Source organism: Achromobacter colocynthidis, assembly GCF_057334535.1.
In genome coordinates this window covers 87,350-144,318 of record NZ_JBHFIZ010000022.1, presented here as the reverse complement: position 1 = coordinate 144,318, position 56,969 = coordinate 87,350, and the positions used below count along the sequence as shown (strand labels likewise).

Genomic DNA, 56,969 nt, shown 5'->3' with positions numbered 1-56,969 from the left:
AAGCTGGTCCGCACGGTGTTCCGCAACGACCAGCACGACCAGCAGCGCGACATCGAAGAACTGGCGACGATGGCGCAACTGTGGATGAACACCGACGTCCACAAGGTCGAACAAGAACTCAAGAAGGTGTCGAACCCGTTCCTGCGCACCGGCGTGCAGTTGATCATCGACAACACCCCCGAAGACCAGATCATTGAAGTGCTGCAATGGCGCGTGGCTCGGCTGCGCGCGCGTGAACAGGCCGAAGCGCAGATGTTCCGCGTGATGGCTACGTTCGCGCCCGCCTTCGGCATGCTGGGCACGCTGATCGCCTTGATCAACATGATGGCGGTGCTGGGCGACGGCAGCATGACGACGATCGGCCAACACCTGGCAGTGGGCCTGATGACGACCTTCTACGGCATTCTGCTGGCCAACCTGATCTGCAAGCCGATCGCGCTGAAGCTGGAACGCCGCACCGCGCGCCGCGTGGAATCCATGAACATGGTGCTGCAAGGCATCTCCATGATGTGCGAAAAGCGCGGCCCGGCCGTGGTGCGTGAAACGCTGAACTCCTTCGTGCTGCACGTCGAAGACGAAATCTACGACGGCGGCGTGGCGGCCGCGCCGGCGTCCAAGCCCAAGGCGGCAACGCCGGCCAAGGGGGCCACCACCGGCGCCACCAAGGGCGCCGCCCCCCCCCCCCACCCCCCCCTGTCCATCACCCGCCCAGCCGCCGCGCGTCAATGAGCCTGATTTCCCCTTCCCTGGCGCAGCGGATCGAACTGGCCCGCCAGGCCCAATTGCGCGCCCAGAAAGCCGCGGACACGCACGCCTGGCGGCCCAGCAAAAGCGACCGCAAGGATCGCTACGCCCGCTGGCACGTCGAGGAACAGGTCGAGCAGGACGCCGAGAACTGGCTGCTGAGTTACCTGGACCTGATCACCCTGCTGCTGGCGATGCTGGTCGTGATGCTGGCGGTGTCGCGCCTGCACGGCCTGGGCACTGAAGCCTCTGGCAAGCCCATCGAACTGGTCGGCACGCTGGCAACCGCCGGCTTGCCCGTGTACGACGGTGAATACTCGGAATTCGACGCCGTCGCCATTCCCGCCAGTTGGGCCGAACCGCCCGCACCGCCCGCCGCCGCCGTCCAGACGGCCGAAACGGCGCCGGTCGAAGACGGCGTGAAGGTGGCCGACGCCGCCCCGCCGCTGATCGCCCCGTCCAAGGAATCCCTGGGACTGGACGACCTGGGCAAGTCGGTGGACGTGATCATCAACGAGCAGTCGGTGAGCTTTCGGATCAGCAACGAATTGCTGTTTCCGTCGGGCCAGGCCACGCTCAGCCCCGCCGGGCTGGACGTGATCAAGCGTCTGGCGGTCATCCTGAACAAGAACCCGCACCCGGTGTCCGTGGAAGGCCACAGCGACCCCGTGCCGATCCAGACGCGCCAGTTCGCGTCCAACTGGGAACTGTCCACCAGCCGCGCCACCAGCGTGCTGCGCGAACTGGTGCGCGACGGCGTGTCCGCCGATCGACTGCGCGCGGTGGGCTACGCGGAAACGCGCCCGATCGAATCCAACGACACCCCGGCTGGCCGCGCCGCCAACCGCCGCGTCGAGCTGATCATGGACATCGCGCCGAAACAGGCGTCCACGAAGAACGCCCAAGCCCCCGCCAAGCCGTCGGCGTCACAGGCAGACGCGGCACCCGCGCGATCCTGATCACACGGCCCCACAACACGCCCAGCACGGGCGGCATCACAACAATCAGCACGTGGTTTGTGCCGCTCCAGGGCGGACAAAAGCCTCACGGTCAGGGTGGCGGGGCACTGGGCAAGGGCGGTAAGCTTCGCCCAATCGCCCCAGTGCCCGAACCAGGAAACGCCATGTCCTATATGTTGCTGATCGTTGAACCGGTAGGCCAGCGCGCACAGCGCACGCCCGACGAAGGCCGCGAGGCCTATGCGCAGATGGTGCGCTACGCCGAAGGCCTGAAAAGCCGCGGCCTGCTCGTCAGCGCTGAATCATTGAAATCCGAATCCGAAAGCGTGCGCCTGCAAATCCGCGACGGCGAACGGTCGCTGATGGACGGGCCGTACGCCGAAGCCAAGGAAATGATCGGCGGTTTCTTCCTGTTGACCTGCGACACCCGCGAAGAGGCGCTGGCCCTGGCCGCTGAATGCCCGGCTGCGCAATGGGCAACGGTCGAAGTCCGTGAACTTGGGCCCTGCTTTATGTAGGGCCGAGGCTTGCTCCTGGTTGGCCACGGCAACTTAAGTTGCACACGTGACTGCATATTCCTAGAATGCATGCATTGACTGCACCAGGAGCGATCGCATCATGCCCATGTTGACCGTTAGAAATATCTCTGAAGAAGTGCACCGCGCGCTGCGCGTGCGCGCCGCCCAGCATGGCCGAAGCACCGAAGCTGAAGTCCGCGCCATTCTTGAAGACGCCGTCAAGCCTGAAGGGCGCGTCAAGCTGGGTTCGTTGCTTGCGCAGATCGGCCGCCAGGCCAAGCTCACCGACGAGGAAGCCGCCTTGTTCGACCAACGCGACAAGGCGCCCGCCGCCCCACCGAGGTTTGAATGATTCTGCTGCACACTAATGTCATCTCGGAGCCGCTACGCCAAGCGCCCGCCGACGCCGTCATCGAATGGATAGACCGGCAGCCCCTGGAAACCCTGTTCCTTTCCGCCGTTACCGTCGCTGAATTGCGGTTTGGCGTGGCCTGCATGCCGGTGGGCAAACGGCGCGACGCCTTGCATGGCGACCTGGAACAGCGCGTCCTGGCCTTGTTTGCCGGGCGCATCTTGGCTTTCGATACCGCCGCCAGCCTGGAATACGCCGCGCTGATGGCGCGTGCGCGGGCCTCGGGCCAGTCCATCGGCGGGCCAGACGGCTACATCGCCGCCACCGCCGCCGCGCACGGCATGAGCGTCGCGACCCGGGACGTGGCGCCCTTTGAAGCCGCCGGGGTTTCCGTCATCAACCCTTGGGGCGCCTCGCACCCGTCGCCCTAGTACTTACCCTAGCTTCGCGACATTCCTGTCGATCTGACCGCCTTCCATTCGTCGTCCCCCTACAAGCCCCCGAAGATCCACCCCGGATCGGGCGGCGAAGTCCCACTCCAAGGAGAGACTCGGATGCGTTTCATGATGATTGTGCGGGCCACGTCCGATAGCGAAGCCGGCCTGATGCCGGACGACAGCCTGCTTGCCGCGATGGCGACCTACCACGAGGCGCTGATGAAGGCCGGCGTGCTGCTGGACGCCAATGGCTTGAAGCCCACGTCCCAAGGCTGGCGCGTGCAATACGCGGACGGCCAACGCCAGGTGGTGGACGGCCCTTTCGCGGAAACCAAGGAACTGATCGCGGGCTACACCCTGATTCAGGTGCGCTCGCGCGAAGAAGCCATGCAATGGGCGATGCGCTTTCCGCAACCCTTCCCCGGCCAGAACTGCGCGATCGAAGTGCGCCAGTTGTACGAACTGGAAGACTTCGAACCCAGCCAGCAAGTCGAACGCTTTCGCGACATTCCCGGCGTCAGCCATTGATACTCAGGAGACAAAGCCATGCACAAGCAGATATTCGTCAACATCGCCATCGGCGACATGCAGAAATCGCAGGACTTCTTCAAGAAGCTGGGCTTCACCTTCAACCCGGATTTCACCAACGAGCAAGGCGCCTGCATGGTCATCAGCGATGACATCTACGCCATGCTCCTGACGCGCGATTTCTTCCAGGGCTTTACCGGCAAACCGCTGGTGAACGCCAAAGAGGCAACCGAAGTCCTGATCTGCCTGTCTTGCGAAAGCCGCGCCGAAGTCGACGACCTGGTCGCCCGCGCGCGGGCCGCCGGCGGCACCGTGCCGCGCGAGCCGCAAGACCACGGCTTCATGTACGCGCATGGCTTCGAAGACCTGGACGGCCACATCTGGGAACTGGTCCACATGGCGCCCGGCGAGGTTCCCGCGGCATGACGCAGGCGGCCACGCATCGTGCCATCGAGGCGGTCTGGCGGATCGAGGCCGCCAGCGTCATCGCCGGCGTCGCGCGCCTGGTGCGCGACGTCGGGCTGGCCGAAGAACTGGCGCAGGACGCGCTGGTGACCGCCCTGGAACGCTGGCCGCAGACCGGCGTGCCGGACAACCCGGGAGCCTGGCTGATGACCACCGCAAAGAACCGTGCCCGCGACCGCTTGCGCCTGGATGCGCTGCACACCCGCAAGCACGAGCAGATCGGCCACGAACTTGAAGCCTTGCACGCGGACGTAGAGCCCGACTTTGTCGACGCTCTCGACGCCGCCCGCCAGGACGACATCGGCGACGACCTGCTGCGCCTGGTGTTCACCGCCTGCCATCCGGTGCTGTCCACCGATGCCAGGGTGGCATTGACGCTGCGCCTGCTGGGCGGGCTGTCCACCGCCGAGATCGCCCGCGCGTTTCTGGCATCCGAATCCACCATTGCCCAGCGCATCGTGCGCGCCAAGCGCAGCTTGACCGCCGCGAATGTGCCGTTTGAAGTACCCGATGCCAAGGACCGCGCCGCGCGCCTGGCGTCGGTGCTGGAAGTCATCTACCTGATCTTCAATGAAGGCTATTCGGCGACCTCGGGCGACGACTGGATGCGCCCGGCGCTGTGCGACGAAGCCCTGCGGCTGGGCCGCATCCTGGCCGAACTCACGCCTGACGATGCGGAAGTGCACGGCCTGGTGGCGCTGATGGAACTGCAAGCCTCGCGCCTGCATGCGCGCACGGACGCCGACGGCAAGCCGGTGCTGCTGATGGACCAGGACCGCAGCCGCTGGGACCCCTTGCTGATACGGCGCGGCTTGGCCGCATTGACCCGTGCCGCCGCGCTGGGCGGGCCACCCGGCCCCTATGCCTTGCAAGCTGAACTGGCCGCCTGCCACGCGCGCGCGGCCACGCCTCCTGACACCGACTGGCCACGCATCGTGGCGCTTTACGACGCGCTGGTGCAACTGACGCCCTCGCCCGTGGTTGCGCTGAACCGCGCGGTGGCCGTGGGCATGGCGTTCGGGCCGCAGGCGGGGCTGGACCTGGTCGACACGCTGGCCAGCGAGCCCGCCTTGGCCAACTACCACTGGCTGCCCAGCGTGCGCGGCGACCTGCTGGCCAAGCTGGGGCGCAACGCCGAGGCACGCACAGAATTCGAGCGCGCGGCCGGCATGACCCGCAACGCCCGCGAACGCGAACTGCTGTTGGCGCGCGCCCAAGCGATGCAGGCGTAGGTAATTCCTGGCTAGCCGATGCACGCCCACGCGATGCGCGCCTTGCCGACAGGCCGACAACCCTGCGCCGTGCTTAAATTCCAAGCATGGGTTCCCTGCCTGCCGCCCCGTCCGATGCCGGCGCTTCCGTCTTGACGGGCGTGCCGGCGGCGTTCGACCATCCCAACGACCGCGCCGAATTTCGCCGCGCGGCGCATCAACCCGGTGTGGAGCTGTACCGCGCCCACATCATCCGCCACGCCTTCGAACCGCACACGCACGAAGCCTATGGCCTGGGCGCCATCGAATCCGGCGTCGAACGGTTTCGCTATCGAGGCGCCGATCACCTGGCGCCGTCCGGCTCTGTCGTGCTGATGAACCCCGACGAACTGCACACCGGCCGCGCTGAAACGGAAGGCGGCTGGCGCTACCGCATGGTGTACATCGACCCCGATGTGGTGGCCCGCGTGTCGGGCGAGGCCGGGTGGTGGTTCAACACGGCAGTCGGCCATGACGCCGCCAGCGCACAGCGCGTCACCGCCCTGCTCGACTCCTTGTGGCAGGCGCACGAACCGCTGGCTTTCGACAGCGCACTCTACACGCTGCTCAGTGAATTCCGCCGCCACGCCCAGGTGCCGCGCGATGCGCCGTCCGAGGGCGCGCCGCGTTTTGCCCCCGTCGTCGACTACCTGCGCGCGAACCTGTCGCGCCGCCTCACGCTGGATGAGCTGGCAGCGGTGGCCGGACTAAGCCCCTTTCATTTCCTGCGGCGCTTTCAGTCGCTCTACCACGCCACGCCCCAGAAAATGCTGATGGCCTTGCGCCTGTTTGAAGCCAAGCGGCTGTTGGCTGCGGGCATTGCCCCGGCACAGGCGGCCTTGGCGGCCGGCCTGACCGACCAGGCGCACCTGACGCGGGCGTTTTCGCGCCGCTACGGCGTCACGCCCGCCCGCTATCAGAAGCAGGTGCGCGGGTAGGCCCGACCACACCGCAAACCAGAAGCAGGATCGGACGTAAGCTCGCCACACCGCAATCTGGTACAAGATTCGCCCCGCTCGCGCCGCTAGACTGCCCGCATCGATACGCAGGAGCATGGCATGTGGGCAGGAACCCTATACGCGCTGGCCGCCGGCCTGATGTGGGGGCTGGTATTCGTGGGGCCGTTGTTGCTGCCGGAATACCCGGCCGCGCTGCAATCGGTGGCGCGCTACCTGGCGTTTGGCCTGATCGCGCTGCCGCTGGCGTGGCTGGACCGCAATCGGTTGCGGCAGTTGCGCCGCGCCGACTGGATCGAGGCGCTGAAACTGGCCGCCATCGGCAACCTGCTCTACTACCTGTGCCTGGCCAGCGCCATCCAGCGCGCGGGTGGCCCCGTGCCCACGATGATCATCGGCACGCTGCCTGTCGTGATTGCCGTCTGCGCCAACCTGCGCAATGCGCGCCGCGACGGCAAGCTGCCATGGAAACGGCTGGCGCCATCGCTGGCTCTGATTGCACTGGGCATTGGCTGCGTCAACCAGGTAGAGCTGCAAGCGCTGCGCCAGGACGCCGATGCCGACTTGTCGCGCTACGCCGTGGGCGCTTTGCTGGCACTGGCCGCCGTCGCCTGCTGGACCTGGTATCCCCTGCGAAACGCCGACTGGTTGCGGGCGCATCCCGACCGCAGCCCCAGCACCTGGGCCACCGCGCAGGGCGTGGCCACCCTGCCGCTGGCGCTGGCGGGCTACGCGGTGGTATGGGGTGGCATGGCCGCTACCGGCAGCCCGTTCGACATGCCGCTGGGACCGCGCCCCGACGTATTCCTGGGCCTGATGATCGCCATCGGCCTGTTCGCGTCCTGGCTGGGCACGCTGTGCTGGAACGAAGCCAGCCAGCGCCTGCCCACCGCCCTGGCCGGCCAGCTTATCGTTTTCGAAACGCTGGCCGCGCTGGCCTACGCCTTCATCCTGCGCGGCGCCATGCCCCAACCGCTGACCTTGGTCGGCATCGCCTGCCTGGTGGTGGGCGTCCTGCGCGCGGTGCGCGTCAAGCCGGTGCCGGTGCCTGCGCCCCTACAAGCGGGCCGCCCGAACTCGCCGTAGACCGGCCGCAATCACCAAGCCCCCCACCGCCGCCGCCAGCACCACATATGACGCCGCCCCCCAACCAAAACGGTCTATCACCCCGCCCACGGTGACCGGTCCGATCACCTGCCCCAGGTTGCTGCCCTGCATCACCAGCCCGACCGAGGCCGCCGTCAACGCGGGGCGCGGCGCGACCAGTGGCGCGGTGCCGAGCAAGGTGGCGGGAATCAGGCCGCCCACCGCCGAGAACAGCACGCACAGCAGGAAGGTCGGCATCGCGGGCAGCACGGATTGGAAGATCAGCAGTGCCACCACGCCCATCGTGGCGCTGGCGCAGGCAATCAGGGTGGATCGTCGCCAGCCGCGCGCCAGCAGCACGCCCGCACCCAGGTTGCCGATGATGTTGGCGGCGCTGGCGATGGCGCTGTACAGGCCGGCTTGCGCCAAGGTCAGGCCCAGTTGCTCCATCAGCAGCACCGGCAGGAAGGTGAACAGCGCGAAGAACATCAGGCTGTAAAGCGTGAACGACAAGGCCAGCAATACCGGCCCGGCCGCGCCCAGCGTATCGACAGTGTCCTGCCGCATGCCGCGCCAAGACAGCGATGCCGAGGTTGTGGATTCCCCCACGGGCACCAACGCCGCCACGCTTGCCAGCGCCACGGCCACCGCCGCACCCGCGCACCACCAATAGGCCTGCCAGTGGTCAAACGCTTGCGAGGCCAACATCGCGACGGCCATGCCGGTCGGCATGTAGCAGCTCCAGAGCGCAAAGGCGAAATCCCGGCCGGACGCCGACACCATGCGCTGCAAGGCGGCGGGGCCTGCCACGGTAATCATCAGGAAACCCAAGCCCTCGACCACGCGGGATGCCAGCAGCAAGCCGTAGCTGGGCGCCATCGCGCCCAGGGTCGTGCCCAGCGCCGTGGCCAGCAAGCCTAGCAGCAGCATGCGCCGCGCACCGAAACGCGCGATCACGCCGCCAGCGGCAATACCACCCACTACACCCAAAAGGTAAAACACCGCCGTCAGCGTGCCGATCGACGCCAGGTCCAGGCCCATGTCCTGGCGCAACAAGGGCGCGGCGATGATCACCTTGCCCACCTGCAACGACGCCACCACGCCCGCGCCCACAATAGCCAGCACCCCGGCCCAATGGGTTTCACCCTGATTCATTGCTGCCTCGATACCCATGCGATGGTCGCCAGCATGCCCGCTGGAAGCGATCTTGAGAAGTGATAATTTTTCGATGAAAATGATCGACGGAATAGATCATTGAATTGACCAGCCCGCCCGATGATAGACGCCCTGACCCTGGACCAATTGCGCGTGTTTGCCGCCGTGGCGGACGCCGGCAGCTTCCGCGCCGCCGCCCGCCGCCTGTCGCGCGTGCAGTCGGCGGTCAGCCACGCCATCGCCAATATGGAACTGCAATTGGGCGTGACGCTGTTCGACCGCGCCGGCCATCGCCCCGTGATGACGCCGCAAGGCCAGGCGCTGCTGGCCAATGCCCGAGACATTCTGCTGCGCGTGGACGCCATGCGCGCGCGGGCGCAAGGCATGGGCACGGGCGTCGAACTAGAGCTTTCGCTGGTGGTGGATACCCTGTTTCCCATCGCCACGGTGGGCGCGGCGCTAAAGACCATGCGCGCCACCTATCCGATGGTGGCGACGCGCGTGGCCGTGCTGCCCTTGGGCGGGCCGATTGATGCCTTGCTGTCGGGCAGCCACACGCTGGGCATCATTGCGGGCGAACATTTTCGCCACCCGCGTATCGCCGTGCAGGCCTTGTCGTCGGTGCAGATGGTGGCCGTCGTGGGCGCCGACCATCCGCTGGCGCGGCACGCAGCCGACAACGCCGCGCTGGGCGCACCGGAATTGGCCGATCACTTGCAGATCGTGCAGTCCGATCCGTCCAGCTTGAGCGAGGGTCGCGACTTTGCGGTGCTGTCGCCGCAAACCTGCCGCGTCAGCGGCCAGGACACCAAGCACGCGTTGATTGTGGCGGGCCTGGGTTGGGGCCGCCTGCCGCTATGGCAGGTGGAGCGCGACCTGGCCGAAGGCCGGCTGGTACGCCTGCCCACGCACAGCCTGGGACGCGGCAGCCAGGTGGCGACCGAGACCTATCTGGCACACCGCATCGACGTGCCTTTGGGCCCCGCCGCCCGTGCGTTTGCGGATGCGTTGCAAGCCATCGCCTAAGCGCCCCGCCGCCCCCTACCTCTTGCGATCCCCCCGTGCGGGCGCTTGCGCGTAGCTCACCCCCATACCCGCGCGCACATCGTTCTGTATGCCGTAAGGCGCAATCGGATAGCGCAAGCCGTTGGCGGCCAAGGCCTTCATGCCCTCGATGGCAATCGGCAGATAGCGCGGCGGCAACGCCATCAGCATTTCTTCATCGGGCACACCGCCGTAGCGGCGTTCGGCGAAACAGGGTAACGACAAGCTCGGTTCGCCCGTGGCAAGCGCCCGGCCCCAGGAATCCGCACAGGCGGTTTCGCCCACCACGCTGAAGTCAAAGCGCCGATAGTTCTTCCACTGCAAGCCATTGATAAGAATGATCATCTGCCCCGGCGTGGCATACACCAGGCAGATGTCGGGCGGGTCCAGCCGGCCCGAGGCCAGCGGCGACACCACCATGCCGCGGTACTTGCCCGCGGGCACACAGGACAGCGCTTCCTGGCGCGCACGCGCGTCGGCTTCGGTGGCATGCCACACGCCCACGTACTCCTTGCCGCTTTTCCAGGCTTCGTCCTGCGGGCCAAGACCTATCACCGCACGGCATTGCGACCCGACAAGATCATCGCCCGTGATGCCCACCGTCCAGCCCAGCCGCGCCGCCATGCCGACGATCTGGTCGGTGGTGTGCGTGGCTTGCGGTCGGCGCAAGCCCTTCACGCCGGCCATGTCCGCTTCGTTCTCGAACAGCTTCATGCCGATGACCGTGGTCTTCAAGCGCAGCAGCTTGTTCAGGTCGTCCACCAACTGCGGCCAGTTCAAGGCCGCGTCTTGCGTTGTCTCTTCCATACCCGTCCTTTGGACTGTTGTGCGCGGCGTCTGCCGCGATGGGAATTCGTATCTGCGAGTTGGGCGCGGCTTGATCGCCTGCTGCCCAATCGCTGATCAGCCGTAAGCATGCACCAATCCGCCCATGCATGAAACACACAGACCCACGGTCAGGGTGTGCGCCCAATGCCGCCTGGCGCACGCCCCTGCAACATTGCAAACAAAGCCTGAACCGGCGCGCTGGCCGCCGACTGCGCGGACGCCGCCAGCCCGAACGACCGGTAAAGCGGCGCAGCGAGTCGCAGCACACGCAAGCCGCGACGGTTTTCGGGCAAGGTCAACGCGGGCACCAGCGACACACCCACGCCTTCGCGCACCAGCGCAAACGCGCTGCTCCAGTCGCGCACCGTGGCGCGCACGTCCGTAATCGTCACGCCCTCGCCATTCGCGACGCTTTGCGCATGCACGCTGCATCCGCCCGTGGCCAAGACGAAGGGCTGCCAGGCAAGCTCGGCCAGATCGATGGCGTTGCCCGCGCGTGCCAGCGGATGCGTGGCGGGCAGCACCGCCAACCATTCATCCTCGCCAAGCGGGCACACGAGCCGGTCGGGCGCGGCGTTCAGCACCACGCCCACATCCACGGTATTGGCCGCCAGCAGCGTTTCGACTTCGTCATCGCTGGCTTCCAGGGACACGACATCGATGGCCGGATGCAATTGCCGAAAGCGCCGCAACACGGGCGGCAGAATCGTCGAGAACACCATCGGAAAACTGGCCAGCCGCAAGGTGCCGCGCGCCGCGCCGCGCGCGTCTTGCGCCATATCCTGTATGCGTCGCAGCGCATCCAGCATGGCGCGCGCTTCATCCGCCACGCGCAGACCTAGCGCGGTAGGCAGCGTCTGCCGGCGTTCGCGCGTGAACAGCGGCGCGCCCAGCGTGTCCTCCAGGTTGGCGATTGCCTGGCTGGCGCCGGACTGGGTCATGCCCACCTCGGCCGCCGCGTGCGTGATGTTGCCGGCGTCGGCCACCGCCAGCACCAGGCGCCAATGCATCAGGTTCATCATGGCATTAGCTCTTCTTATTTCACATTTTTGAAGAAGTAATTTTACGCATGGCTCGAGCAGCCTCAAGCTGAACGCCTTGTTGAATCAGGAGTGACCGATGAAGCTGTACTACGCCCCCGACACCTGCTCGCTGTCGCCGCACATCGTGCTGCGCGAACTGGGTCTGCCCTTCACGCTGGTGCGCGTCAACAACCAGACCAAGCGCACGGAAGACGGCGGTGATTTCCTGGCGATCAACCCCAAGGGCTACGTCGCCGCCCTGCAACGTGACAACGGGCAGGTGCTGACCGAGGGACCGGCAATCGTGCAGTATCTGGCCGACCTGAAGCCGGAAGCCGGATTGGCGCCGGCCAACGGCACGTGGGAGCGCAGCCGCTTGCAGGAATGGCTGAACTTCATCAGCACCGAAATCCACGGCGGCTTCGGGCCGCTGTTCAACCGCGCGTTGCCCGCTGACGCGCGCCAATGGTGGCAGGCGCGGCTGGAAAAAAGGCTGGACTATGTGGCGGGCGTCTTGCAGCCGCATTCGTATCTGGTCGACAACCGCTTCGGCGTGGCCGACGCCTACCTGTACACCGTCTTGCGCTGGGCCGCGTTCTTCGACATCAGCCTGGCGCGCTGGCCCGCCCTGGCGGACTATATGGCCCGAATTGGCGAGCGGCCCAGCGTGCGGGCGGCGTTGGCGGCTGAAGGGCTTGCCAGCCCTACGTAACCCCTGACGCGCGCCATGTTGCCGCAAACGTTGCCGTCGCAGCTCGCTGCCGCATTCAACGAAACGCATCCACGCCGCGCATCAGCGCCTGCGCCATCTTTGGCTGGCGCAACTGCTCCAACCACCACGTCAGCGCGCGCCCTTCGTGGCCACCCCGCCAGGCCAGGTACAGCAGGTTGGGTTCACGCGGGGTCTCGGTCGCCATTTCCAACAGTTCGCCGCGCGCCAGCAAGGACGCCACGCGATGGCGCGGCACCCAGCCCACGCCCAGCCCATCGCGCTGCGCGAGGATCTTGGCGCGCATGCTGGGTACGGCCAAAACCGGCTGGCCGCTGCCCCTGCCATAGCCGCGCGCCGCCGCCCCGCGCGACGTGTCCGCCACCACCACCGCGCGGTACTGCTGGATCTGGTCCTGGCGCAAGGGGGGGTTCAGCTTGGCCAGCGGATGGCGCGGCGCCACCGCGAACAACCACTCCATCTCCCCCAATTGCGCCCATTGAAGATTCGGCATAGCTTGGGGCTCGTTCGTCGCCCCCACGATCAGGTCGGCCCGGCCTTCACGCAGCGCTTCCCAGGTGCCGCCCAGCACCTCGTGCGTCAAGCGCAGGCTGACCCCGGACGCCAGCTTGTCGAACGCGTGGATCAAGGGCGACATCAGCTCGAATTCCAGGATCTCGTCGCTGACGATATGCAGCCTGTCTTCCCAGCCGCTGGCCACCTGCTTGACGCGTTGTGTCAGCCGCGACACGTCCAGCATCAGGCGGGCGGCTTCGTCGGCCAGCAGTTGACCGGCCGGCGTCAGTTGCAGCCGATAGCGGCGGCGGTCGAACAGCAGCGCGTCAAAACGTTCTTCCAGTTGGCGGGCGGCGTGCGACACCGAGGATGGCGCGCGACCCAGCTTCACCGCCGCGCGGGACAGGCTGCCGCTGTCCCGGATGGCTTCCAGCAGTGCGAGTTCATTGGCCGTCAACATGTGCGATTCCTTCGAACGTGTTCGTCCGAAAGATCGTACGACAAAGCGCCCACCCAGGCGCAACATGGCTACACCTTATCGAACGACTCCCAAGGAGATCACCATGAACCGTTTTGAACACAAGACCGTATTGGTCACCGGCGGCACCAGCGGCATTGGGCTGGCGGCGGCGCAGGCGTTTGCGGCCGAAGGCGCCCGCGTCATCGTCACGGGGCGCGACGAAACCGCGCTGGAAGCGGCGCGGGCCACCCTGGGCGGCAATACGCTGGCCATCCGCAACGTGGCCGGAGCGCCGGGCGCATCCGCCGCGCTGGCCCAGGCGCTGAAAGGCGCGGACGCGCGGCTGGATGCCGTCTTCGTCAACGCGGGCATCGCCAAATTCGCCACCTTGGCCGAGGCCACCGAAGACCTGTGGGACCAAACTTTCGACACCAACATCAAGGGCGTGTTCTTTCAGCTACAGGCCCTGGAACCGCTGTTGAACCCCGGAGCGTCCATTGTGCTGAACGGTTCCATCAACGCCCACATCGGCATGCCCGCATCCAGCATCTACGCCGCCAGCAAGGCCGCGCTCATCTCCTTAGCCAAGACCTTGTCGGCGGAACTATTGCCGCGCGGCATCCGTGTGAACGTGGTCAGCCCCGGCCCGATCTCCACTCCCATCTACGGCAAGCTGGGCCTGGACGCGGCAAGCTTGGAAGAGACGGCCGCCGGCATTCAAGCGCAGATCCCGCTGGGCCGCTTCGGCACCCCGCAGGAATTGGCCTCGACCGTGCTGCATCTGGCCGCCCCGGAATCCGCGTTCATCGTGGGCACCGAGATCATCGTGGATGGGGGAATGAGTCAGCTCTGACTCATCGGCGCTGACTAATCAGCTTTGACTCATCATCGCAGCCCCCTCTGCTACGTCCCGATCGAACGCAACGCGCGCTGACAGATGCGTTCGGTCGCGGCGGCCGGCTTGCCCGTCAGCCATCGCGCGCAGACTTCGCGCACCCAGGCGGGCTGGTCTTTGCCGGCGTCGTTCAGCCAGTTGGCCACCGAATCCTGCACATATACCGAGGGGTCCGCGCGCAACGGCTCCAGCAAGGGCAGCGCCATGGCGGGGTCGGCTTTAAGCGCCGCGATGTGCGCGCACCAAACACCGCGCGGGCGCAGGCATTCGCTGGCAAAGCGGCGCACGCGCTCGGAAGGGTCTTGGGTCCAGGGGCGCAGGGCCTGGATGGCCGCCGGCAGATCCGCCGCCAAGCGCGGGCGCACCGCCAGCCATGCCCATTCGCGCACGCCGAAATGCGAGTCGTCGGCCAAGGGGCGGATCCGCTCAAGTCGCGTGCGTAAGGGCAAGTTCGGCAGTGCGCCGATGACGAAGCAGGCCCAGCCGCGCACGGTGTCGGACGCATGCGGGGCAAGCTGCGCGTCGCAATCGGCGCCCAGGGCTTCCACCAGAAGTTCGGCGGCCAGCGCCATGCGTTTGGAAATTCCAAGCGCCGCCTGCGCCTGCATCCGCGCGATGGCCTCGAGCCCGGCTTGCGGCGCCGCCGCCCTCATCAGCACCGCGAAATCCACCGCCAGGCATTCGGTCAGCGTCGTGGCCGGCGCGCCCGCGTTCAACTGCGCCAGCCGCGCGGCGGGGATGTCCTTGACGCCACGCCCGCTGGGTTTGGCGGTGGGGACCTTTTTGGAGGTGGGAATGTTGGCGGAGGGTGATCTGGCGGTGGGTGATTTGGCAATGGGTGATCTGGCTGTACTCATGACCGCCTCTGCGCGATAGCGGCGCGGCCGGCATCGGTGCCGCGCCAGACGCGCGCCAGCAATCCGCTTAGTTGTGTCTTGTCCGCCGCGCTCAACTTGCCGAACAGCGACGCAATCCAGGCCGTGTGCTCGTCGAATAATTGCGCCGCCGCCGTCTTGCCCTTGGGGGTCAAGGTCACCATGATCTTGCGGCGATCGCCCTGGCCCGCCTGGCGCAGCACGTAGCCGTCCCGCGCCAAGCCATCGAGCAGGCCCGTGATGGTGGCGCGCGTAACGCCCGCCCCGTCCGCCAACTGATGCGGCGACAAGCCATCGGGCTGCTCGTGCAACAGAAACAGCAGCACGAACTTGCCTTCCGACAATTGCCGGGGCGCCAGGCGCGCCGCGCAATCGCGGTCGATGGCATTGGCCAGCGACAACAGCTGAAAGCACAGCCCGATATCGTCGGCCGAGGCCAGGCCGCGCCGCCCGGCTTCGTCCAGCAACGCGTGATGTTTGGGTTCAAGCATGGGAAGGTCGGGGGGCAAGGCGAGATTCCTGGTTCAATTCACGGGCAGATAGTAAGGCACCTAATCATAAGACGGCAAGCGCGAGGGTTGCCCATTGAAAAGTCCCACGATCCAACGCGAGCCCCCTGCCGCTATCATCCCGATCTTCCCCTTAGCGATCCGCCCATCCGATGATCCCTCTCCTTCCTGCCCGTCTGCTGCTTGGCGCGTTGGCACTGGCCGTGTTGGCGCCCTGCGCCGCGCCGGCCGACGCCGCGTTGCGCACCGTTTACCGTGGCACGCTCGAAGGCGCGGGCGATGTGGTGATGGAACTGGATAGTGAGGCGTCTTCGGGCGGCACATTGACGGGCCGATACTTCTATCCGAAGCACGGCGTCGACATCCCCTTGAAAGGCACGCCCGAGGCGTTGACCGAACCCCGCCTGTTTCAGGACCTGGCGCAAGCCGGCATCGACCCCGACACGCCGGCAGCCGCCGCGGCCACCTGGCAAGGGCGGCGCGACGCCGACGGCTATCGCGGACGATGGATCGACGCGCGCACGGGCAGGCAACGCGCGTTCACGTTGCACCGCGTGGCCCAGTACGATCCCGACGCGCTGGCGCCGGACAGCGTGCAGGCCGTTACCGACGCGATCAGCGGAGGCACGGGCAGCGGTATCGATCGCGGCGTCGGCATCAATGCCACCAACGCCCCGTACGAAACCCTGAAGCTTGCGGCTTACGCCAAACCGGTCGGCCCCGACAGCGGCACGGGCGCCGTCGCCTACCGAATGTGGCGCGATCCGCGCACCAAGTTCAGCTACCCGCGCCTGAGCCGCCACCCCGACCCGCAAGTGCTGGCGCGCATCAACCACCTGCTTGAACAACGCCATTGGCAGATGAATCTGGCTGCGCTGGCTTGCATGGCGTCGGCGTATTCCGACGGCAACCCCGCCGCCGGCACGCTGGGCAGCTATGACGACGAAGCCATCACCGTGCAGTGGCTGTCGTCCGCGCTGATGACCGTGACCGAGTCCGGCAGCCTGTACTGCGGTGGCGCGCATCCCGACAATCATTTCGAGCCCTACACCTTCGACCTGCTGCAAGGCGGCTATCTGGATTGGAACCGCGTGCTGAACGCATACGTGCCGGGCGAAAATGGATGGCGCCAGGAAAGCCCTGCCCTGCTTGCGCTGGTGGAGAAAGCGCGCGCGCCGCTGGCCGGCGCAAACGTCGAGAACACGGAAGAGACATCGCTGAAGGAATGCTCTGACCTTTGGCCCAGCTATCTGGCCTTGGGCACCCAGGCGCCGGGCGAGCTGACCCTGTCAGTCTCTGGCGTGGGCCACGCGATGGGCGTATGCCTGGGCACGCACGCAAGCGTGCCGTTCAAGGACCTGACGCCGTATCTGGCGCCGGGCGGGCAGGCGTATCTGGTTGGCGAATAGCGGGATCGCGCCCCGGCCGGACGCGCCCTTATCGCTTACCGCCCGCCCGCGCTTACCGCCTGCCGCTTACCGATACAGCACCGTGGGCAGCCACATCCCGATTTCCGGGAACATGTACAGCAGGAAGATCGCCACGATCTGGATGCCCATGAACGGCATCATGCCCAGGAAAATCTGGTTCAGCGTGACGTGCGGCGGCGATACGCCTTTCAGATAGAACGCCGACATGGCCACGGGCGGCGACAAGAACGCGGTTTGCAGGTTCAGCGCCACCAGCAGGCCGAAGAACAAGGGGTCGATGCCGAAGGTGTTCAGAAGCGGCACGAAGATCGGCATGAAGATCACGATGATCTCGGTCCACTCCAAGGGCCAGCCCAGCAGGAAAATAATGGCCTGCGCCAGCAACAGGAACTGGATGGGCGTCAGGCCCAGCGACAGCACCCATTCTTCAATGATGCGCTGGCCGCCCAGCAGCGCGAACGCCGCCGAGAAGATGGATGAGCCCACGAACAGCCAGCACACCATCGCGCTGGTCTTGGCGGTTAGAAACACCGATTCGCGCAGCACCGGCAGGTTCAGGCGCCGGTACGCCAGCGCCAGCAAGGCGCCACCCATGGCGCCCATGGCCGCGGCTTCGCTGGGCGTGGCCAGGCCGAAGACGATGGAACCCAGCACCGCTGCGATCATCACCGCCAAGGGGAAGAACGACCCCATCAGCATCTTGAAGATCTCAAGCCGCGCCCACGTCAGCACGGCGTAGAACACCACCAGCATCACCGCGCAGATGGCGGCGAATATCCAGAAGCCGGTCGGCGCGGGCACGCTGGGGTCTTCAGCGGCAGCGGCGGCAGCGGCTTCGGGTGCGGCTTGGGACGCGTCCTGGGGCGTGCCGGGCGGTTCCGACAAGCCACCGGCATCCGACGACGGCGGCTCGGCCAGGCCGTCGGCCGGCGGTTCGCTGAGTCCGGAATCAAATCCACTGGAGCCCAATTGCAGTTCAGCGGGAATCTCGTATTCCACCACCGGGCGCGTCAACCCGTGGTGTACCACCGCCACCAGCAACACGGTCACGGCCAGCGGCGCCAGCACCGTCGCCATGTTGCGCAGCATGAAGCCGAACGACACGCCTTCGTTGCGGCGGCCCTTGAACATGGCGGCCACCATGCCGGTCAAGGCGCGCGTGTAACCGGCGTCGGCCAAGGTCTTGGTTTCGGGTGACAAGGGCACCCCGCGCTCGCTGACCGGCAAGGGCGGCGCCATGTCGGGGCGCAGCTTGGCCAGGATGATCACGTAGCCCATATACAGCGTGGCCAGCATGATGCCGGGAAACAGTGCGCCGGCGTACAACTGCACCACCGACACGCCCGTGGTCGCGCCGTACACAATCAACATCACCGACGGCGGCAGCAAGATGCCCAGGCAACCGCCCGCGGTGATGGACCCTGCCGTCAAGCGCACGCTGTAGCCGGCCTTCAACATGGCGGGCATGGCCAGCAATCCCATCAGTGTCACCACCGCGCCGACGATGCCGGTGGCGGTGGCGAAGATGGCGCAGGTAGCCAAAGTGGCGACGGCCAGCGCGCCGGGCAGACGCGCCAGCGCCAGGTGCATGGACCGGAACAGCTTTTCGATCAGGTTGGCGCGTTCGACCAGATAGCCCATGAAGACGAAGAGCGGAATCGAAATCAGCGAATCGTTCGTCATGGTGGCGTACGTGCGCTGCACCATCAGGTCCAGCGTCTGCCTGATCGATCGACCCGCGTCGTCGCTTTGCAGGTAATACGCCAGGAACGTGAACAGCACCCCCATGCCCATCAGCGTGAACGCCGTGGGAAAGCCCAGCATGATGGCCACCACGATCAGCGCCAGCATCAGCAGCCCGATGTGCCCCGTGGTGATCTCACCCCACGGGGTCAGGAAGGCGATCATCAACAGCACTATCCCGATGCAGGACAGGCCAAACCACAACGCCTTGTGGATTTTCATCGGTGGGGTTCCCGAGGGGTGGTCACGTAACGGTCCAGTTGGGCGATGTCTTCGTCCTTCACGTGCACCATCTCTTTCAGCTTGTCGATGTCCACTTCCTCGACGTCTTCTTCGCGGGACGGCCATGCGCCCAGGCGCAGGCACAGCACGCAACGCAGCACCTCGGCCACGCCTTGCAGCAGCAGCACCGCGCCCGCCACGGGGATGAACGCCTTGAAGGGATAGATGGGCGGCCCGTTGGCCATCAGCGACGAGTGCTCACCGATGGCAATGGAATAGCTGGCGTAATACCAGCCCGCCCACACCAGCGCGATCACGCCGGGAAAGAAGAACACCAGGTACAGGATCAGGTCCAGCCCGCCTTGCACGCGCGGCGGCAGGAAGCCGTAGAGGATGTCGCCGCGCACATGGCCGTTCTTGGCCAGCGTGTAGGCGCCCGCCATCATGAAGAGGATGCCGTAATACATCATCTGCATGTCGAACGCCCATGCGCTGGGCTTGTTCAGCAGATACCGCGCCGCCACCTCCCAGCACACGTGCAGGGTCAGTACGACGATAAGCCAGGCAAAAGTCTTGCCGACGAAGGTGGAGACGCGGTCTATCAGACGGACGAGACGAAGCATCGATGGGCCTTGGGGTCAGGCCGGCTTGGTGCTGCGCGCGAAATAATGGTTGTAGGCCATTCGGAAGTTGACCGAGGTGTCCCCCTGCCAACGCCCCACCCGTTCGGCGAAAGCCCGCTGCGATTCCAGCACTTTCTTGAACAGGGGATTCTCGGCCGAGCGCTTGGCGATCATCTCGTCCCAGATCTTCAACTGCTGCTGCAGGATGGCGTCGGGCGTCTTGTAGAACTTGACGTTGTGTTCCTTCTGCAGCTTGATGTAGTCCTGCGAATAGCGGTTGGCCGCCTTCCATGACATGTCGGCGCTGCTGGCCTGCGCCGCATAGCTCAGCACGTGCTTCAAGTGCGGCGGCAGCGCGTCGTACTTGGCCTTGTTGAACATGATTTCGAACTGCTCCGCGCTTTGGTGAAAGCTTTGCAGCATGCAGATCTTGGACACGTCCTGAAAGCCCAGCGCCAGGTCCGACGATGCGTTGTTGAATTCGGCGCCATCCAGCAGGCCGCGATCCAGGGCGGGCACGATTTCACCGCCCGGCAAGGCGTTCACCGCCAGGCCCATGGCCGTGTACATGTCGATGGCCAGGCCCACGGTGCGGAACTTCGCGCCCTTGACGTCTTCGATCTTGGTTACCGGCCGCTTGAACCAGCCGAAGGGTTGTGTCGGCATCGGGCCATACATCAGGGACACCACGTTCACGCCCATGGCCTTCTGGATTTCCGTCAGCAGGTCCTTGCCGCCGCCGTACTCGTGCCAGGCCAGCAGCATGTTGGCGTCCATGCCGAACGCCGGCCCCGAACCCCACAGCGCCACGGCCGTGTTCTTGCCATACCAATACGCCACCACGCCATGCCCGCCGTCCAGCGTGCCGGCCGACACCGCGTCCAGCAAATCAAACGCCTTCACCACCGCGCCCGCCGGCAGCACCTCGATCTTCAACTGGCCGCCGGCCATGTCGTTGACCTTTTGCGCGTAGTCGCGTGCGAACTCGTGGAAGATATCGTTGGCGGGCCAGGTGCTTTGGAACCGCAAAGAAATGGGCGCGTTCTGCGCCCGGGTAACAGCAGGAAAACCCAGTGCGGCGGCGCCCGCGACGGCAGCGCCGGAGATGAACTTGCGGCGGGGCTTTGTGACGTGTTGCATGGCTTTTTGTCTCCTTGGTGGACTACATGGGACCAGCTTGTAGTAACTGCACCTGCGAGGACGCGGGGATCGCCTGCTGCGCGCTTCCCTGTGTCGGGGCTACGACTGCTTTGCAACTTTGTGCTGATTAAACCTGCCTGACTAACGGCTGACAATCAGCTTGTAGTCGGGACTTACCCTACAGGAGGGTTAGTGCATATGAAGGGGGATGGCGCGATTGCCTGACCTGCCGCGTGGCCAGGCAATGCGCATGCCATCACGAAGCAGGCTTACTTGGGCCGACGCACTGCCCTGACCTTGCCGCTGTTGCCGCCGCCGCAGAAAACGCGGCCCGCGCCATCGGACTCCAGGCCCGACACGCCCACGCCAGCCGGCATCTCGACGCTTTCCAGCACGGCACCGGTGGCCAGGTCCAGGCGGCGCAAGTCGCTGTCGTCGTTCTCCCAGGTGCCGTGCCAGAGTTCGCCATCCACCCAGGTGACGCCGGTCACGTAGCGATTGGATTCGATGGTGCGCAACACGCGGCCGGTCTCCGGGTCCACTTGGTGGATCTTGCGTTGCTGGTATTGGCCGACCCACAACGACCCATCGGCCCAGGCCATGCCCGACGCTTCGGCGCCGCCGGGCGCGGGAATGGTGGCGTGCACGCGGCCGTTGGCCGGGTCCAGCTTGAGGATGCTGCCGTCGGAAATTTGATAAAGGAATTTGCCGTCGAAGGCGGTGCCTGCGTTGGCCACCATGTTCAACGTGCGCGGCGTTTCGCCGCTGTCGGGGTCCAGGGTAAGCAGCTTGTCGCCCGTGGCGAACCAGATCTGGCGGCCGTCGTAGCTCACGCCATGGACGGCGTCGACATCAGGGAAAGGACCATATTCACGCAGGATTTGGGCTTGGCTTCGTTTCATGTCTGGCTCCTTGTAATGGGGTGAATCCATGCTACAGGCCGGGCACCAGCGACGGGAGTAACAAGCTTGTCGTGAATGCCGGCACGGCCGGTGTCGTCCAGCGCCGCGCGCGGCCATGGCCCAGCGGCTGCGCCTGGCCCGACGCCGCCAGCGCATCCAAGGCGCGCTGTACCGTGCGCTGGCTCGCGCCCAAAGCCAACGCCAGCGCAGAACTCGACCACGCCTGCCCATCCACCAGACAGGCGAGCACCGCCGCGTGATCGCGGTCCGCAACATCGACGGGACGGGCAAGCACGATGACCTGCGTGTCCGCATGCGGGCGCAGCACAAAGCCATGGCGCGTGGCATTCACGTCCGCCATGCCTTGCATCGCGGTGCGCAAACGCCCGATTTCCACGCGCAGCCGCACGCGATGCGACTCGTCTTGAAAGCCGGTGCGGAAAGCTTTGGCGATCAGCAGTTCACGGGTCACGTCCTGTGGCCAGGCCTCGGCCAGCATGCGCGCCAACGTGAACAACACGGGGCGGCTGGCCAGTGGCGCCGTCTGGCCGTCCTGGCGCAATACGTTGCGGCACGCATCGATGATCAGCGCTGGAGACGCCAGCAGCGATTCCACCTCGTCCAGCAGCAGGTTCCGCGTGCCGTCTTGCGCGACCAGACGCGCGGCCGGCGCGCGCAGGGTCCGAACCGCTTGATCCACCTCGGCCTGCAAGGCGGCGATGCCCGCCTCGCGCGCAGCCTGTTCGGCGCGCGCCAGCGCCGCGCTGGCACGGCCGGCCTGCACGCGCCGCAGCGCGATACCGGCCGCGATCAGTTCATGCATGGCGCGGGACGCGGCCGGCATCGCGTTGCCGTCCACGCTGGCCAGCGTTTGCTCGGCATCATCCAGGCGCCCCAACATCAATAAGCGCCGCGCCGCCAGATACGCCGCGTGCGCCGCATTGATGGCGTCGCCCTGCGCGGCCAGCGTGGCGCGCGCGGCCGCCAGCGATTTCTCGGGCCAGGCCAGGTCGCGCGAGGCCAGCGCGACTTCGGCTTCGGCCACGATGCAGCGGGCGCGCGCCACGGCCTGCGCCGGGCCGAATGCGCGGGCTGCCTGGCGCAACAAGGCCTTGGCCCGAACGAAGTCGCCCAGTTGCGCCATGGCGATGCCGCGCAAGGCCAAGGCAGGCGCATCATCGCGCAGCGCAACGTGGTTCAGCGCGGTCAGCGGGTCGCCCGCGGCCAGGGCGCGCGCGGCGCTTGTGATCAGCAAATCCATGGATGTCTCGCCACCTTCAACCCTTCCCCATGCCGGTTGCGACTGAATCTACCACTGCCCGTGGCGCGGATGCGGGCAAGCCGGCGTCAGAACGACGATGCACCCCCGATGATGCAACCCCTGGGGATGCAACCCATGACCAAGCAACCCATGATGCGACCCCATTATTAAGGCAGCGCCTCCCCCACCCGCCCTTAAGCAGCCTGCCAGCGTGTAAACTCCCCCCTTTTTGACTCTGGTGGTATGTTGCAAGCCCCACAGCGCACAGGTTTAAGCGGCCCGACGCTCATTCACTTGCTGACTCGCCTGACGGATGTCGACGTTCCGGAATCCAGGCAATCGCTTTCCGACCATTTGAGCCAGTGGCTCGGTTGGACGGACGCGATCGCGCTGTCCGCGGCCCTGACCACGAGCCCGCCGGTGATCGCCCCCGGCGCGCGCCTGTTCAGCAGCGCCGAAGAGCGTGAATGCGTGCGCGTGCGCACGACGCTGGCCGACGCCATCGCCAGCGATACGGCGGCCACAAGCGCCAAACGGCTCGTTCCCGGACAGGCGCCGGCCAAGCCGTCGGCGGCGGTTGAAGAAGCCCAGGCCGATTACTCGAATTTTCGTCAGCGGTACGTGTCCTTGCAGCACACGATGGAAACCAGCGTGGGCAATTTGCGCAGCCGCCTGCGCGGCATGGTCGCCGCCCGGAATGGCGAGATGACGCGCTTGGCCGTGGTGGACGCCATCATGGACCGCGCGTTGCTGCCCAAGGAACGCACCCTGCTGGGCGCGATCCCGAAGCTGCTGCAAGGGCATTTCGAGCGTTTGCGCCTGGCCGAAGAAGCGCAAGAGCCCGCGACTCCCGGCGCGTGGCTGGACGTATTCCGCAAGGATATGCGCAGCGTTCTGCTTGCCGAATTGGATGTACGTTTACAACCGGTGGAAGGGCTGCTTGCCGCCCTTCGCGCCAGCTAACCAGGACACCATGTCCAAGACTCTGATCAATTTCGTTGTGTTTTTGGCCGGTTTGGCCGTTGTGGGCTGGATCGGCGCGGGCTACGCGGGGTCCAACCCGCTTGCGCTGGCCGTGACGCTGCTGATAGGCGTCTGTTACCTGGCCGGCGCCTGGGAACTGCTGCGCTATCAGCAGGCCACGTCCAGCCTGGCGCGGTCCACCGCCGCACTGTCCGAAGCCCCCGCCAGCCTGGCTTCCTGGCTGGACCAACTGCACCCCAGCCTGCGCAACGCCGCGCGCCTGCGCGTTGAAGGCGAACGGGTGGGCTTGCCCGGCCCGGCCCTGGCGCCCTATCTGGTTGGCCTGTTGGTGCTGCTGGGCATGCTGGGCACGTTCCTGGGCATGGTCGTGACGCTGCGCGGCACCGGCATCGCACTGGAAAGCGCGACCGACCTGGGCGCCATACGCGCGTCGCTCGCCGCGCCGGTCAAGGGCCTGGGTTTTGCGTTCGGCACGTCGATTGCCGGGGTGGCTGCGTCCGCCATGCTGGGCCTCTTGGCCGCGCTCTGCCGCCGTGAACGGGTGCAGGCCGCGCAACTGCTGGACAGCAAGATCGCCACGACCTTGCGCGTGTATTCGCAAAGCTATCAGCGCGAAGAATCGTTCAAGCTGCTGCAACGCCAGGCCGAAGTCATGCAGCGCCAGGCCGAGGCCATGCCGACGCTGGTTGACCGCCTGCAAGCCATGATGCAGAACATGGAGCAGCAGACGCGGTCCATGAATGACCGCCAATTGGCCAGCCAGGACGCATTCCAGGGCAAGGCCGAAGCCGCCTACGCGCGCCTGGCGTCGGTGATGGAACAGTCCATGAAGGAAGGCGTGGCCGAAAGCGCGCGTTCCGCCGGGGTGGCCTTGCAGCCCGTCGTGCAGGCCACGATGGAAAGCCTGTCGCGCGAAACCGCCAGCCTGCAAGACACGGTGGCGCAAGCCGTGCAGCAACAATTGAGCAGCCTGACCTCGGGCTTCCAGGCGTCCACCGCCAATGTGGCCGACATCTGGAACCAGGCGCTGGCCGGCCAGCAACGCGCAAGCGAAACGCTGGCGCAAGACCTGCGCGCCTCGATGGACCGCTTTGCCGAAACCTTCGAACAACGCTCGGCCGCGCTGCTGGACGGGGTGTCCGCGCGCCTGGAGGCGTCGTCGGGCAATATGTCGGAAGCCTGGACTTCCGCGCTGTCGCGCCAGGAGCGCGTCAGCGAAAAGCTGGCGGGCGACAACCTGCAAGCGCTGACCGCCGCCGCCGCCAGCTTCGAACAGCATTCCGCGTCGCTGCTGCGCACGCTGAACGATTCGCACACGCTCCTGCAGTCGGACCTGGCCTCGCGCGATCAGCAACGCCTGGCCGCATGGGCCGAAACCCTGGGCGCCATGGGCGCCACGCTGCGCCAGGAATGGGAACAGGCCGGCACGCAAGCCGCCGACCGCCAACAGGCCATCAGCGACACGCTGGCGCAGACCGTGCGCGACATCAACGCCCAGGCCGCCGCGCAAGCCCGCGTGCTGGAAGCCGTGTCGACCCGCATGGAAGCCGCTGCCAACAGCGTGTCGGACCGCTGGAACAGCGCGCTGAGCCGCCACGAACAAGTCAGCGAGAAGCTGGCGCAAGACAATCAGCAAGCCTTGACGACGGCGGCCGCCGCGTTCGAGGCGCATTCGGCGTCGCTGCTGCGCACGCTGGACCAATCGCATGCCGAGCTGCATGCAGCCCTGGCCGCGAAGGACCACGAACGCCTGTCCGCCTGGACCGACACGCTTGCCGCCATGGCCGCCACCTTGGGCCAGGAATGGAAGGCAGCCGGCGACCAGAGCGTGGCGCGCCAGCAGGAAATCAGCGACGCGCTGGCCCTGACCGCGCAGAACGTCACCGGCCAGACCGAAGCGCAATCCCGTCTGCTGGAAAGCGTGTCGACCCGTCTGGAAAGCGCGGCCGGCAGCGTGACCCAGGCCTGGACCGAGGCACAGACCCGCCAGGCGCAGCTGGGCGAGAAGCTGGCCGCCGACAACCAGCAAGCGCTGAGCACCGCCGCCGCCGCGTTCGAGCAGCACTCGGCGGCGCTGCTGCGCACGCTGGACCAATCGCACGCGGACCTGCAAGCCGCACTGGCCGCCAAGGACGAAGAACGCCTGTCCGCCTGGACCACCAAACTGGCCGCGATGGCTGACGCGCTGGGCCAGGAATGGGAACTGGCGGGCGCGCAGGCCGCCACCCGCCAGCAGGAACTGACGCAGGCGCTGGGACAAGCCACGCAAGAGATCACGGCGCAAACCCAGGCGCAGGCGGGCGTGCTGGAAAACGTGTCCACGCGCCTGGAAACCGCCGCCAACCAGGTCACGCAAGCCTGGACCGACGCGCAGACGCGCCAGGAACAGCTAGGCCAGCAATTGGCCGAGGCCAATCAGCAGGCGCTGGAGGCGGCCGCGGCCCCCTTCGAGCAGCACTCGGCCTCGCTCTTGCACACGCTGGACCAGTCGCACGCGGACTTGCAAGCGGCGCTGGCCGCCAAGGACGAAGAACGCCTGTCCGCCTGGACCGCCAAGCTGGCCGCGCTGGCCGACACGCTGGCGCAAACGGCGGACGGCATCACCGCGCAAACGCAGGCCCACGCCAGCGAGACCATTGCCGAAATCGGCCGCCTGGTGCAGGCCGCGTCGGAAGCGCCGAAGGCCGCCGCCGACGTCATCGGCGAACTGCGCCAGAAGCTGTCCGACAGCATGGTGCGCGACAACGACATGCTGCAAGAGCGCAACCGGCTGCTGGAGACGCTGGACACCCTGCTCAATGCCGTCAACCACACCGCCGCCGAACAACGCTCGGCGGTGGACGCGCTGCTGGCCTCGTCGGCCGAATTGCTGGAGCGCGTGGGCACGCAGTTCACCGAGCGCGTCGAAGCCGAAACCGGCAAGCTGACCGACGTGGCGGCGCACGTCACCACCAGCGCGGTGGAAGTGGCCAGCCTGGGCGAATCGTTCGGCGCGGCGGTGCAGTTGTTCGGCGAGTCCAACAACACGCTGGTGGCGCACCTGCAACGCATCGAAGCCGCGCTGGACAAGTCCATCGCGCGGGGCGACGAGCAACTGTCCTACTACGTGGCGCAGGCGCGCGAAGTGGTGGACCTGAGCCTGATGTCGCAAAAGCAGATTATTGAAAACCTGCAACAGTTGGCCGTCCAGCGCGCCGACGCCAGCGCGGAACCCGCATGAGCGACGACATCGACGGCGGCATCGAGACTTCCGCCCCCGCCTGGGCCGTCTTCGGCGACCTGATGTCGGTGCTGCTGGGCGCCTTCGTGCTGATCCTGGTCAGCGTGATCGGCATGCAGTTGCAGTTGTCGACGCAGTTGGAAGAAGAGGTCAAGCAGCGCCAGGAAGAAACCCAGCGCCGCGAAACGCTGGAACAGGCGCTGGCGGGCCCGCTGGCGGCGGGCCGCGTGACCCTGGTCAATGGCCGCATCGGCATCAGCGGCAGCGTGCTGTTCGCGCTGAACTCCGACCAGTTGCAGCCCGAAGGCCGCGAGATCCTGAAATCGCTGATCGAACCGCTGTCCGCGTACCTGAAGACGCACAACGAAATTCTGATGGTCAGCGGCTATACCGACGACCAGCAGGTGCGTGAAGGCAACCGCCGCTTTGCGGACAACTGGGATTTGTCGGCGCAGCGCGCCCTGACCGTCACGCGCGCCCTGATCGACGAAGGCGTGCCGTCTTCCACGGTGTTCGCGGCGGCATTCGGGTCGGAGCAGCCCGTGGCGTCCAACGCCGACGAGGAAGGCCGCGCCAAGAATCGCCGGGTGGAAATCACGCCCATCCCCAAGCAATCCGATGCCCCAGGGAAGCCGCGTGAGCAGTGACGGCGGCATTCTCGGCACGCTGGACGCGCAGGCCATGCTGGACGCCTGGCGCGAGGGTGGAGCCGACCGGATAGACCCGGTGCGCTTTTGCTTCTTGCAAGCCATGGCGAGGCGCGCCGCCGGTCTGGACGGCCTGGCGCGGCAGTTGCTGGACGAAAGATTGGCGGGGCATCTGAATGCCTACGCGCAGTTGCTGGATGCCGATGCGGATGCCGATGCGGATGCCGGACCAGAAGCTGGGGCAGATGCCGGACCAGATGCCGAACCCAGCGCCGAGCGAAACGCGCCACTGCCAGCGGAACCCGCCAACGACGCCCCCAGTGCGCTGGCCGGTTTGCTGGCTTATCTGGCGGACCCAAGCCTGAACATGACGGATGGCGAGCCTGACTGGAACCGCGACGCGCTCGGCCTGCGCGACGCTTACCCCGACGTGCAAATGCTGGAGTACTTTCGCGCCGTCTGGTCGCGCGTCAGCGCCGACCGGCAGGTGCGGCAGTCGCAGCAGCAGGTACACAAGAACGCCGGCCCGCTCAATTCCAACCAGTTGGTGCACCGCGCGCTGTCCTTGATGCGCGAGCTGTCGCCCGGTTACCTGCAACAGTTCCTGTCGTACACGGACGCGCTGATGTGGATGGAACAGATCCACGCGGCCACCGCCCCCGCCCCCAAGGACGCCGCGAGAGGCGCCGCCAAGAAATCGTCGCGGGCGAAGGCGCGGTAAGCCTACCCAGGCGTACCTCGGCGTTCCCCGGCCTATAAGCCTACCCACGCGCCCCACAGGCAGCCTCGCGATCCGGGCAACCGCGCGTGCTGCCTATAATTGCCAAAGCCTGCGCCTCGAACCCAGCGCAGAAAGTCAGTACCCCAAGTCCGTACCCCAAGCCCGCCGCCTCGACCCATCGTCCCAACTTCCGCTTTGACGGCAGCCATGCCGTGCCTCATGTCCACCTTGCCTCTACGCGTGCTGTCCATCATCCCTCCGATGACGCAGCTGAATACGCCCTACCCCTCCACCGCCTACCTGACCGGTTTCCTGCGTTCGCGCGACGTGAACGCGGTGCAGGAAGACCTTGCGCTTGCGCTGGTGTTGCGCCTGTTGTCGGCGGAGGGCTTGCGCGCCGTGGCGGATCGGGTCAACGCGCTGCCGCTTGAAAAACACACGCCCGCCATCCAGGCGTTCGTGGCGATGGAGCCGCGCTACCTGGCCACCATCGGGCCAACGATCGCATTCTTGCAGGGGCGCGATTCCACGCTGGCCCACCGCATCGTGGGCCGCCACTTCCTGCCCGAAGGCCCGCGTTTCAGCACGCTGGACGTCTACATGGACGAAGACGGCGGCGACCCGCTGGGTTGGGCGTTCGGCGCGTTGGGGCTGCAAGACCGCGCCAAGCACCTGGCCACCCTCTATCTGAACGACCTGGCCGACGTGCTGCGCGACGCCGTGGACGATCGCTTTGAATTCGTGCGCTATGCCGAATCGCTGGCAGGCAGCCAGCCCACGTTCGACCCTTTGGCCCAAGCCCTGGCCGGCGCGCCCACGCTTGTGGACGACACACTGCGCGAACTGACGACCGAAGCCCTGTCGCGCCACGCGCCAACGATGGTGCTGTTGTCGGTGCCGTTTCCTGGTGCGGTATACGCGGCGTTTCGGATCGCGCAGACCATCAAGGCGCAAGACCCCGGCATCGTCACCGTGCTGGGCGGCGGCTTCGTCAATACCGAACTGCGCGAACTGAAAGACCCGCGCGTGTTCGACTACTTTGACTACGTCTGCCTGGATGCCGGCGAACGCCCGCTATTGGCCTTGCTGGAACACGTGCAGGGCAAGCGCTCGCGCCAGCGCCTGGTGCGTACCTTCGTGCGCAACCAGGACAGCGGCGCCGTGCAGTACGTGAACCTGGTGGAACCCGACGTGGCCTTCGCGGAAGTGGGCACGCCCACCTGGGACGGCCTGCCGCTGGACCGCTACCTGTCGCTGCTGGACATGCTGAACCCCATGCACCGCCTCTGGAGCGACGGGCGCTGGAACAAGCTGACCGTGGCGCATGGCTGCTACTGGAAAAAATGCAGCTTCTGCGACGTCAGCCTGGACTACATCGGCCGCTATGAAGGCGCGTCGGCGTCCGTACTGGCCGACCGCATCGAAGCCATCGTGCGTGAAACCGGGCAGACCGGTTTCCACTTTGTGGACGAGGCCGCGCCGCCCAAGTCGCTCAAGGCGCTGGCCACCGAGCTCATCGAACGCAACGCAGGCATTTCGTGGTGGGGCAACATCCGCTTCGAAAAAACCTTCAGCCCGGAATTGTGCGAACTGCTGGCCGACAGCGGCTGCATCGCCGTATCAGGCGGCTTGGAAGTCGCGTCCGACCGCTTGCTGAACCTCATGAAGAAAGGCGTGTCGGTTGATCAGGTGGCCCGCGTCACGCGCGCGTTTTCAGACGCCGGCATCTTGGTACATGCGTATCTGATGTACGGCTTTCCGACGCAGACGGTGCAAGACACCGTGGACGCGCTGGAATACGTGCGCCAACTGTTTGCCAACGACTGCATCCAAAGCGGGTTCTTCCATCGCTTTGCCTGTACGGTGCATTCGCCGGTGGGCAAGAACCCCGAGGAATACGGGGTGACGCTGCAACCGCTGCCGCCTGTTACCTTCGCCAAGAACGACATCGGATTTCATGACCCCACGGGCGTGGATCACGATGCGCTGGGCCGCGCGCTGAAAAAAGCCATCTATAACTACATGCACGGCATTGGCCTGGATGAAGACGTGCGGACCTGGTTTCCGTTCAAGGTGCCAAAAACCACCGTGTCGAAAAACCGGATTGCGCGGGCGCTTAGCCAGCAGGGCTAAGGCGGGGGCCACCTCGATTTGCGCGAGGCCCCCACCGCGCTGTACCATACGATCCATATACAAACCATATATGGATCATTCTTTATGGGCCTCGTCAAAATCTCTGAGCAGATGCATGAGAATCTGCGCGTCGCCAGCGGCGCCCTCAGCCGCTCGATCAATTCCCAAGCCGAACACTGGATGCGCATCGGCATGCTGTCCGAGCTCTATCCGGAACTGCGCCACGCGGACATCTGCCAGTTGCTGATCCGCATTGAACAGGGCGAAGGCTTCACCATTGCCTCCCTGTCCCGGCGGCTGCCGGACGCGGCCCAGGAGGTCGCGTAAATGGCACGCAAGGTATCCATCAAATCCGCCGCTGATATCGAAATGGCCCGCAAGGCCGGCGCCATGGCGGCCGAAGTGCTGCACATGATCGGCGAACACGTGCGCCCCGGCGTCACCACCGACGAGCTTGACCGCATCTGCAACCAGTACATCGTGAACGTGCTGAAAGCCATTCCGGCCAACGTCGGCTACCACGGCTTTCCCAAGACCATCTGCGCGTCGGTCAACCATGTGATCTGCCATGGCATTCCGTCGGCCAAGGTGCTGAAAAACGGCGACATCCTGAACATCGACGTGGCCGTCATCAAGGACGGCTGGTTTGGCGACACCAGCCGCATGTACTACGTGGGCCAACCCAGCCCGCTGGCGCGCCGCCTGGTCAACACCACCTATGAAGCCACGCGCGCCGGCATCATGGCCGTGAAGCCCGGCGCCACGCTGGGCGACATCGGCCACGCCATCCAGACCGTGGCGCACCGCGAGCACTTTTCCATCGTGCGCGAATACTGCGGCCACGGCATCGGCCAGATCTACCACGACGAACCGCAGGTGCTGCACTATGGCCGGCCCGGCGAAGGGCTGGTGCTGCAGCCCGGCATGATGTTCACCATCGAACCCATGATCAACGCGGGCAAACCCGCCACCAAGCAGTTGCCGGACGGCTGGACCGTCGTGACCAAAGACCGTTCGCTGTCGGCGCAATGGGAACACATGGTGGTGGTGACCGACACCGGCTACGAGGTGCTGACGCCCTGGCCGGACGGCTACGGCGACTACCCGCCCATTCCCTGACGCGCCTTTCCTGAACCCCGCCTTTCCTGATCACGCCGGATAGGCGCAAAGGGCAAGGACCGGAGTGCAAGCCGCCAAGGGCACGATCATGATCGTGCCCTTGCCGTTTTCGGCGCAGCATCTGTTCCCCCATGCCCACCCTGCCCCTTGCGTTTCGCCGCCTGGCCGCGTCCAACCTGGCCGCCCAATTTTCCGAACAGATGGCGCTGGCGGCCGCGCCGCTGGTCGCCGTGCTGGCGCTGGGCGCCACCGCCGCCCAGACCGGTACGCTGCAAGCCGCGCAAACCTTGCCCTTTCTGCTGCTATCGATGCCGGCGGGCGTGCTGGCCGACCGCATGTCGCGCAAAGCCCTGATGACGACCGCCGAATGCGTACGCGCCGCCAGCCTGCTGGGGCTGCTGGCCTTGCTGTGGATGGGGGGACTAAACCTGGCCTGGCTGGCCGCGCTGGGTTTTCTGGGCGCGGTTGGCACCGTGGCGTACAACGTTTCCGCGCCGGCATTGCTGCCCCGGCTGGTGCCCGCCAGCGAATTGGCCAGCGCCAACCGCTGGCTGGAACTGGCGCGCAGCAGCGCGTTCGCGGCGGGGCCGGCGGCGGGCGGCGCGCTGGTCGGCTGGATGGGCGCGCCCACCGCCTATGTGCTGGCCACCACCTTGTCTTTGCTGGCGGCGGCGCTGCTGGCGGGCTTGCCTCGGGACGGGTCGGCGGGTAACGGGAAGCCGGCCCGCCGCCATCCCTTGACCGAGCTGCGCGAAGGCGCCGCGTTCGTCGCCACGCACCCGCTGCTGCGTCCCGTGCTGATCACGGCGGTGTTCTTCAATACCGCCTGGTTTGTGCTGCAAGCGGTGTACGTGGTCTATGCCATTGAGCGCCTGGGCTTGAACGCCACGGGGGTGGGCATCACCTTGGGCGTGTACGGCGGCGGCATGCTGGCGGGCGCCTTGGCCGCGCCATGGCTGGCGCGCCGCCTGTCCTTCGGCGCGATGATCGCGGCCGGGCCGCTATCGGCCTTGGCGGCAAGCGTCTTGTTGCTGTTCACCTTGGCGTACCCGTCGGGCGTCGTGGCGGCAGCGGGCTTTTTCCTGTTTGGGGCGGGCCCCATCCTGTGGACCATTACCACCACCACCTTGCGCCAGGCCGTCACGCCCAACGCGCTGCTGGGCCGCGTATCGGCCGTGATCCTGACAGCGACCTATGGCGCGCGACCCGTGGGCGCGCTGATTGGCGCGGCGCTGGCCGCCCGCATCGGGCTGGACGCCTGCCTCTGGGTGTCGACAGCGGGCTTTCTGGTGCAGTTCGTGGTGTTGTTAACGTCGCCCGTCGCGCGCCTGCAAAACCAACCGCGCACCGTTGAAGCCTGACCCGAGGGCCGAAGGCCGCCCGCAATCTGTTGTGCTTGCGCGCGCGTGGCTCTGTATCTGGCGGCCCTGCACGCCGGCCGCTAGACTTCGGCGATACCCCTTGATATTGCTTCCCGCCGCCCCACCCACCGCCTGATTGGCCACCGAAAAATGCTGAAAATCCTGGGTAAAGCCTCGTCCATTAATGTGCGCAAAGTGCTCTGGACCTGCGCGGAATTGAACCTGCCCTTTACCCGCGAAGACTGGGGCTCGGGCTTTCAGCCCACCAGCGACCCGCGCTTTCTGGCGCTGAACCCGAACGCCATGGTGCCCGTCATCCAGGACGGAGACTTCGTGCTGTGGGAGTCGAACAGCATCATCCGCTACCTGGCCGCGCAGTACGGCGGGCAGGCGCTCTATCCGGCTGAACCGAAATTAAGGGCGCGCGTGGATCAATGGATGGATTGGCAGGCCACCGACCTGAACCGGTCCTGGAGCTACGCCTTCATGGCGCTGGCCCGGCAATCGCCCGCGCACCAAGACGCGGCCAGTATCGCGGCGTCGTGCCAGGCTTGGGCCTTGTACATGGGCATCCTGGATACCCGGCTGGCGCAAACCGGTGCGTATGTAGCGGGCGAGGCCTTCAGCTTGGCGGACATCCCCATCGGCCTATCGGTCAACCGCTGGTTCGCGACGCCTTTCGGCCCTGCCCATGAAAAACCCACCCTGCCCGCCGTCAGCGCTTACTACGACCGGCTGGCCGCCCGCGAGGGCTACCGGCTGTACGGGCGCAACGGCATGGTTTGACGGGTGGGCTTGGCTGACGGGTCCGCTGGACGATCAGCCAGCCTGCCGTGTTACTTCACCACGCCGCAGATCAGGCGCCCGCCTCCGCCGCCCAGCGGCTCGGGCTTGTCGCTGTAGTTGTCGCCGCCCACATGCACCATCATCGCGTGGCCCTTCACGTCGGCCAGCTTCAGATGCGGGGCCACAACGGCTTTCTTGGCCGTGCCGTCGGCCGCCACCACGATAAGCGGCAGGTCGCCCTGGTGCCCATCCTTGGCCATCGGCCCCTTGTGGGCCTTGGTGCCCTTCGGGTCCAGATGCCCGCCCGCGGCGCCGCCAGGCGCCATCTTGCCGTTCACCATGCCCGGCATGCAGGAACCCTTTTCGTGGACGTGAAAGCCGTGCTCGCCCGGCTTCAAGTCGGTCAAGTTGGGCGTGATCTCCAGCCCACCCTTGGTGTCCTTCAGCGAAATCGTGCCGGCGCTTTTGCCCAGGCCGTCGGCGGTCAGGAATGACATCGAAACGTCTTCGGCCAGCGCGGCGCCAGACGCGCCCGCCATCGTCAGCGCCGCGACAAGCATCGAGATTTTCTTCATGAAGTGCCTCCTGGAATCATGCACGCAAGGTGCGGATGCCCGGCCAGCACGAACCTTGCCGCCTGGCCCAGGGCGCAGAAAACAATAGCACCGGGGCAAGTCGGCGCACCAGCATTCTTCCTTCCTGATACAAGCGATCAGGCTTCTTAACGATTCACCAGCAGCACCAGCGCGTGCAGCGCAACACCGATCAACCCGCCGACCAGCGTGCCGTTAAAGCGGATGTATTGCAGGTCACGCCCCACGCTGAGTTCCAGTTCGTCGACCAGATGGCGTTCGTCCCAGTTCTTCACCGTGCGCGAAATGTGTTCGGTCACGCCGATGCGCAACCGGCCCGTCAGGCGGCGCGCGCTGCCCATCACGTGGCTGTTGATGGCGTCGCGCAGGCTTGGGTCTTCGCCCAGCTTGCGGCCCAGCGCCAGCATGGCGCGTTCCAGATGGCCGGCCAGCGCCGAGTTTTCGTCAGACAGGTCGCGCCGCAAGGCGGCGTGGATGTCGTCCCACAGGCCTTGCACGTATTCCTGCACCTTGGGATGGTCGATGGCGCGCTGCTTCAGGGCTTCAACCTGGGCGGACAATGCCGGGTCGGTCTTCAGGCGTTCGATGTAATTCAGCACCCAGGCTTCGTAGTCGCGCCGCACGGGGTGGTCGGGTTCGGACAGCACGTCGCGCAGCTCGTCCATCAAGGCCATGGCCAGGCGGTCGGCCAGGTTGTCGGCAATGCCGTCCACCGACTTCACCACGTCCACCGCCGCGATGATGCGCGGCCATTCCTTGCGGGCAAATTTCACCAGCAGCGTGGACGCGCGTTCCTTCACGTCGTCTTCGCCCAGGTAGCCGCCCAGGCGCTCCATGGCCGCATCCAGCAATTCCTGGTGGCGCCCGTCGCGCGTCAACAGGCCCAGCACTTCGCCGACGGTGCCCGCCGCGTCCCAGCCGCGCAGGTTCTTCACCACGAATTCCTGGATTACGCCACGTACCGCGTGATCGTCCAGCATGTCCAGCGTTTGCAGCGCCACGCGGCGCGCGCCGTCGCTCAAGGCATGCGCCTGCTTGGGCCGCACCAGCCAACGCGACAGCCGCGTGGCGGGGTCGAACACGCGCAGCTTTTCCATCAGCGTGTCCGGGTCCAGGAAGTGGTCGCGCACGAACACGGCCAGGTTGTCGCCGATGCGGTCTTTGTTGCTGGGGATGATGGCGGTGTGCGGAATCGGCAGCCCCATCGGACGGCGAAACAGCGCCACCACCGCGAACCAGTCCGCCAGCGCGCCCACCGTGGCCGCTTCGCAAAACGCCCGCACCCAGGCCCATGCCCCCTGCCCGCCCATGACATGGCTGGTGATGAAGCCGCAGACCATGGCCACCAGCAGCGCCAGCGCGGCGATTTTCATGCGCCGCAACTGCGTACGGCGCGCGTCGGAGGCCAAGCTGGAATGCGTGGCGAACGCGGCGGCGGCCCGTCCGGGCAGGGGCGGCGATTCGGGCGTCTTGGACGTGTCGGCGGCTTCGGGCTTATCAGGCATGGCGGTGTCGGCGTGGCAAGCGAGGCGTCAGCATAACAACTGCGCTACTCGCCCAGGAACTCCGACACGGCCTCCAGCCCTTCGATGTGGTCCGCCACCACCTTGGCGATAAAGGCAATGGGCACGGACAGCAGCGTGCCCCAGATGCCCCACAGCCAGGTGAACAAGAGCAGCATCATGAACACCGCCACCGAGTTCATCTTGGCAATGCGGCCCGACATCCAGGTGGTGACCAGCACGCCGATCAGCAAGGCAATGACCACCGAGCTACCCGCCACCTGTAGCGCGGGCCCGATTTCACCGAATTGAATCAGCGCCGCGATCCCCGTGCCCACCGCCGTCATCAGCGGGCCGAAGTACGGAATGATGTGCAAGGCGCCCGCCACCACCGCCCAGGTGGCGGCGTTCTCCAGGCCCAGCAGGCGAAACGCCCCCCACGACAACACGCCCAACGCCACGTTCGTCACCAGCATCATCGCCATGTACATGTGGATCGAATTGTTGATCTGGTCCAGCATGTGCACGCTGATTTTTTTCTGCGACAAGGTTGTGCCCGCCACCTTGACGAACTTGCGCTTGAACGCGTTGCCCGACAGCAGCAGGAAGAACACGAGGAATACGCTCATGGTCGCCTGGCCCAGAAAGGTGGCCAGCCCCTTGGAGCCCCACAGCAGGAATTCGCTGAAGCCCGCGTCCGACTTGGCCACCACCACCTGGCGACCGGGCTGCACGCCGCCGGTATCCTGCAGCACGCTGGCCGCGCCCTTGATGCGTTCAATGAAGGAACCATCGCCACTGGCAAAGCCGTTCAGCGTGCGCGAGATCTTGCCGGAAATCTCGGGCAGCGCCTCGATGATGGAGCTGACCTGGCTTTGCGTGGCATACACCAGGCCCGCCAGCCCGAAGAAAATCACGGCCATCAGGATGATGATGCCGACCGGACGCGGCAGGCGCACCCGTTCCATCAGGGCCACGGCGGGGTCCAGCGCATACGCGACCACAATCGCCATGACCACGGGCACGATGAATTCCTGCGCCATCTTCAGGGAAAACAGCACGGCAAGAACGGTCAGCGTGGTCAGACAGGCGCCGCGCGCCCAGACGTGCGTGACGTTGGGCGCGGGTTCGGGAATGATGCCGGCGTCCTGCACGGTGGCTTTTTCATCCGAGGCGCGATCGTCCGGCCCAGACTTTTCCGCCGCTCGCTCTTCGGGCGACATGGTTTCCGGCGCCGCTTTTTCCGGCGTGATCTTTCCCGGCGTCACCTTCCCCGGCGTCGCGCTTTCCATCCCGTCCCCTCGCATTTCGTTTTGGTGAACGCGGACAGCAAGTATCGTGCCTGGGGACGTTCGGTTTGCTTTTCAGCGCCGCTTTCCAGCGCGTTCAGCCCTTCACCGCCAGCAGCCCCGCCTGCCCTTCGTGATCGCGCTGCGCGCGCTCCAGGATGAATTCGATCAGCATGGAAATTGCGCGCGGATGGTGCCGGTTGGGCATGTACAGCATGTACATCCCTCGCCCGAAAATGCTCAGCCGCCATTGCGTCAGCGCGGCCAGCAGCTCGCCGCGCGCAATGTCGTCGTGCACCACGTAGTCCGGCACGACGCCCACCCCCAAGCCAGCGCGGATGGCGTCGCGCAGAAAGGCGTAGTTGCGTGAAATGACCGTGGGTTCCAGTACGACGTGCTGGCGCGGCTGGCCGCCGTAATAGGCCGACAGCCGCAACGGCCGGCCAATGACGGCCGCGCTGATGACGGGCGCCTGGGCCAGGTCATCGGGCCGTTGCGGCAGGCCCCGGGCCTCGGCATAGGCTTTGGACGCGCACGCCACGTAGCGCACCAAGCCCAGTTCGCGCGCCACCAGGTTCTGCGGCGGCTCGGACATGATGCGTACCGCGATATCGACCTCGTCGCGCAGCAGATCGTCAACGCTGTTCTCGAACAGCACGTCCAGGACGATATCCGGATACGCCTGCTTGAACTCCAGCAGCCAAGGCGTCATCACAAACTGCCCATAGCCGCTGGGCACGCTCAGCCGCACCTTGCCTTGGGGCGTCTTGCCCAGGGTGTCGACCGCCTCGCGCGCGGCGACCAGTTCGTCCTGGATGCTGCGGCCATGCTGATACAGCTTCAGCCCGATTTCGGTGGCTTCCACATGGCGCGTCGTGCGCCGCACCAGTTGCATGCCGACTGAACGCTCCAACTGATTCAGGTGGTAGCTGACGTTGGCGCGGGTCATCTTCAGCCGGCGCGCGGCTTCGCTCAAGTTGCCGGCGTCCAGGATATCGACCAGCAAGGTCAGGGATTTGGTGTCCATGGCGTCTCCTTGGGCCGGATTGTCAAATTTTTTTATCCGTCGTGTCAATTCCTGATGTCATTGTCAAGACATCTTTACTGGGAAAGAATAAAGAACTAAGCGATAGACGCAAAACAAGACAAGCCACGGGATGAGCAAGACAGCCCATTCCTCGGCTTGCCAGGCGCCGCAACGACGGCCGCCCCAACGGAGACAAGGACCCATGACGGACAGCAGCACTGCCGGCGCCGCCCCCGCGCGCCGCGACGAAGACATCCTGGTCATTACCCTGGACCACCCTCCGGTCAACGCGCTAAGCGCGGACGTGCGGCGCGGCCTGGCCGACGCCATCCACGCCGCGCAAACCGACCCCGACGTGCGCGCCATTCTGCTGGTGGGCGCGGGCAAGAACTTCATCGCCGGCGCCGACATCCGCGAGTTCGGCAAGCCGCCCAAGCCCCCCGCCTTGCCCGACGTCTGCAATCAGATTGAAGCCAGCACCAAGCCGGTGGTGGCCGCGTTGCATGGCGCGGCGCTGGGCGGCGGGCTGGAAGTGGCCTTGGCCGCGCACTACCGCGTAGCGCTTGCCAGCGCCAAGCTGGGCTTGCCCGAAGTAAACCTGGGCCTGTTGCCGGGCGCCGGCGGCACGCAGCGCACGCCCCGCCTGATAGGCGCGGCCGCCGCGCTGGACCTGATGCTGTCGGGCAAGCACCTGGCGGCCGACGCCGCGCTGCGCGCCGGGCTGGTGGACACGCTGGCTGAAGGCAACGACCCGCTGGCGGCGGGGCTGGCCTACACCCGCCAACTGTTGGCGCAAGGCGCGGGCCCCCGCCGCAGCCGCGACGCCACCGCCGCGTTGGCCGACAAGGCCGCCGCCCTGGCCGAAGCCGCCGCGGCCGGCGAGCGCATCGCCAAGACGCTGCGCGGGCTGTATTCGCCCGCGAAGATCGTCGAAGCCGTGCGTGCCGCCATCGAACAACCCTTTGACGAAGGCCTGCGCACCGAACGCGCGCTGTTCCTGCAATGCCTGGACAGCCCGCAGCGCGCCGGCCTGGTGCACGCCTTTTTTGCCGAGCGTGAAACCACCAAGGTCCCCGAACTGAAAGAAGGCAAGGCGCGCGCCCTGAACAAGATCGGCGTGGTGGGCGGCGGCACGATGGGCGCGGGCATCGCGGTGTCGGTGCTGGACGCCGGCTTGCCGGTAGTGATGGTTGAGCAGGACGATGCCGCGCTGGAACGTGGCCGCGCGCGCGTCGCGCAGGTGTACGACCTGCTGCTCAAGAAAGGTCGCATCACGGCAGAAGAACGCGATGGCCGGCTGGCGCGCCTGACGGGCGCCACCACCTACGACGCCCTGAGCGATGCCGACCTGATCATCGAGGCCGTGTTCGAGGACATGGACGTGAAGCTGGCCGTGTTTGCCGAACTGGACCGCGTGGCCAAGCCCGGCGCGGTGCTGGCCACCAACACGTCGTACCTGGACGTGAACCGCGTCGCCACCGCCACGCGACATCCGGGCAACGTGCTGGGGCTGCACTTCTTTTCACCCGCCAACATCATGAAGCTGCTGGAGATCGTGGTGGGCGAGCACACCGCGCCCGATACGGTGGCCACCGGCTTTGAACTGGCACGCAAACTACGCAAGACGCCCGTGCGCGCGGGCGTGTGCGACGGCTTTATCGGCAACCGCATCCTGGCCGTGCACCGGCAGGCGGCGGACATGATGATGGAAGACGGCGCGTCGCCCTACGACATCGACGCTGCCGTGCGCGAGTTCGGCTACCCCATGGGCCCATACCAGATGGCCGACCTGGCCGGTGGCGACATCGGCTGGGCCACCCGCAAGCGCCGCGCCGCCACCCGCGACCCCGCCTTGCGCTATGTGCAGATTCCCGACCGCCTGTGCGAACGCGGCTGGTTCGGCCAGAAGACGGGCCGTGGCTTTTACCTGTACCCCGATGGCGCGCGCGTGGGCACGCCGGATCCGGACGTGCTGGCCATCATCGACGACGAACGCCGCCGCGCGGGCGTTACGCCGCGTCCGTTCACGCACGAAGACATCCAGCGCCGCTACCTGGCCGCCATGATCAACGAAGCCGCCAACGTGCTGGACCAGGGCATTGCCCTGCGCCCGTCCGACGTGGACGTGGTGTTCCTGTCCGGCTACGGCTTTCCGCGCCACCACGGCGGCCCGATGCACTACGCCGACAGCGTGGGCCTGGACCGCGTGCTGGCCGACATCCGCGCCTATGCGCAGGAAGACCCGGCGTTCTGGAAGCCGTCGCCGCTATTGGTGCGTCTGGCGGAATCCGGCCGCAACTTCGCCAGCCTGAATCAGGCTGCCTGAACGCAGGTTTTTTAGCCGCCGGCCGCCTGAACACCGCCCGCCTGAATACAGAACCCACTTTCGACTGGAACCCTTATGCGCGAAGCCGTCATCGTCTCTACCGCCCGCACCCCCATCACCAAGGCGGGGCGCGGCGAATTCAACCAGATCGCCGGCCCCACGCTGGCCGCGCATGCCGTGCGCGCCGCCGTTGACCGCGCGGGCATCGACCCCGCGCTGATCGAAGATGCCTTCATCGGCTGCGGCTACCCCGAAGGCGCCACCGGCCGCAACATCGGCCGGCAAGCCGTCATCCGCGCCGGGCTGCCGGTCAGCGTGGGCGGCGCCACCATCAACCGCTACTGCGCGTCGGGCCTGCAAGCCATTGCGTCGGCCGCCGGCCGCATCGTGATGGACGGCGCCCCGGCCGTGATCGCGGGCGGCGTGGAACTGGTGTCGCAGATCCGCACGCGGGACGACGGTGTCAGCGGCATGGACCCCTGGATACTGGCGAACAAGCCCGAACTCTATTTGCCCATGATCGAAACCGCCGACATCGTGGCCGCCCGCTACGGCATCAGCCGCGAAGCCCAAGACCGCTTTGCCGCGCAAAGCCAGGCGCGCACCGAAGCCGCCCAGGCCGCCGGCCGCTACCGCGAAGAGATCATCGCCGTCACCACCACCATGTCCGTCACCGACCGCGCCACGGGCGTCGTCAGCGAACGCGAAGTCACCATCGACAAAGACACCTGCAACCGCCCAGGCACCACCTATGAAGCGCTGGCTGGCCTTGCGCCCGTGCGCGGCGAAGGCCAGTTCGTCACGGCCGGCAATGCCTCGCAACTGTCCGACGGCGCGGCCGCCTTGGTGCTGATGGAAGCGGGCGACGCCGAGCGCGCGGGCATTCGCCCGCTGGGCGCGTTCCGGGGCCTGGCCATTGCCGGCTGCGAGCCCGACGAAATGGGCATCGGCCCCGTCTACGCCGTGCCCAAGTTGCTGGCGCGCCATGGCTTGAAGGTCAATGACATCGACCTGTGGGAACTGAACGAGGCGTTTGCGTCGCAAGCGCTGTATTGCCAGGAAAAGCTGGGCATCCCCATGGAACGTCTGAACGTGGACGGCGGCTCCATTGCGTTGGGCCACCCGTTTGGCGTCACCGGCGCTCGCCTGGCCGGCCATGTGCTGATCGAAGGTCGCCGCCGCGGTGCCCGCTATGCCGTCGTCACGATGTGCATCGGCGGTGGCATGGGCGCGGCCGGCCTGTTTGAAATCTACGGTTGATATGCATTAAGGACCGACATGGACTTGGAATTCACCCCCGAAGAAAACGCCTTCCGCGACGACGTGCGCGCCTTTCTGGCGGCCAAGCTGCCCCGGCGCCTTTCCGACAAGGTTGGGCTGGGCAAGCTGCTTACCAAAGACGACATGGTCGAATGGCACGCCATCCTGAACCAGCAAGGCTGGCTGGCCAGCCACTGGCCCGTGGAATACGGCGGCACCGGCTGGAGCGCCACGCAAAAATTCATTTTCGACAACGAGTGCGCGCTGGCCGCCGCGCCCCGCATCGTGCCCTTCGGCCTGAGCATGCTGGGGCCTGTCTTGATCAAGTACGGCAACGAAGCGCAGCGCCAGTACTGGCTGCCGCGCATTCTGGACGGCAGCGACTGGTGGTGCCAGGGCTATTCCGAACCCGGCGCGGGTTCCGACCTGGCTTCCGTCAAGACCACCGCCGTGCGCGACGGCGACCATTACGTCGTCAACGGGCAAAAGACCTGGACCACGCTGGGCCAGTACGCCAACATGATTTTCTGCCTGGTGCGCACCTCGCAGGAAGGTCGGCGCCAGGAGGGCATCAGCTTCCTGCTGATCGACATGAACAGCCCGGGCATCGAAGTGCGCCCCATCATCACGCTGGACGGTGAACACGAAGTCAACGAAGTGTTCTTTTCCGATGTGCGCGTGCCCGTCGAGAACCTGGTAGGCGAAGAAAACCGGGGCTGGACCTGCGCCAAGTACCTGCTGACCTACGAGCGCACCAACATTGCCGGCGTGGGCCAATCCACCGCCGCGCTGGAACGCCTGAAAGCGGTGGCCGCCAAGCAGAAAAAGAACGGCCGCCCCTTGGCCGAAGACCCTGACTTTGCCGCCCGCCTGGCGCGCGTGGAAATCGAACTGGCCAATATGCGCACCACCAACCTGCGCGTGGTCGCGGCGGTGGCGGGCGGCGGCGCACCCGGCGCCGAAAGCTCGATGCTGAAGATACGCGGCACGCAGATTCGCCAGGAAATCACGGCCTTGAACCGCCGTGCCATGGGTCCGTACGCGCGCCCCTTCGTGCCCGAAGCGCTGCACGACGGCTACGACGCCGCCCCCATCGGCCCCGAAGGCGCCGACAGCGCGGCGGCGCAGTACTTCAACAACCGCAAGCTGTCGATCTTCGGCGGCTCCAATGAAATTCAGAAAAACATCATCTCGAAGATGATCTTGGGACTGTAAGGGCCGGCCATGAACTTTGAACACACCGAAGACCGGCGCATGCTTTCCGACATGCTGCGCCGCTTTGTTAGCGAGCAGTACGACTTCGCCACCCGCGAACGCCACGCGCAATCGGCCCAGGGCTACAGCGTGGAATTCTGGCGCCGCTATGCGGAACTGGGCGCCATCGGCGCCTTGTTCTCCGAGGCCGATGGCGGCCTGGGCGGCGCGGGCTTTGATATCTCGGTCGTCTTCGAGGCGCTGGGACGCGGCCTGGTCGTGGAACCTTTTTTGGACGCCTTGATGGTGGGCAGCGCCATCGCCGCCGCCAGCACGCCCGCGCAACGCGAAGCCGTGGACGGCCTGATCTCGGGCGCCATCACCGCCGCACTGGCACAAGCGGAACCGGAGTCCGGCTATGAACTGGCACGGGTCAGCACGCGCGCCGAACCGTCGGGCGACGGCTGGGTGCTCAACGGCGCCAAGGCCGTGGTCACGGCGGGCGAACACGCGGACCTGTTCCTGGTGTCGGCGCGCACGTCCGGTGCGGAAGATGACGAAGCCGGCATCAGCCTGTTCCTGGTCAGCGCCGGCACGCCGGGCCTGGCGGTGCGCGGCTACGGGCTGATCGACGGTGGACGCGCCGCCGAAGTCACGCTGACCGACGTCAAGCTGGGCCCCGAGGCCTTGCTGGGCGAGGCCGGTGCGGGCTACCCGCTGCTGGAGCGCGCCACCGGGCGCGGCATCCTGGCGCTGTGCGCCGAAGCCGTGGGCGCGATGGACTGCGCCCGCGACGCCACGTTGGAATACCTGCGCACGCGCCGCCAGTTCGGCACGCCCATCGGCAGCTTCCAGGCCTTGCAGCACCGCATGGCGGACGTGCTGCTGGAAATTGAACAAGCGCGCTCGGCCGTCATCAACGCCGCCGCCGCGCTGGACAACCCCGACCGCGTCACCCGCGAACGCGCCCTGTCCGCCGCCAAGTTCACCATCGGCCGCATCGGCACGCTGGTGGCCGAGGAAAGCATCCAGTTGCACGGCGGCATCGGCATGACCTGGGAACTGCCGCTGGCGCACTACGCCAAGCGCCTCGTCATGATCGACCACCAGTTGGGCGACGAAGACCATCACCTGCGCCGCTACATCGCGTTGGCGCAGGCGTGAACGGAGGCCAGCCCGATATGACGCAGGCCCACGCTGCTCTGCCACCGCTATCACCTCCGTTCTCGGCGCCGTTTCTCGTGCGCAGCGCCGCCGCCGTGCAACGGCTGCAAGCGCGCCCGCTGGCGGAAACGTTGACGGTGCAGAGCACCTACGAGATCTTCCGCAACTCGGCCGCGGCCTTTGGCGACAAGACCGCGCTGACCTTCCTGCGCTCGGCGGACCCGGACGACGAGGCCATCCGCTGGAGCTATCGCGAGCTGCTGGCCGGCATCCACCAGACGGCCAACCTGCTGCACGACCTGGGCGTGCGCGCGGACGACGCCGTGGCCGTGATGCTGCCCGGTTGCCTGGAATACCACCTGGCGCTGTGGGGCGGCGAGGCGGCCGGCATTGTCCAACCGCTGAACCCGCTGCTGACGGAAGACAAGCTGGCCTCGCTGATGACCACCGCGCGCGCCAAGGTGTTGATCGCCTACGGCGCGGACGCCGATTGCGAAATGTGGTCCAAGGCGCTGCGCCTGCGCGAGCGTGTGCCGACCCTGCAAACCCTGCTGCGCGTGGCGCCGCACACCGAAGCGCTGTCGGACCGCCCCGCGCTGCCCGACTACGCGCTGGACTTCAACGCCAACCGCTCGGCGCAACCGGCCGACCGCCTGCTCAGCGAACGGGTCATCCGCGCCAGCGACGTGGCGGCCTACTTCCACACGGGCGGCACCACGGGCGCGCCAAAGCTGGCCATCCACACCCACGCCAACCAGGTCTTCACCGCCTGGGCGGCCGTGCAGTTGCAGAACGCGGGGCCGACGGACGTGGTCATCAACGGCTATCCGCTGTTCCACGTGGCGGGCGTGTTGCCGGCCTCGCTGGCGGCCTTGTCGGCCGGCGTGGAAACCGTCATCCCCACCCCCATGCTGCTGCGCAACCGCGACGTGCTGCGCAACTACTGGCGCTTGGTGGAAAAGCATCGCGCGACCTCGCTGCAAGGCGTGCCGACCATACTCGCGGCCCTGGCCGACGTACCGCTGGCGGGCGCCGATATCTCGTCGTTACGCTACTGCCGCACCGGCGCCGCGCCGCTGCCGGCTGAACTGGCGGCGCGCTTCAAGCGGCTGTTCGGCCTGCAAGTGAACGAAAGCCTGGGCATGACGGAAATGGCCGGCATCTCGTCCATCACGCCCCCGGGCTCGGTGTTTCCCGTCAACTGCGTGGGTTACCCACTGCCCTATGTGCAGGTGCGCATCGTTGGCCTGGACATTCCCGCCGGGCAAGCCGCGAAGGACTTGCCACCGGGCACGCCCGGCATGGTGCTGTTCAAGGCGCCCAACGTGATCCCCGGTTTTCTGGACCCCGCCGACACCGCCCGCGCCTTCACCGAAGACGGCTGGCTGATCAGCGGCGACGTGGGCTTCATGGATGCCGAAGGCCGGCTGCACCTGCAAGGCCGCGCCAAGGACTTGATTATCCGCAGCGGCCACAACATCGACCCCAAGACCATCGAAGACGCGCTGGCCACGCATCCGGCCGTGCACCTGTGCGCCGCCGTCGGCGCGCCGGACGCCTATGCCGGCGAATTGCCGGTGGCTTTCGTCACACTGATGGAAGGCGCGCAGGCCACCGAAGCCGAACTCGTTGCCTACGCGGCCGCGCACGTGGATGAAGGCCCGGCGCGGCCCAAGCGCGTCATCGTGCTGGAGGCCATGCCCATGACCAACGTGGGCAAGATCTACAAACCTGATTTGCGCCATCTGGCCACTGCCGTATCGGTAGAGGCCGTGGTGGCGCGCACCCTGCAAAAGGCCGGGCTGGCGGAAGACAGCAAGATCTTCCGCGTGCTGGCCGATGCGCAACCGGATGTCGCTGTTGAAGCGGCAGCCGGCGTGTCCGCGCCGCTGAAGGAGCAGTTGCGCGAAGCGTTGGCGCGCTTGCCGGTCAAAGTCGTGTTGCGCGACTGAACCGGGGCGGTCCGACCAACACAACTCATCACCACACACCACAACAAACCACAACACACACCACTGGAGACAACCCATGCTGAAGATGCCGATGCGTCGCGCCTGCCTGGCCGCCTTGTTGCTTGCCACCACCAGCGCCGCCTTGCCGCTGGCCGCCAGCGCGCAAACCGACTTTCCCACCAAGCCCATCACGCTGATCGTGCCCTTCCCGGCCGGCGGCTCCACCGCCCGCCACCTGCGCATCGTGGCGCAGGACGCTTCCAAATACCTGGGTCAGCAGGTCATCGTGGAAAACCGGCCCGGCGCGGGCGGCACCCTGGGCACGGCCACCATGGCGCGCACCGCCAAGCCGGACGGCTACACGATCAGCCTGTACACGCTGGCCATGCTGCGCATGCCATACATGCAGAAAAGCAGCTGGGATCCCATCAACGATTTCAGCTTCATCATCGGGCTGTCGGGCTACACCTTCGGCTTCACGGTGCGCTCGGACTCGCCGTACAAGACCTTCAACGAATACATCGAGGCCGCGCGCAAGGCGCCGGGCACCATCGACTACGGCTCCACGGGCGTGGGCTCGTCGCCGCACCTGCTGATTGAAGAAATCGCCATCAACGCCAAGGTCAAGCTGAACCACGTGCCGTTCAAGGGCAACGCCGACATGCAGCAGGCGCTGCTGGGCGGCCACGTCATGGCGCAAAGCGACGCCACCGGCTGGGACCAGTTCGTGGACTCCGGCAAGATGCGGCTCTTGGTCACCTTCGGCGAAAAGCGCACCACGCGCTGGCCCGACGTGCCCACCGCGCAGGAGCTCGGCTACAAGGTCGTGTCGACCTCGCCGTACGGTCTGGCCGGCCCCAAGGGCATGGACCCGGCCGTTGTGAAAACGCTGCATGACGCCTTCAAGAAAGCGCTGTTCGACAAGGCCAGCATGGACGTCATGAAGCAACTGAACCAGGAACCCGCGTACCGCAACAGCGCGGATTACAAGGCCTGGGCCCAGGCGACGTATGTGAAGGAAAAGGACCTGATCGAGTATCTGGGGCTGATGGCGAAGGATTGACCGGGCGGCCGGGTAAAGCGCCCTGAAGCAGGGCCAAAACAAGCCGGACGGGACGGCGGCTTTCTTTGCATGCTACGTTTGTATGCAAAAAATGTCTGCCTTTCCTGTCCGGCTTTTTGATAGACTGGCTGCCCGATTGTTTTCCCCTCCGGCCGCCGCAGCCGCGCCCCATGACTCAGGAAGTTCCGCTAGACCCCAGCGCCGACGATATTGCCAAGGAAGTGGCCGCCGCCATCGTGGCGCACAAGCTTCCCCCCGGCACCCGGCTGCGCGAAGAGGCGCTGGCGCGGGTCTACAAGGTCAGCCGCACCAAGATTCGCGCGGCGCTGCTGATGCTGTCCAAGGACAAGCTGATCAACATCGTTCCTGACAAGGGCGCGTTTGTCAGCAAGCCGGACGCCAACGAGGCGCGCGAGGTCTACGCCGTGCGCCGCATCCTGGAAGCCGCGCTGGCCAAGGAATTCGTGGCGCGCGCCACCGCCGCCGACTACCGCCGTATTGACGCCCACCTGGCCGAGGAACGGCTGGCGCTGGAAGCCGGCGACGTGCAAAAGCGCAACCATCTGCTGGGACACTTCCACATTCTGCTGGCCGAAGTCGTAGGCAATTCGGTGCTGACGGGCATGCTGCGCGAACTGTCCGCGCGCAGCGCCGTGATCACCGTGCTGTACCAAAGCTCGCATGACGCCAGTTGCTCGTCGCAAGAGCACCACGCTTTCATCGAGGCCGCGCGCGCGGGGGACACCGAACGCGCCTGCGCGCTGATGGACGAACACCTGGAACACGTACAGACCGCGCTGAATTTCACCGACGACAGCGCGGGCGGCGGGGACTTGGTCACGGCGCTGCTTAGCTAAGCTGGCTGAGCCAACGACCCGGCAGTGGCCAAGCGCCCCGGCCCGCGTTCGTCTTAGCCCGCGTTCGCCTCACCCCGCCTTCGCCCCCCCCAGCATTTGCTCCATGCGCTGCTGCAACCACAGCTCGGTCGCGCTTAACGACGCGCCTTGCAGCCACAGTGTGCGCACCGACAACATCGGCAAGGACAGGCCGGTACACGGCACCCGCGTCAGCGTTCGGCGAAAGCTCTCGTATTCGGCGATGTTCAGCGGCAGGATCGCCCAGCCCAGTTCGTCCGCCGCCATGCCGGCAATGCTGTAGAAGCTGTCCGTGCGCCAGACGGTGGGACTCAGCACCACCTCTTCCACGCCTTCCATCTGCATGACCAGTTGCCGGTAGCGCGCCAGGTCACTGCGAGTGACTTCGGCCAGCGCCGCCAGCGGATGCCCCGACGCCACGAATACCGCCTGCGCCACGTTGCCCAGGTAACGGTGCGCGAAGGCGCTGCCGGGGTCGCCCCGGTCAAAGTGGAACGCGATGCTGGCGCGACCCTGCTGCACGTAGTCGGCCACCTCGGTCGCGGTGCCGTTCAACTGCGTCAGTTCCAGCGCGGGAAAGCGGTCGGCAACTTCCACCATCAACGCGCCCAGCACCTGATACGGCAGCGCTTCGTCCAGCGCAATCGACAACCGCGCGTCCTGCCCCGCCGCGAAAGACAGCGCCCGCTGGTCCAGCCCGCCCGCCTGACGCAGCAGTTCACGCGCTTCTTGCAGCATCACTTCGCCGGCGGGCGTCAGCGTGGCGTTGCGCCGCGAGCGGTCGAACAATTCCACACCCAGGTCGGCTTCCAAGAGGCCCACCGACGTGCTGACGGCAGACTGCGCGCGGCCCAGCGCACGCGCCGCCGCCGAAAACGAACCGGCATCCGCCGCCGCCACGAAATGCCGAAGTTGATCCAGGGTCCATTGCATGTTGCCCTCCTTAATTCATCTATTTTATAGATGGAATCAAACTTTTTAAGGCAAATAAACAGATAGATAATGCCGACCTTGCACTCGTAGCGCCGCCGAAACCGCGCGGCCGGGTGTGGTTTACACAGGAGTAGAACTATGCAGCGGACTCATTCGAACGCTGTCGCCACGGCCGACCCGCGCCGTTGGCTGGTGCTGGGCATTGTGTCCATCGCCTTGTTGTTGATCGTGGTGGACATGACGGTGCTGTATACCGCCCTGCCCCGGCTCACGCACGAACTGGGCGTCACCGCGTCTGAAAAATTATGGATCGTGAACGTGTACGGCTTGGTCGTATCGGGCCTGTTGCTGGGCATGGGCACGCTGGGCGATCGGCTGGGCCACAAGCGCCTGTTCATGATGGGGCTGGTCGTCTTCGGCGTGGCCTCACTGGCCGCCGCCTATTCGCCGGGTGCGGCGTCCCTGATCGCGGCCCGCGTGCTGCTGGCGGTGGGCGCGGCCATGATGATGCCGGCCACCCTGTCCATCATCCGCCTGACGTTCGCCCAGGAACGTGAGCGTGCCGTGGCCATCGGCATCTGGGCGTCGGTGGCGTCCGGCGGCGCGGCGCTGGGGCCGGTGGTGGGCGGCGTGCTGCTGGAGCATTTCTGGTGGGGCTCGGTGTTCCTGATCAATGTGCCCATCGTGCTGCTTGCGCTGCCGCTGGCCTGGCGTTGCATCCCCGCCAGCCGCCCCGCCACTGCCCGCCCCTGGGACCTGATGGGCTCCTTGCAAGTCATGGCGGGCTTGATCCTGTGCGCCTATGCATTGAAAGAACTGGGCCGCGCCACGACTTCGTGGCTACATGCCGGGCTGGCTTGCGCGGCCGGGGTCACCATCTTGACCTTGTTCGTGCGCCGCCAGCGTCGCCGCCCGTATCCGCTGATCGACTTCGCCATCTTCCGCAACGCCACCTTCAGTTCGGGCGTAGCTGCCGCGCTGTTCGCGGGCGCCGCGCTGCTGGGGCTGGAACTGGTGTTCAGCCAACGCCTGCAATTGGTGCTGGGCATGTCGCCGATCCAGGCCGCGCTGTTCATCCTGCCGCTGCCGCTTGCCGCCTTCGTGGCGGGGCCGCTGGCGGGCTGGCTCTTGGCCTATGTGCGTGGGCCGCGCCTGATGTTCCTGGCGCTGGCCGTGTCGGCCGCGGGCATGGGCGCTTATCTGCTCTGCTATGACGGCGCCATCCTGCCGCAGATGCTCAGCCTGAGCGTGCTGGGCCTGGGCATCGGCGCAACCATGACGGCGGCGTCCAGCTCCATCATGCAAAGCGCCACGCCGGAACGCGCCGGCATGGCGGCGTCGATTGAAGAGGTGTCCTACGAATTGGGCGGCGCGCTGGGCGTGACCTTGATGGGGTCCATCCTGTCGGGCGTTTATGCCAACACGCTGGACGTGCCCCCTGCCCTGGCGGCGGCGCCCGCGCTGGGTGACAGCTTGCGTGACAGCCTGGACGAGGCGTTGATCGTGGCGGAAGGCTTGCCGACAGACCTGGCGGCCACCTTGACGCACTTGGCCAAGACCGCGTTCGACACCGGCTATGCCGCCGTGATCGCCACCGCCACCGTCATGCTGCTGGCCACCGCCGCGTTCGTGCTGCTGAACCGCACGCGCCGGCAGCCGGCCCCGGGCTGAGCGCGGGTCCCCGTCAGCGCATATCAGCGAATCCGAAAGGCGTGGTCCATGTCGGCGATCAGGTCTTCTTCGTGCTCCAGCCCGATCGAAATCCGGATCAGCCCTTCCGACACGCCCGCCGCCTCGCGTTCCTCGGCCGGTACGCCGGAATGCGTCGTGGACGCCGGGTGGCACACCAGCGATTCCGTGCCACCCAGGCTGACCGCCGACTTGAACAGATGCAGCGCGTTGATAAAGCGGAACGCCCGCTCGCGGCCGCCATCAAGCACGAAGGCGAAGGTTGAGCCGGGGCCGGTGCACTGGCGCTTGTAGACCTCTTGGTAGGCGCGGTCAGAGATCATTTCCGGATGAAAGATGGCCACCTTCTCATATGGATTGCCGGCCAGCCATTGCGCCACCTTGGTGGCCGTGCGCGCCGCCTGCTTCATGCGCAGCACCACCGTTTCCATCGAGCGCGTAATCATCCAGCAGGAATGCGGGTCCAGTTGCGAACCGAACGCGCTGCGGATGGCGCGCACCTTCTTGATCAGGTCCTTGCTGCCCGTGACGGCGCCCGCCACCAGGTCGCTGTGGCCGCCCACGTATTTCGTCAGCGAATACACGCACAGGTCCACGCCATGGTCGGCCGGCTTTTGAAAAATGGGCCCCAGCAGCGTGTTGTCGCACACCGACACCGGGCGATAGCCGTGGCGCGTTTCAAAGGCATCCAGCTCGTTCTTCATGCCTTCGAAATCGATCAGCGCGTTGGTGGGGTTGGCCGGCGTTTCCACGTAGAGCACGCGCACGGGCCCCTTGGTCGCCGCTTCCTCCAGCGCCGCGCGCATGGCCTTGGGCGACAGGCCGTCGCGGATGGCATGCGAGCCGATGCCCCATTCCGGAAACACCTTGGCAATCAACGTCTCGGTACCGCCATACAAGGGCAGCGACTGCACCAGCTGGTCGCCGGGGCGCAAGAACGCCATCAACACGGCGCTGATGGCGGCCATGCCGCTGGCCGTAACCGCCGCCGCTTCGGACCCATCCAGCAAGGCCAGCCGGTCTTCCACGATTTCCAGGTTGGGATGATTGAAGCGGCTGTAGACCAGCCCGGCCGATTCGCCTTGCGGCAGGGGCTTGCGGCCCGACACCACATCAAAGAAGGCCGCGCCGTCCTCGGCGGACCGGAACGCAAAGGTAGACGTCAGAAAGACAGGCGGCTTGACCGCGCCTTCGGACAGAAAGGGGTCATAGCCATAGGACATCATCTGCGTTTCCGCATGCAGCGGGCGTCCAAAAATATCCTTCTTGTGATAAGTCGAATACGTCATGGTGTGCCTCTTACTCTGGGATTCCAGCCGACCGGGCAGGCGCGTGTCGCATGTTGCGACGATAACGCCTATTCGTCCGCTTGCATCTGGCCGGGCACGACGCGATTGCGGCCGTTGCGCTTGGCCTGGTAGAGACCGCGGTCCGCCGTGAGGATCAGGTCGGTGCAGGGCTGGTCATTCGTGGGAATGGCCGTGGCCGTGCCGATGCTGACCGTCAGCCAGGGCCCTGACCCCGTATCCTTTTGCGGAATCTGCATGGCCTCGACCGCGCGGCGCAGTTTTTCGGCTGCCAGCCGCGCGCTGCCACCGGGCGTGCCGGGCAGCACCAGTGCAAACTCTTCCCCGCCAAAGCGGGCGGCCAGGTCGGTGGAGCGGTCGCAACTGGCGAAGATGGTGTTGGCCACGCGCTTGAGCGCTTCGTCGCCAGCTATGTGCCCATAGGTATCGTTGTAGGCCTTGAAGTGGTCCACATCGATCATCAACATGCTGATCTCGCGCCCATCGCGGCGCGCGCGCAACCATTCGGCGTTCAGGTATTCATCGAAGTAGCGGCGGTTGCCCAGGCCCGTCAAGCCGTCGGAATTGGTCAGCCGGCGCAATTCCATATTGCTTTCCAGCAGTTGCTGCTGGCTTTGGCGCAGCGCCTGGTAGGCCTCGTCGCGCTGCACCAGCGCCAGATACGAGCGCGAGTGGTAGCGGATGCGCGCCACCAGTTCGATGGAATCGGGCAGCTTCACCAGATAATCGTTGGCGCCCGAGGAAAACGCCGCGCTCTTGATGGCGGCGTCTTCCTTGGTGGACAGCACGATGATGGGAATGTCGCGCGTGACCGGGTGGTTGCGGTATTCCTTCACCAGGCTCAAGCCGTCCACGCCCGGCAACACCAGGTCTTGCAGGATGACGGTGGGCCGCGTCTGAATAGCCACCGTCAGCGCCTTGTAGGGGTCCGAGCAATAGTGGAAATCGATATTGCCCTCGACGACCAGCGCCCGCCGGATCGCTTCGGCCACCATGACCTGATCGTCAACCAGCAGCACCATGGCCGCGTGCGCGCTCAAATCCGCCGAGCCTGCGCTGTCTATGGGAGGGTGCATCGCTATTCCTTGATGTCTGGCAATGTTGGGCGCTCAGGCCAAGGCCTGGATCACGCGCGGCGCGATCTGGTCCAACGGTTTGATTTCCACCGCCGCCTGCAAGGCGGCCGCCGCCTTGGGCATGCCGTACACGGCACTGGTGGCCTGGTCTTGCGCAATGGTCAGGCAGCCGCGTTCACGCATGGCCTTCAGGCCGCGCGCGCCGTCCTGACCCATGCCGGTCAGCAGCACGCCCACGGCGGTGCCGCGCCAGTGCTGCGCCACGCTATGAAAAAACACGTCGATGGACGGCCGGTACAGGCTTTCCTTGGGGTCCGGGGTGTAGCGCAGAGTGCCGTCGGCCAGCAGGTGCAGATGGTCGTCGGTGCCCGCCAGCAGGATCTGGCCCGGCAAGGGCCGTTCACCTTCGCGCACCAGCCGCACGGGCAACAGCACCTGGTCGTTCAACCAGTCGGCCATGCCCGCCGCAAACGACGCATCCACATGCTGCACCAGCACGATGCCGGCGGGAAAACTCAGCGGCAGATCGCGCAGCAGTTGGGCCAGCGTGGCCGGCCCACCCGCCGACGCCCCGATGACCAGCAGCCGTTGCGCATCCGCGCGCGCGGCCGCGTGGGGCACCGGGGTCAAGTTGGGCCGGCTGCCGTAGCGGCCAATCAACCAGCCGATGTTGCGGATCTTGCGCAGCAAGGGCGCGGCGGCGCTGCGCAGGTCGCCCCCGCCGACCACGGGCGTATCCACCGCGTCCAGCGCGCCGTGGCCCATGGCGTCGAACACGCGCGCGGTGTGGCGCGCCACGTCCACGGTGACCACCACAATGGCGCACGGCGACTCGGCCATGATGCGGCGCGTGGCCTCCACCCCATCCATGACGGGCATGATCAGGTCCATCAGCACCACGTCGGGCCGGTCGCGCGCGCACTGCGCCACCGCCTCTTCGCCGTTGGACGCCACCCACGCCACTTCCAGCCCCGGTTCCAGCGCGATGGCGCGCCGCAGGGCTTCGACCGCTATTTGCAGATCGTTGACGATGCCGATTCTCACGTCAGTGCCTTTCCGATCAGGTCTTCGACGGCGTCCAGCAACGCGTCGTCATGGAAACTCCCCTTGGCCAGATAGTAGTCAGCGCCGGCATCCAGCCCGCGCCGCCGATCTTCCTCGCGGTCTTTGTACGACACCACCATCACCGGCAGGCCTTGCAGCTTGGCGTCGGCCTTGATGCGCGACACCAGTTCAATGCCATCCATGCGCGGCATGTCCACATCGGTCACGACCAAATCAAAATCTTCGCCGCGCAGCATGTTCCAGCCATCCATGCCGTCAACCGCCACGGCCACGTCAAAGCCCCGGTTCACCAGCAGCTTGCGTTCCAGTTCGCGCACGGTCAGGGAATCGTCCACCACCAGCACGCGCTTGCGGCGGCGCGTCTGCGCGACCTGACCCGCGCCGTCCACCCGCGTCAGGCGGCCGGCCTCGATCAGCTTCCGCACCGACAGCAGCATGTCTTCCACGTCCAGAATCAAGAGCGGCGTGCCGTCGTCCATCAAGGCGCCCGCCATCACGTCCTGCACCTTGCCCAACCGGTGGTCCAGCGGCTGCACCACCAGCGTGCGCTCGCCCACGTAGCGGTCGACCGCGATGCCGTAGCGCTTGTCGTGATCGCCCACCACCACCACCGCCACGGATTCCGTTGCGGGCGCGGGCTCGCCGCCCCGCAGGATCTGCCGCGCGGCCACCAGCCCAACCTGCCGGTCCATGAACCGAAAATGCTGATGGCCTTCCAACTGTTCGATGTCTTCCCTGCGTACCTGCAAGGCATGGCTGACGTAGGCCAACGGAAATGCATAGATCGCGCCCTGTACCTCAACCAGCAGGCTGCGTACCACCGACAGCGACAAGGGCATTTCCAGCACGAAGCGCGTGCCCTGCCCGCTGGTCTGATGAATGCGCACCGCGCCGCGCAACTGGCGCACCATCGTCTGCACCACGTCCAGGCCCACGCCGCGCCCCGATATCTCGGTCACTTCGCCGCGCGTGCTGAAGCCGGACAGGAACAGGAATTCCAGCAGTTCGGCTTCGCTCAGGCGCGCCGCGGTGTCGGCCGTGGTCAGCTTGCGCTGCACGACTTCGATGCGCAGTCGGTCCAAGGAAATGCCCGCGCCGTCGTCGCTCAGTTCCACCACCAGCATGCCGGCAGAGTGCCTCGCCGACAGCTTGATCAGGCCTTCCGGGGGCTTGCCGGCGTCCAGGCGGTCCATCGGCATTTCAATGCCGTGATCCACCGCGTTGCGCAGCAGATGCATCAACGGCGCGTCCAGCTTTTCAAGAATGTCGCGGTCCACCTGCGTGGTGTCGCCCTCGATTTCCAGCCGAACCTGTTTGCCCAGCGAGCGGCCCAGGTCGCGCACCATGCGCGGCATGCCGCCCACGCCGTCGCCAAAGGGCCGCATGCGGCAAGCCAGCGCGGTGTCGTACAGGCGTTGGGCCAGATGGCTCATGCGCCAGCCGAACTCATCGACTTCGTTGGTGCGCTGGGCCAGTTCCTGCTGGCATTGCTCAACAATGCGCTGGGCGTCGTCCAGCGCCGCCTGCGCGCGCGCATCCACATGCTGGCCGGCCAGCGCGCCGCGCACGCCGTCCAGCGCCTGCGCCGCACCCGCCTGCAAGCGCCGCAGACGCAACATGGAGGCGCCGAACGGGCCAACCCAGTGCGACTCCACCAGCGTCTCGCTGGACAGGCCCAGCAATTTGTTCAGCGTGTCGGCGGTAACGCGCAACACGCGCTCGCCTTCGAAGATGCCCTGGTCGGAACTGCGGCGTGTCGTCGGCTGAGCGGGGGGTACTGTCGGCGGCGGTGGCGTCACTGCCAAGCTCGGGCTCGGGCTGGCGGTCGGGAGTGCACTCGAACCCGCAGTGGGTACCGCCGCCGTTGCCGCCGTCCGGCCCGGTTGCGGGACACGGGCCGAGGCCGGCTCATCCTCGAAGCGCTGGATCGGCGGCAAAAAATCCGACGGCCTGGGCGGACGGGGCGGCGGGGGCGCAACCGCCGGCGCATTGCTCAGGCGCACCACCAGCTCATCGATCTCCCCGCCCAGTTCCGCGCCGGGCGTGGCCACCCGTTGCAGCAGGTCAGTGCCCAGCAACAAGGCATCGATATCATCCGCCTGCAAGCGCAGCCGCCCTTCCTGCGCGGCCACCAGGCAGTCTTCCATGGCGTGCGCAATACGCACGGCGGGGTGCAGGTCCACGATGCGGGCGGCGCCCTTGAGCGAATGCGCCGCGCGCATGCAGGCTTCAAGCTGGGCCGCCGATGTCGGGTCGTGTTCCAGCGCCAGCAGGCCGTTGTTCAGCACCTGCACCTGGGTGCGGGTCTCTAGCTGGAACAGCTCAAGCAAGGAGGCGTCGCGCATCTCGTCCGGGTTCACGCCAGGCTCCGTTCCAAAGCTTGCATCAACAGGGCTTCATCCAGCACACCCACGCTGCGACCACCGCATGGGGCCACCCCGCGCGAGTACTTCAGGCTGGCGCCCTCTACGGTGGACGGCAGCGGTTCCAGTTGGTCCAGGTTGACGGCATGAATGCCTTCAACCTCGTCCACCGGCAGCACCACGGCCCGGCCCGCGCCGCCGAAGATCAGCATGCGGGCCGCGCCGGGGCGCTCGCGCGTGTCATCGCCCGCCGCGTCCAGCCCCAACAGCCGCGCCAAGGACACGCACACGGTCAAGGTGCCGCGCACATTGGTCACGCCCAGCACCGCCGGGTCGCGGCGATGCGGCAGCGCCAGGATCTGGCGCGTGGCGGCCACCTCGTCCAAGGCCCGCGTCGGCAGCGACAGCCATTCCGCGCCAACGCGAAACACCAGCAGCGACGACAAGCGAATGTCTTGCCGGGGCTGCTCGATATCGCTGTCAGACGAATCAAGTTGCGGCGGCAACCGGTCCAGAATGCGTTTGGCGGCCGCCGCATAGACCGGGCAGTTGCGGCAATGCACATGCGTGGGCAACTGGTCGCAGCTTTTGTCGCCACGGATACCGATGCGGTTCCAGCAGTCGTCAATGTCGGACAGGCGCGCAAGGGACTCAATCACGTCGGGCCTCCTGTCGCGCCGCGGGGGGGGGG

The 56,969-nt window shown here is 66.4% G+C and carries 52 protein-coding genes (1 of these 52 cut by a window edge); 31 read left to right on the top strand and 21 right to left on the bottom strand.

All coding sequences use genetic code 11. The annotated features are described in order from the left end of the window. The 10 genes from ACE04A_RS07590 to ACE04A_RS07545 form a co-directional block, all read left to right on the top strand. Nucleotides 1-729 carry the 3' portion of a motility protein A gene (locus tag ACE04A_RS07590; protein ID WP_485820006.1) on the top strand. Its footprint begins 180 nt before the window's first position, so only the last 729 of its 909 coding nucleotides appear in the window; the start codon falls outside the window, past its left edge; it ends in the stop codon at nt 727-729. Beyond that, nucleotides 726-1,703, top strand: coding sequence for an OmpA/MotB family protein (locus ACE04A_RS07585; RefSeq protein ID WP_485820005.1), 978 nt, complete (start codon nt 726-728; stop codon nt 1,701-1,703). The genes ACE04A_RS07590 and ACE04A_RS07585 overlap by 4 nt, the downstream gene beginning before the upstream one ends. Before the next feature lie 164 nt (nt 1,704-1,867). Then, complete coding sequence (locus ACE04A_RS07580) at nt 1,868-2,221, top strand: YciI family protein (RefSeq protein ID WP_259246791.1); 354 nt, start codon at nt 1,868-1,870, stop codon at nt 2,219-2,221. 100 nt (nt 2,222-2,321) lie between these two features. After that, nucleotides 2,322-2,573 carry a FitA-like ribbon-helix-helix domain-containing protein gene (locus ACE04A_RS07575; protein ID WP_127184763.1) on the top strand — a complete coding sequence of 84 codons (252 nt, stop codon included), beginning with the start codon at nt 2,322-2,324 and terminating at the stop codon, nt 2,571-2,573. Next, the gene (locus ACE04A_RS07570; RefSeq protein ID WP_448716190.1) at nt 2,570-3,004 is read left to right on the top strand and encodes a type II toxin-antitoxin system VapC family toxin; all 435 of its coding nucleotides are present in this window, start codon (nt 2,570-2,572) and stop codon (nt 3,002-3,004) included. Before ACE04A_RS07575 ends, ACE04A_RS07570 begins: the two co-directional genes overlap by 4 nt. A gap of 123 nt (nt 3,005-3,127) precedes the next feature. Then, nucleotides 3,128-3,538, top strand: coding sequence for a YciI family protein (locus ACE04A_RS07565; protein ID WP_448716191.1), 411 nt, complete (start codon nt 3,128-3,130; stop codon nt 3,536-3,538). Nucleotides 3,539-3,556: 18 nt separating this feature from the next. Next, entirely contained in the window at nt 3,557-3,964 is a 408-nt protein-coding gene (locus tag ACE04A_RS07560) for a VOC family protein (protein ID WP_447989591.1), read from the top strand. Next, the gene (locus ACE04A_RS07555) at nt 3,961-5,235 is read left to right on the top strand and encodes an RNA polymerase sigma factor (protein WP_485820004.1); all 1,275 of its coding nucleotides are present in this window, start codon (nt 3,961-3,963) and stop codon (nt 5,233-5,235) included. Before ACE04A_RS07560 ends, ACE04A_RS07555 begins: the two co-directional genes overlap by 4 nt. An 86-nt stretch (nt 5,236-5,321) precedes the next feature. Further along, the gene (locus ACE04A_RS07550) at nt 5,322-6,191 is read left to right on the top strand and encodes an AraC family transcriptional regulator (protein ID WP_448716193.1); all 870 of its coding nucleotides are present in this window, start codon (nt 5,322-5,324) and stop codon (nt 6,189-6,191) included. A 120-nt stretch (nt 6,192-6,311) separates the two neighbouring features. Further along, a complete protein-coding gene (locus tag ACE04A_RS07545) occupies nt 6,312-7,295 on the top strand; it encodes a DMT family transporter (protein WP_448716194.1) in 984 nt (327 codons plus the stop codon). Here the strand turns inward: ACE04A_RS07545 and ACE04A_RS07540 are convergent. Next, nucleotides 7,266-8,450: an MFS transporter gene (locus ACE04A_RS07540; protein WP_485820003.1), complete on the bottom strand. Its 1,185-nt coding sequence runs from the start codon at nt 8,448-8,450 to the stop codon at nt 7,266-7,268. The two genes, ACE04A_RS07545 and ACE04A_RS07540, sit on opposite strands and share 30 nt — an antisense overlap. A gap of 120 nt (nt 8,451-8,570) precedes the next feature. Between ACE04A_RS07540 and ACE04A_RS07535 the strand changes: the two genes are divergently transcribed. Next, complete coding sequence (locus ACE04A_RS07535; RefSeq protein ID WP_448716196.1) at nt 8,571-9,476, top strand: LysR family transcriptional regulator; 906 nt, start codon at nt 8,571-8,573, stop codon at nt 9,474-9,476. A gap of 15 nt (nt 9,477-9,491) precedes the next feature. Here the strand turns inward: ACE04A_RS07535 and ACE04A_RS07530 are convergent, their stop codons facing one another. Both ACE04A_RS07530 and ACE04A_RS07525 read right to left on the bottom strand, forming a co-directional pair. Beyond that, nucleotides 9,492-10,301 carry a DUF169 domain-containing protein gene (locus tag ACE04A_RS07530; protein ID WP_448716197.1) on the bottom strand — a complete coding sequence of 270 codons (810 nt, stop codon included), beginning with the start codon at nt 10,299-10,301 and terminating at the stop codon, nt 9,492-9,494. A 149-nt stretch (nt 10,302-10,450) separates the two neighbouring features. After that, nucleotides 10,451-11,344, bottom strand: coding sequence for a LysR family transcriptional regulator (locus ACE04A_RS07525; RefSeq protein ID WP_485820002.1), 894 nt, complete (start codon nt 11,342-11,344; stop codon nt 10,451-10,453). 97 nt (nt 11,345-11,441) lie between these two features. On the opposite strand from ACE04A_RS07525, the gene gstA reads away from it, so the two are divergent. Continuing rightward, on the top strand, nt 11,442-12,056 hold the full coding sequence (gstA, locus tag ACE04A_RS07520) for a glutathione transferase GstA (RefSeq protein ID WP_448716199.1): 615 nt from the start codon (nt 11,442-11,444) through the stop codon (nt 12,054-12,056). Nucleotides 12,057-12,111: 55 nt separating this feature from the next. Here the strand turns inward: gstA and ACE04A_RS07515 are convergent, their stop codons facing one another. Then, a complete protein-coding gene (locus tag ACE04A_RS07515; RefSeq protein ID WP_485820001.1) occupies nt 12,112-13,029 on the bottom strand; it encodes a LysR substrate-binding domain-containing protein in 918 nt (305 codons plus the stop codon). A 103-nt stretch (nt 13,030-13,132) separates the two neighbouring features. On the opposite strand from ACE04A_RS07515, the gene ACE04A_RS07510 reads away from it, so the two are divergent. Further along, nucleotides 13,133-13,882, top strand: a complete 750-nt coding sequence (locus ACE04A_RS07510) for an SDR family oxidoreductase (RefSeq protein WP_448716201.1) — start codon at nt 13,133-13,135, stop codon at nt 13,880-13,882. Nucleotides 13,883-13,932: 50 nt separating this feature from the next. Here ACE04A_RS07510 and ACE04A_RS07505 read toward each other — a convergent pair whose 3' ends face one another. Both ACE04A_RS07505 and ACE04A_RS07500 read right to left on the bottom strand, forming a co-directional pair. Next, entirely contained in the window at nt 13,933-14,781 is an 849-nt protein-coding gene (locus ACE04A_RS07505) for a HEAT repeat domain-containing protein (protein WP_448716202.1), read from the bottom strand. Next, on the bottom strand, nt 14,778-15,290 hold the full coding sequence (locus tag ACE04A_RS07500) for a MarR family winged helix-turn-helix transcriptional regulator (protein WP_448716203.1): 513 nt from the start codon (nt 15,288-15,290) through the stop codon (nt 14,778-14,780). Before ACE04A_RS07500 ends, ACE04A_RS07505 begins: the two co-directional genes overlap by 4 nt. Before the next feature lie 170 nt (nt 15,291-15,460). On the opposite strand from ACE04A_RS07500, the gene ACE04A_RS07495 reads away from it, so the two are divergent. Next, nucleotides 15,461-16,717 (top strand): hypothetical protein, encoded by a 1,257-nt coding sequence (locus ACE04A_RS07495; RefSeq protein WP_485820000.1) that lies wholly within the window; start codon nt 15,461-15,463, stop codon nt 16,715-16,717. 66 nt (nt 16,718-16,783) lie between these two features. Here the strand turns inward: ACE04A_RS07495 and ACE04A_RS07490 are convergent, their stop codons facing one another. The 5 genes from ACE04A_RS07490 to ACE04A_RS07470 all read right to left on the bottom strand — a co-directional run bounded on the left by ACE04A_RS07490 (nt 16,784) and on the right by ACE04A_RS07470 (nt 22,629). Then, nucleotides 16,784-18,703, bottom strand: coding sequence for a TRAP transporter large permease (locus tag ACE04A_RS07490; protein ID WP_448716205.1), 1,920 nt, complete (start codon nt 18,701-18,703; stop codon nt 16,784-16,786). After that, nucleotides 18,700-19,326 (bottom strand): TRAP transporter small permease subunit, encoded by a 627-nt coding sequence (locus tag ACE04A_RS07485; RefSeq protein ID WP_279994171.1) that lies wholly within the window; start codon nt 19,324-19,326, stop codon nt 18,700-18,702. Before ACE04A_RS07485 ends, ACE04A_RS07490 begins: the two co-directional genes overlap by 4 nt. Nucleotides 19,327-19,341: 15 nt before the next feature. Further along, on the bottom strand, nt 19,342-20,466 hold the full coding sequence (locus ACE04A_RS07480; RefSeq protein WP_279994170.1) for a TRAP transporter substrate-binding protein: 1,125 nt from the start codon (nt 20,464-20,466) through the stop codon (nt 19,342-19,344). A 269-nt stretch (nt 20,467-20,735) separates the two neighbouring features. Further along, nucleotides 20,736-21,368: a Vgb family protein gene (locus ACE04A_RS07475; protein ID WP_485819999.1), complete on the bottom strand. Its 633-nt coding sequence runs from the start codon at nt 21,366-21,368 to the stop codon at nt 20,736-20,738. 31 nt (nt 21,369-21,399) lie between these two features. Continuing rightward, nucleotides 21,400-22,629, bottom strand: coding sequence for a helix-turn-helix domain-containing protein (locus tag ACE04A_RS07470; protein ID WP_448716207.1), 1,230 nt, complete (start codon nt 22,627-22,629; stop codon nt 21,400-21,402). A 243-nt stretch (nt 22,630-22,872) separates the two neighbouring features. Between ACE04A_RS07470 and ACE04A_RS07465 the strand changes: the two genes are divergently transcribed. From ACE04A_RS07465 to ACE04A_RS07425, 9 genes are all read left to right on the top strand, one after another. After that, a complete protein-coding gene (locus ACE04A_RS07465) occupies nt 22,873-23,592 on the top strand; it encodes a DUF3348 domain-containing protein (RefSeq protein ID WP_448716208.1) in 720 nt (239 codons plus the stop codon). Nucleotides 23,593-23,602: 10 nt separating this feature from the next. Continuing rightward, nucleotides 23,603-26,833, top strand: coding sequence for a DUF802 domain-containing protein (locus tag ACE04A_RS07460; RefSeq protein ID WP_485819998.1), 3,231 nt, complete (start codon nt 23,603-23,605; stop codon nt 26,831-26,833). After that, nucleotides 26,830-27,480 carry an OmpA family protein gene (locus ACE04A_RS07455; protein ID WP_100856052.1) on the top strand — a complete coding sequence of 217 codons (651 nt, stop codon included), beginning with the start codon at nt 26,830-26,832 and terminating at the stop codon, nt 27,478-27,480. Before ACE04A_RS07460 ends, ACE04A_RS07455 begins: the two co-directional genes overlap by 4 nt. Beyond that, on the top strand, nt 27,470-28,201 hold the full coding sequence (locus ACE04A_RS07450; RefSeq protein WP_448716211.1) for a DUF2894 domain-containing protein: 732 nt from the start codon (nt 27,470-27,472) through the stop codon (nt 28,199-28,201). The genes ACE04A_RS07455 and ACE04A_RS07450 overlap by 11 nt, the downstream gene beginning before the upstream one ends. 219 nt (nt 28,202-28,420) lie before the next feature. Next, on the top strand, nt 28,421-30,334 hold the full coding sequence (locus ACE04A_RS07445) for a B12-binding domain-containing radical SAM protein (RefSeq protein WP_448716212.1): 1,914 nt from the start codon (nt 28,421-28,423) through the stop codon (nt 30,332-30,334). A gap of 84 nt (nt 30,335-30,418) precedes the next feature. After that, nucleotides 30,419-30,661 carry a ParD-like family protein gene (locus tag ACE04A_RS07440; protein WP_050446659.1) on the top strand — a complete coding sequence of 81 codons (243 nt, stop codon included), beginning with the start codon at nt 30,419-30,421 and terminating at the stop codon, nt 30,659-30,661. Continuing rightward, nucleotides 30,662-31,453: a type I methionyl aminopeptidase gene (gene map, locus ACE04A_RS07435; RefSeq protein ID WP_259246742.1), complete on the top strand. Its 792-nt coding sequence runs from the start codon at nt 30,662-30,664 to the stop codon at nt 31,451-31,453. 131 nt (nt 31,454-31,584) lie between these two features. Beyond that, nucleotides 31,585-32,814: an MFS transporter gene (locus tag ACE04A_RS07430; RefSeq protein WP_448716213.1), complete on the top strand. Its 1,230-nt coding sequence runs from the start codon at nt 31,585-31,587 to the stop codon at nt 32,812-32,814. 150 nt (nt 32,815-32,964) lie between these two features. After that, nucleotides 32,965-33,600 (top strand): glutathione S-transferase family protein, encoded by a 636-nt coding sequence (locus ACE04A_RS07425; protein ID WP_448716214.1) that lies wholly within the window; start codon nt 32,965-32,967, stop codon nt 33,598-33,600. A 50-nt stretch (nt 33,601-33,650) separates the two neighbouring features. Here ACE04A_RS07425 and sodC read toward each other — a convergent pair whose 3' ends face one another. From sodC to ACE04A_RS07405, 4 genes are all read right to left on the bottom strand, one after another. Further along, nucleotides 33,651-34,175 (bottom strand): superoxide dismutase [Cu-Zn] SodC, encoded by a 525-nt coding sequence (sodC, locus tag ACE04A_RS07420; RefSeq protein WP_259246732.1) that lies wholly within the window; start codon nt 34,173-34,175, stop codon nt 33,651-33,653. Nucleotides 34,176-34,321: 146 nt separating this feature from the next. Then, the gene (locus ACE04A_RS07415; RefSeq protein WP_259249242.1) at nt 34,322-35,566 is read right to left on the bottom strand and encodes a DUF445 domain-containing protein; all 1,245 of its coding nucleotides are present in this window, start codon (nt 35,564-35,566) and stop codon (nt 34,322-34,324) included. Nucleotides 35,567-35,742: 176 nt separating this feature from the next. Next, complete coding sequence (locus tag ACE04A_RS07410; protein WP_259246731.1) at nt 35,743-36,987, bottom strand: AI-2E family transporter; 1,245 nt, start codon at nt 36,985-36,987, stop codon at nt 35,743-35,745. A 94-nt stretch (nt 36,988-37,081) separates the two neighbouring features. Beyond that, on the bottom strand, nt 37,082-38,011 hold the full coding sequence (locus ACE04A_RS07405) for a LysR family transcriptional regulator (protein ID WP_279994161.1): 930 nt from the start codon (nt 38,009-38,011) through the stop codon (nt 37,082-37,084). 202 nt (nt 38,012-38,213) lie between these two features. Between ACE04A_RS07405 and ACE04A_RS07400 the strand changes: the two genes are divergently transcribed. From ACE04A_RS07400 to ACE04A_RS07370, 7 genes are all read left to right on the top strand, one after another. After that, a complete protein-coding gene (locus tag ACE04A_RS07400) occupies nt 38,214-40,337 on the top strand; it encodes a 3-hydroxyacyl-CoA dehydrogenase NAD-binding domain-containing protein (RefSeq protein WP_485819997.1) in 2,124 nt (707 codons plus the stop codon). A gap of 75 nt (nt 40,338-40,412) precedes the next feature. Beyond that, nucleotides 40,413-41,597, top strand: a complete 1,185-nt coding sequence (locus ACE04A_RS07395) for an acetyl-CoA C-acyltransferase (RefSeq protein WP_448716216.1) — start codon at nt 40,413-40,415, stop codon at nt 41,595-41,597. Nucleotides 41,598-41,615: 18 nt separating this feature from the next. Then, nucleotides 41,616-42,812, top strand: a complete 1,197-nt coding sequence (locus tag ACE04A_RS07390; protein ID WP_463095818.1) for an acyl-CoA dehydrogenase family protein — start codon at nt 41,616-41,618, stop codon at nt 42,810-42,812. A 9-nt stretch (nt 42,813-42,821) separates the two neighbouring features. After that, a complete protein-coding gene (locus ACE04A_RS07385; protein ID WP_448716218.1) occupies nt 42,822-43,955 on the top strand; it encodes an acyl-CoA dehydrogenase family protein in 1,134 nt (377 codons plus the stop codon). 17 nt (nt 43,956-43,972) lie between these two features. After that, nucleotides 43,973-45,907, top strand: coding sequence for an acyl-CoA synthetase (locus ACE04A_RS07380; protein WP_485819996.1), 1,935 nt, complete (start codon nt 43,973-43,975; stop codon nt 45,905-45,907). Between the two features lie 76 nt (nt 45,908-45,983). Beyond that, complete coding sequence (locus tag ACE04A_RS07375; RefSeq protein WP_485819995.1) at nt 45,984-46,970, top strand: tripartite tricarboxylate transporter substrate binding protein; 987 nt, start codon at nt 45,984-45,986, stop codon at nt 46,968-46,970. Between the two features lie 170 nt (nt 46,971-47,140). Next, nucleotides 47,141-47,827, top strand: a complete 687-nt coding sequence (locus tag ACE04A_RS07370) for a GntR family transcriptional regulator (protein ID WP_448716220.1) — start codon at nt 47,141-47,143, stop codon at nt 47,825-47,827. 69 nt (nt 47,828-47,896) lie between these two features. On the opposite strand, the gene ACE04A_RS07365 is transcribed toward ACE04A_RS07370, so the two are convergent. After that, nucleotides 47,897-48,778 (bottom strand): LysR family transcriptional regulator, encoded by an 882-nt coding sequence (locus tag ACE04A_RS07365; protein ID WP_448716221.1) that lies wholly within the window; start codon nt 48,776-48,778, stop codon nt 47,897-47,899. A gap of 138 nt (nt 48,779-48,916) precedes the next feature. On the opposite strand from ACE04A_RS07365, the gene ACE04A_RS07360 reads away from it, so the two are divergent. Next, the gene (locus tag ACE04A_RS07360; RefSeq protein WP_448716222.1) at nt 48,917-50,449 is read left to right on the top strand and encodes an MFS transporter; all 1,533 of its coding nucleotides are present in this window, start codon (nt 48,917-48,919) and stop codon (nt 50,447-50,449) included. A 23-nt stretch (nt 50,450-50,472) separates the two neighbouring features. On the opposite strand, the gene ACE04A_RS07355 is transcribed toward ACE04A_RS07360, so the two are convergent. From ACE04A_RS07355 to ACE04A_RS07335, 5 genes are all read right to left on the bottom strand, one after another. Next, entirely contained in the window at nt 50,473-51,756 is a 1,284-nt protein-coding gene (locus ACE04A_RS07355; protein ID WP_259246717.1) for a cystathionine gamma-synthase family protein, read from the bottom strand. A gap of 68 nt (nt 51,757-51,824) precedes the next feature. Further along, nucleotides 51,825-52,850 (bottom strand): response regulator, encoded by a 1,026-nt coding sequence (locus ACE04A_RS07350; protein WP_100856072.1) that lies wholly within the window; start codon nt 52,848-52,850, stop codon nt 51,825-51,827. 33 nt (nt 52,851-52,883) lie between these two features. Beyond that, nucleotides 52,884-53,894, bottom strand: coding sequence for a chemotaxis response regulator protein-glutamate methylesterase (locus ACE04A_RS07345; RefSeq protein WP_259246715.1), 1,011 nt, complete (start codon nt 53,892-53,894; stop codon nt 52,884-52,886). Next, a complete protein-coding gene (locus ACE04A_RS07340) occupies nt 53,891-56,275 on the bottom strand; it encodes a hybrid sensor histidine kinase/response regulator (RefSeq protein ID WP_485819994.1) in 2,385 nt (794 codons plus the stop codon). Before ACE04A_RS07340 ends, ACE04A_RS07345 begins: the two co-directional genes overlap by 4 nt. Further along, nucleotides 56,272-56,937 (bottom strand): chemotaxis protein CheW, encoded by a 666-nt coding sequence (locus ACE04A_RS07335; protein ID WP_448716224.1) that lies wholly within the window; start codon nt 56,935-56,937, stop codon nt 56,272-56,274. The genes ACE04A_RS07340 and ACE04A_RS07335 overlap by 4 nt, the downstream gene beginning before the upstream one ends. Nucleotides 56,938-56,969: the final 32 nt, after the last annotated feature.

Bases quoted from the DNA above. Each gene is read 5' to 3' on its own strand.
- ACE04A_RS07350 (WP_100856072.1), bottom strand. From the start codon at position 52,850: ATGCACCCTCCCATAGACAGCGCAGGCTCGGCGGATTTGAGCGCGCAC.
- ACE04A_RS07580 (WP_259246791.1), top strand. From the start codon at position 1,868: ATGTCCTATATGTTGCTGATCGTTGAACCGGTAGGCCAGCGCGCACAG.
- ACE04A_RS07475 (WP_485819999.1), bottom strand. From the start codon at position 21,368: ATGAAACGAAGCCAAGCCCAAATCCTGCGTGAATATGGTCCTTTCCCT.
- ACE04A_RS07525 (WP_485820002.1), bottom strand. From the start codon at position 11,344: ATGATGAACCTGATGCATTGGCGCCTGGTGCTGGCGGTGGCCGACGCC.
- ACE04A_RS07440 (WP_050446659.1), top strand. From the start codon at position 30,419: ATGGGCCTCGTCAAAATCTCTGAGCAGATGCATGAGAATCTGCGCGTC.
- ACE04A_RS07540 (WP_485820003.1), bottom strand. From the start codon at position 8,450: ATGAATCAGGGTGAAACCCATTGGGCCGGGGTGCTGGCTATTGTGGGC.
- ACE04A_RS07415 (WP_259249242.1), bottom strand. From the start codon at position 35,566: ATGAAAATCGCCGCGCTGGCGCTGCTGGTGGCCATGGTCTGCGGCTTC.
- ACE04A_RS07360 (WP_448716222.1), top strand. From the start codon at position 48,917: ATGCAGCGGACTCATTCGAACGCTGTCGCCACGGCCGACCCGCGCCGT.
- ACE04A_RS07530 (WP_448716197.1), bottom strand. From the start codon at position 10,301: ATGGAAGAGACAACGCAAGACGCGGCCTTGAACTGGCCGCAGTTGGTG.
- ACE04A_RS07365 (WP_448716221.1), bottom strand. From the start codon at position 48,778: ATGCAATGGACCCTGGATCAACTTCGGCATTTCGTGGCGGCGGCGGAT.
- ACE04A_RS07515 (WP_485820001.1), bottom strand. From the start codon at position 13,029: ATGTTGACGGCCAATGAACTCGCACTGCTGGAAGCCATCCGGGACAGC.
- ACE04A_RS07495 (WP_485820000.1), top strand. From the start codon at position 15,461: ATGATCCCTCTCCTTCCTGCCCGTCTGCTGCTTGGCGCGTTGGCACTG.
- ACE04A_RS07375 (WP_485819995.1), top strand. From the start codon at position 45,984: ATGCTGAAGATGCCGATGCGTCGCGCCTGCCTGGCCGCCTTGTTGCTT.
- ACE04A_RS07535 (WP_448716196.1), top strand. From the start codon at position 8,571: ATGATAGACGCCCTGACCCTGGACCAATTGCGCGTGTTTGCCGCCGTG.
- ACE04A_RS07445 (WP_448716212.1), top strand. From the start codon at position 28,421: ATGTCCACCTTGCCTCTACGCGTGCTGTCCATCATCCCTCCGATGACG.
- ACE04A_RS07505 (WP_448716202.1), bottom strand. From the start codon at position 14,781: ATGAGTACAGCCAGATCACCCATTGCCAAATCACCCACCGCCAGATCA.
- ACE04A_RS07570 (WP_448716190.1), top strand. From the start codon at position 2,570: ATGATTCTGCTGCACACTAATGTCATCTCGGAGCCGCTACGCCAAGCG.
- ACE04A_RS07510 (WP_448716201.1), top strand. From the start codon at position 13,133: ATGAACCGTTTTGAACACAAGACCGTATTGGTCACCGGCGGCACCAGC.
- ACE04A_RS07485 (WP_279994171.1), bottom strand. From the start codon at position 19,326: ATGCTTCGTCTCGTCCGTCTGATAGACCGCGTCTCCACCTTCGTCGGC.
- ACE04A_RS07400 (WP_485819997.1), top strand. From the start codon at position 38,214: ATGACGGACAGCAGCACTGCCGGCGCCGCCCCCGCGCGCCGCGACGAA.
- ACE04A_RS07430 (WP_448716213.1), top strand. From the start codon at position 31,585: ATGCCCACCCTGCCCCTTGCGTTTCGCCGCCTGGCCGCGTCCAACCTG.
- ACE04A_RS07410 (WP_259246731.1), bottom strand. From the start codon at position 36,987: ATGGAAAGCGCGACGCCGGGGAAGGTGACGCCGGGAAAGATCACGCCG.
- ACE04A_RS07555 (WP_485820004.1), top strand. From the start codon at position 3,961: ATGACGCAGGCGGCCACGCATCGTGCCATCGAGGCGGTCTGGCGGATC.
- ACE04A_RS07380 (WP_485819996.1), top strand. From the start codon at position 43,973: ATGACGCAGGCCCACGCTGCTCTGCCACCGCTATCACCTCCGTTCTCG.
- ACE04A_RS07395 (WP_448716216.1), top strand. From the start codon at position 40,413: ATGCGCGAAGCCGTCATCGTCTCTACCGCCCGCACCCCCATCACCAAG.
- ACE04A_RS07545 (WP_448716194.1), top strand. From the start codon at position 6,312: ATGTGGGCAGGAACCCTATACGCGCTGGCCGCCGGCCTGATGTGGGGG.
- sodC (WP_259246732.1), bottom strand. From the start codon at position 34,175: ATGAAGAAAATCTCGATGCTTGTCGCGGCGCTGACGATGGCGGGCGCG.
- ACE04A_RS07405 (WP_279994161.1), bottom strand. From the start codon at position 38,011: ATGGACACCAAATCCCTGACCTTGCTGGTCGATATCCTGGACGCCGGC.
- ACE04A_RS07465 (WP_448716208.1), top strand. From the start codon at position 22,873: ATGTTGCAAGCCCCACAGCGCACAGGTTTAAGCGGCCCGACGCTCATT.
- ACE04A_RS07425 (WP_448716214.1), top strand. From the start codon at position 32,965: ATGCTGAAAATCCTGGGTAAAGCCTCGTCCATTAATGTGCGCAAAGTG.
- ACE04A_RS07550 (WP_448716193.1), top strand. From the start codon at position 5,322: ATGGGTTCCCTGCCTGCCGCCCCGTCCGATGCCGGCGCTTCCGTCTTG.
- ACE04A_RS07500 (WP_448716203.1), bottom strand. From the start codon at position 15,290: ATGCTTGAACCCAAACATCACGCGTTGCTGGACGAAGCCGGGCGGCGC.
- map (WP_259246742.1), top strand. From the start codon at position 30,662: ATGGCACGCAAGGTATCCATCAAATCCGCCGCTGATATCGAAATGGCC.
- ACE04A_RS07385 (WP_448716218.1), top strand. From the start codon at position 42,822: ATGAACTTTGAACACACCGAAGACCGGCGCATGCTTTCCGACATGCTG.
- ACE04A_RS07560 (WP_447989591.1), top strand. From the start codon at position 3,557: ATGCACAAGCAGATATTCGTCAACATCGCCATCGGCGACATGCAGAAA.
- ACE04A_RS07585 (WP_485820005.1), top strand. From the start codon at position 726: ATGAGCCTGATTTCCCCTTCCCTGGCGCAGCGGATCGAACTGGCCCGC.
- ACE04A_RS07390 (WP_463095818.1), top strand. From the start codon at position 41,616: ATGGACTTGGAATTCACCCCCGAAGAAAACGCCTTCCGCGACGACGTG.
- ACE04A_RS07460 (WP_485819998.1), top strand. From the start codon at position 23,603: ATGTCCAAGACTCTGATCAATTTCGTTGTGTTTTTGGCCGGTTTGGCC.
- ACE04A_RS07480 (WP_279994170.1), bottom strand. From the start codon at position 20,466: ATGCAACACGTCACAAAGCCCCGCCGCAAGTTCATCTCCGGCGCTGCC.
- gstA (WP_448716199.1), top strand. From the start codon at position 11,442: ATGAAGCTGTACTACGCCCCCGACACCTGCTCGCTGTCGCCGCACATC.
- ACE04A_RS07370 (WP_448716220.1), top strand. From the start codon at position 47,141: ATGACTCAGGAAGTTCCGCTAGACCCCAGCGCCGACGATATTGCCAAG.
- ACE04A_RS07565 (WP_448716191.1), top strand. From the start codon at position 3,128: ATGCGTTTCATGATGATTGTGCGGGCCACGTCCGATAGCGAAGCCGGC.
- ACE04A_RS07355 (WP_259246717.1), bottom strand. From the start codon at position 51,756: ATGACGTATTCGACTTATCACAAGAAGGATATTTTTGGACGCCCGCTG.
- ACE04A_RS07470 (WP_448716207.1), bottom strand. From the start codon at position 22,629: ATGGATTTGCTGATCACAAGCGCCGCGCGCGCCCTGGCCGCGGGCGAC.
- ACE04A_RS07455 (WP_100856052.1), top strand. From the start codon at position 26,830: ATGAGCGACGACATCGACGGCGGCATCGAGACTTCCGCCCCCGCCTGG.
- ACE04A_RS07575 (WP_127184763.1), top strand. From the start codon at position 2,322: ATGCCCATGTTGACCGTTAGAAATATCTCTGAAGAAGTGCACCGCGCG.
- ACE04A_RS07490 (WP_448716205.1), bottom strand. From the start codon at position 18,703: ATGAAAATCCACAAGGCGTTGTGGTTTGGCCTGTCCTGCATCGGGATA.